This is a genomic window from Rufibacter glacialis, assembly GCF_008271745.1.
In the GTDB taxonomy this organism is placed as follows: Bacteria; Bacteroidota; Bacteroidia; order Cytophagales; family Hymenobacteraceae; genus Nibribacter; species Nibribacter glacialis.
Genome location: NZ_VKKZ01000010.1, coordinates 805,376 through 863,046, shown reverse-complemented (window position 1 = coordinate 863,046; position 57,671 = coordinate 805,376). Strand labels below are relative to the sequence as shown.

The following is a 57,671-nucleotide window of genomic DNA, read 5'->3' as shown; positions in this document are numbered from 1 at the left end:
ACAGACAAAGAGGTTGATCACCTGAAGCCTCACCCCCAGGGGTTGGTGTTTATCACCCAAAAACTGGGGGTTCTTCCAGAGGAGTGCCTATTTATAGGTGATCGGCAGGAATTAGATGGTGAATGCGCTCTTAACGCTCATATGCCTTTTGTTCTTGTAGAGAAAAATCCATTTAAACAGTTTGATTTCTACTACAAGCTACAGCAGGAATTAGCTCACCATTAATTAGTTACCATTAGATAAGAGTAAATAAAAGCTTTTCTAAAGCTCTCATTTTACTGCTTAATAAAGTATTGACTTGTCTAATTCTATCAAAAGATATAATGACAGGGATATCTTTCTTTTTACTTTACATAATATCATCTTAAGAGTTTAATTCACGTTGTAGTGCCTGCTTTTATAAACTATTTAACCCAGCAGTTACTATAAGGTTTGGCAGAAAATTTATTTCCAAAAAGGATTGAAAGACCAGCGCTTTTACCTCCTAAATATGTACCAAGATCAGTTCAAACTGGGATAAATAGTTTCATTCTGGGAAAACCTATTGATTGAAAACAATTTCACGCCATTTCCTTCCTGGGCAAATAGTAAGAAATCAGATAAAAGGAGAAGCTCAGAGTCAGTTTTAAAATAAACTAATATTTTTTATAACGTTGGCACGATTTTGACCTATTTACTACATTATATTAATACGAATCAAAGCTTTAATATAACACCAATAAGGTAAAGCCAAACTTGGTTCTTTGCTTCATAAAAGCATGGATATGCCTCTCAGTCTTTTATAATAAACCATATACAATAGTTTAACTCGCCAATGAATTCAGCATTTACTTTTCCAGAGGCCCCCAAACAGGAGATTGTACTCAAACCGGCTGGTTTTAAGGAATATGTCGCTATTGCCAGGCCAGATCATTGGTTTAAAAACATCTTTATGTTACCGGGTATGCTTTTTGCATTTTTGGTATACGACACCCCCTTAGACTTTGAGCTTCTTTTCCGGATTCTGGTGGGCATTGCCAGCACCTGTCTTATCGCCTCTGCCAATTACACCATCAATGAATACTTAGATGCCGAATTTGACCGGTATCACCCAGAGAAAAAGAAACGATCTGCGGTAGTGACCATTCTAAGCCCTGCCATAGTGTATTCAGAATATGTTGCCCTTGCCGCTCTTGGATTAGGCCTTTCCTACTTTATCTCCCTTCAGTTTCTAGCCTTGGAAGCCTTTCTGCTTTTTATGGGCATCATGTACAACGTAAGGCCTATCCGCACCAAAGAACGGGTGTACTTGGATGTACTTTCTGAGTCGGTGAATAACCCTATCCGGTTAGCGCTGGGTTGGTTCATTTTCGTGCCCGCGGCCTTGCTTCCCGCCAGTTTGCTTGATCCGGCCTGGGCCTTTATTCCACCTAGCAGTATCATTCTCGCCTATTGGATGGGAGGCGCCTTTCTAATGGCCACCAAAAGGTTTGCTGAGTACCGCTACATCAACAATCCGGCACTAGCGGGCTTGTACCGCAAATCTTTCAAGCGCTACACAGAGAACAGCCTCTTGATCTCCATGTTCTTCTACGCCCTTACGTCGGCCTTTTTCCTGGGTATTTTCCTGATCAAGAACAAGGTGGAACTCCTTATCAGCTTCCCCTTCTTTGCCTTATTATTTGCCTGGTATCTGAAGATTGGCCTTCAAAAAGACTCTGTGGTACAAGGGCCGGAAAAGCTGCACAAAGAGACCTCTTTCATGCTCTACGTGGTGTTTTTCACGCTGCTGCTGATGGCATTGGTGTACATAGAAATCCCGTCGTTGAACTGGTTCCTGAAACACTCCTTCTAAGCTAAAATTTCGCAGCATGCTACCCGCCGTGAGCAGACTTACACTATTCTTCTGGTTATGAAACAAGCGTCTTATGATCTGGTGGTGGTAGGCACAGGTTTCGCATCCACGTTTTTCCTGCATCAATACTTAAAGAAAGCCTCACCCAAGGCCAAGGTTCTGGTATTGGAAAAGGGCCATTTGTTCCCTCACGCAGAACGGGTAAAAGAGAAAAGAGGGGAAGCCACCCCATATGCTTCATTTAACCCAGACTCTGACAGCACTTTTGACAACCATAATAAAAAGAAAGGTTGGGTTTTCACCCAAGGTTTTGGCGGAAGTTCCAATTGCTGGTACGGGTGTACGCCCCGCTTTATGCCCTCTGACTTCAAGATGAATACCTTGTACGGCATTGGAAAGGACTGGCCCATAGCCTATGATGACCTGGATCCTTACTACACCCAGGTGGAGGAGCTCATGTCTATCTCGGGGCCAGCCCAAACCCCTTTCCCTAAGAAGTCGCCGTACCCCTTGCCCCCCCATTCCTTCAGTACCGTTGACAGGATCCTGCATCAAGAATACGGGAACTTATACGTGCCTCAGCCTACTGCCCGGGCCAGTGTAGCCACAAAAGGCAGAGGCGCCTGCTGTGCCAGCACGGTGTGTCACGTATGCCCGGTGAATGCCAAATTCACCATTGAGAATTCAGCCATGGGCGTGTATGAAGACCCACGGGTTGAGCTATTATATGGGGCCCAGGTTTATAGCCTGGACCTGGAGCAAAACGTTGCCAGAAGAGTAAACTATCTTAAGGATGAAAGAGAATTCCATGTAGCAGCAGAAGTGATAGCACTTGGCACCAATGCCCTGTTCAACGCCAACCTTCTGTTGAACTCTGGTGACACCAATCCTTTCACGGGCCAAGGCATAGGGGAGCAGATCGGGTTATTGGCCACCGTGTACTTAGAGAACTTAGAGAACACAGGAGGCAGCACTTGGGTTAACGCCAATGGGTATATGCTATATGATGGGCAGCACAGAAGAGATGTGGCCGCTTGCCTCATGGAATCCAATAATGCACCCTACTTTAGGTTAGAGCAGGGAAAATGGCGGCACATTGCTCAATTCAGAATGGTGTTTGAGGATTTGCCAGAAGCGCATAACTACGTTTCTACTACCCAGGATCCCCTTAGACCTGCCATCCATTTTAAAGGTCCTTCCGCGTATGCCTGGCGGGGAATTGAGCATATGAAAGCCAAGGTGCCAGGCATTTTGTCTTGCCTTCCTGTGGAACGGATAGAATATGCTGCCCCTTTTGAATCTGAGGCCCACATTCTAGGCTCTACCAGAATGAGCAGGAGCCCTGCTGAAGGTGTGGTAGACCAACACCTGCGGCACCACCAATACCGGAACCTGTTTGTACTGGGCAGCGGAAGCTTTACAACGTACACACCCGCCAACCCTACCCTCACTTTATCTGCCTTGTCCCTCTATGCTGCAGATAAAACCTTTTGAGAGAAAAGATGACGAGAGGCCAACAAAGGAACCAAGGCAGCATTCCAAAATCTGCTGGTACCTGAAAACCTATAAAACAAGAAGAATAGCATATGAACAGACGATCATTTCTTAAGGTAACAGGCTTTGCTGGGGCAGTGATGGTAACAGTTCCTAGTTTAGGGTATGTCTATACTTCCAACCAGGAAGCCGCAGTTGGGGTCATCATGAAGGAGCTCCACTACCTTAAGCTAGATAAAAATGGGGTAGAGCAGTTTGTAAAAGATTATTTCAAGTCGCATTACATCAAGGATAACCTAAGGGCTCAGATCAACCTCAAGTCTATCTACTATCTACGCCTCAACATCAAAAATTCTCAGATGGTCACAGACTTGGTTCAGCATTACCTTTTATCCACTGATTTCTTCTTGAACAAGATGGATGAAACAAGGCTTGTCAAATACCTGGGGGTCTATACCCCCTATGCACGGCCCTGTGGTAATCCTTTTTCCGCTTCTTATTACCCCCAGCCGCCTATGTAAAATAATAGGCTATCCCCATGTTCTTTTAATCCTTGAAAAAGCACCGGTAAATCAATACTCGCCACATCCGCTCTGTACAGACTTCTTCTTACCCAGGCAATTGCCCTTGCGGCATTAATTATCGCTTGGAAAAGAGGCTACTTTTTGAACAGGGCTTAAAAACAGAAACTAGATGAGCAGCCCACCTTTAACCTTGAAGAAAGCCTTAACCGGCAAAGAGATCAATTACTACAACTACTTAAGTGAGGTCAACTCGCCCGGGAAATACTTTGCCTCGCACCTTAAGTATAAGATCTTCTGTTGCCTTTGGGCCATTGCCTCTATCTTTCACATGGCCAACTTTAATGGGTTCTCCATTAACCTTACCTTCTTTCTGCTGACGGCCTCAGCTATTACCCTCATAGCAAAACCTTCTTCCACGGTAAGGCTGTTGATCTTTATTTCTTTACAGATCTACCAGGCAGCCACAGACATGCCCAGGACTTCAAACCACTGGGTAATAGCGGCTTTCGTCAACCTCACCATAATCCAATCCTATATTTACCTCATTATAAAGCGCAGAAGCTTCTTTATTGACAAGGTGGAGTTGATGAATATTTTCGCCCCCTTGGTGAAAATGGAGGTTATAGTCCTCTATTTTTTTGCCATCTTCCATAAATTAAACTCCGGGTTCTTAGACACTGAGGCCAGTTGCGCCGTCAGGTTTCTGTTGCTCCAGAACAGCTATTATGACATTCTGCCCACCAGCAAGACCTTGTTGGCGCTTAACATATACCTGACCCTAACCATTGAAGCCTTGATCCCGCTGCTCCTTTGCCTCCGGAGAACTCGGTATTGGGGCATTTTGCTGGGCTTGGTGTTCCATTGGGTTTTAGCCTACAACCCCTTGAATGGATTCTATGACTTCTCGGCGACTATCTTGGCCCTTTACTTTTTGTTCACCAGCACCAATTTCAGCAACAAAATCTATTCTTTTTACAGCCAGACCATTAAACGAAAATCAGTCCTTAAGAACAGGCTGCTTCAATTCAACTTGGTGAACTTTGCCCTCTTCACCTTCTCCATCCTGTTCGCGTTGGCCTTGATCAACATTTACACTAGGGCCTTCCAAGATTATTTCCGCCACGTCATCTGGACCGCCTACAGTGTTTCCTTTATGATCATCTTTATCCTGTCTATGAGAACGAAAGATGACACGGAAGAAAAAGGCGCCTTTTCCTTCGCCCATTACACGCTCTTGTTACTCCCTTTGATCACCTTTCTCAATGGCCTCAGCCCATATTTAGGTTTGAAAACAGAATCATCTTACGCCATGTTCTCCAATTTACGCACCGAAGGAGGCGTCACCAACCACCTCCTTGCCCCCATCAGCACACAGATATTTGACTACCAAAAAGATGTAGTAGAAATTGTCTCCTCCTCAGACCCGTACCTGCAGAGAATGGCTGACGAAGGAAAATTGCTGGTTTTCTTCCAGTTCAGGAAACACGTGAAGAAGCATTTACCCGCCCAGGTCACCTACCTCCGGAATGGAGAAAAAAGCACCTTTGAACTAAGCAAAGCAAGCGCTACCCACGAATTGCTCTCGGGGTCTTACGCACTGGACAAGGTCATGGACTTCCGGCATTTCATGAAAAACGGTGAACAAGAGTGCACCCATTGATCCTCTTCATAATTGAAACGTCTGCCTTGCCAGGTTGGCAAGGCAGACGTGTTTTCATTTCCTTTTCAGCCTTACCTAACCAGTTCTAGCAGTCCTTCCAATGGGAATAGGGGAAGGAAAAAGATCGACTTCACACACCTTACTTGCTGGATAAAACCTTTCTACCACCATGCCTTACAAAGAGGCAATTGCCTTGGGCCAAAGGAAGCACCTTTAGCCAGCATTGGCCCTAAGTGCTTTCGTTTGTCTGAGGCAGTTACCTTGCTTAAGGTGGTGCAGACAGCTCAGTTCACAGGGTGACTTAAAAATAAATTGAGGCCTCGACCTTTTTTGCATAGTTTCCAAAAACGAGGCCCAGATCTCTTGCTTTCTTGCTCTTTGCCAGATGCACACCAATGGCAAACTATAATGGTTGAAAACGAGAAAGGTGCCTGGCAGCACCTAAAAAACACAAGGTAAAGGATTCTGCTCTCAAGCTGTTGCTGTAGTAGCAACTTGAAGCCTTAGTTTCTAGGGAGCGTAAATAATCCAGAAAGCTGACGGAAGGAAAAGTGCTGGTTTGGCCTGGGTCCAGATGACAGAATGGTAGCGAAGCAGGCAGGCATTAGGATCTGAGAGAAATTCTTTCGGAGATCATCTTGATGATCAGGAACTTTCACCCCAGCTTGACGGATAGCCTGACCTGGATAACGCTCTATTCTATTCTCCAAAAACAAGCTTCTTTTTGGAAAAGTAGTTAAAAACAGAAACCAACCCAATGGCCAGTAATTTCCCTAATAAAGGATTCATCTGGATCTTCTCCACAAAAAGCAAAATCAGCCCGAGGTTAAGGAGCAAACCTACCAGGGAAAACAAAACGAAGGAGGAGAACTCATACTTAAACGAATATTTGCTACTGCTAAAAACCCATTTTCTAGTCAGAAAATAATTTAGGACAATGGCTATTACCGTAGAAAAGACCGTAGCAAAGACATAGTAAACCCCTAGGAATTCTACCATCAACGCATAGAGCAAAAAGTCAAATGCTGCACAGAAGGCACCCACTAGTACAAACCGGACTGCTTGTAGAGCGGCTTTGGAGAAAACAACCCTCGAGTTCAAAGAATTAAATTTATGATACTAATTATCTTGAATTTATAGATATTTTTCACTCTGTCAACCATGATCTTATATCTATTACTAGAGCTAACATTGGTTATAATTGGATTACTTTTGAACTTACCCAACTTATTGATAAAGTTACTTAGTTTTTTAAGGTACCTCTTTGTTTCCCCAATAGGCCTGAACTCTGACCACCTGGTCATTTTCAGGTATTCAAAAAAGATAGCCCTATATTCTTCTTTGAAATTATAAGACCTGTAGATAGGCTTCCTTCCGGAGAAGTGGATCAGATAAGGATGATGACCTTCATGGTAGGCGAAACAGTTCCATAGAGGATCAAGCTCCATCCAGTCATTGGCGAGTACCACATTCAATCCATATTGGTCTGGGAAATGGGCATGCTCTTTATTCTCATTCACACAACGTATCACTTTGGTGGTAACATCGTTATCGCGCCATTTTTTCAGATCCATGATCAAAAGGCCGGTATTAAAATACTTGGCCTGTTCCTGCAGGTTGAACTCCTGGTAATTCTCTACCCCACCCCACCTACTCACTATCTTCACCCAGGGGTCCTGCACGGCCGCTATGATGTTCTTCCCCATCTCTTGGTGCCACAGAATACTAATGTCTTTCAATACAATCATATCTACATCTAAATAAATCACCTTCTCCATTTCCTTAGGTAAGAAATAAGGAATAAAGAGGCGCATGTAGATATTGGAAGGGTAAGAGCTGGTGTCTACCGGCAGTTTTACATTCTTGGGGGCAAACTCCTCCATTTTGACAAAGCGCAAGGAGGTTTTTGTTTCATCAATGGAAGCCAGCAGCTTGTTTCTGTTCTGCTCTGAGACAGAGTCTTCCACAATGTAAAACAGCAGGTGTTCACTTGTAATATGATTGACCTCAATTGATTTTACTAAAGCAGCTAACAGCACGAAATAGTGATCATCACACACACACATCATCGTTATGGTATCTGCTTCTCTCATATCTTTTTAGGCTTGCGCTTACTTAACATCTAGTCAGAAATCTCATACCACTTCAAGAGACGCAGCCTCCTCCAAAGGGAAAAGGATTCCACCAAATAGCTTAAGTATCAGACAGTTTAGTAGGTATATTTATGAAATATAATGATAAATAAATATTAGTACAAGGCACCGGTTTTCTCTTGTGCCATTTCTACCTCCTCAATAATGTTCCAGAACTGGTGTACCCGTGCCTCCCAGGTATTGGTCATCGCTTTTTTGATGCGTTTCTCCACTAATTCGTCAGAATCTTCCTGAAGGGCTAGGTCAACCATGGAGACAAACTGGTCTTCGTTCTCTGCGATGTAGGCTACGTCTTGAAAATCTTTTATATCATCTGAAAAAGCGGTAGAGATAACCGGTTTACCTGCTGTCAGGTATTCATTTACCTTGAGTGGATAAATACTTTTGGTCAGCAAACTGTATTCAAAAGGAATAAGCAGACAATCGCTGTGTTGCAGGTAGGCTGGCAACTCATTTATATCTTTAGCCCCAGTGAAAATAACGTTGGGGAACTTCTCTAGCCCTACCTTCTTGTAGTCATCGGTGCTGGTAGGCCCCACCATCATCAGGATCTTATCAGGATGGGCCTTCACCACCTTCATCAGAATAGAATAATTAATACGGGTTCCTATATTACCGGTATAGGTAATGACCTTTTTGTCTATTCCTATTAACTCTGTTGGCTTTGGCAGCTCCTCATTTACCGCGCGCTGAAAAAGACTGAAGTCAGCAGCGTTAGGAACACAGAATACCTTCTTTGAATACTTAGACATGATCCGGCTCAATTCCCTGGAAGTGGCCAGCGTGACATCTGCGCCAGAGGCCTGCTCCTTCTCTAACCGGATGCCATGTCTCGCTATGTATGCTTCCTGGCTGATGTCATCAATGGTCTGATAGACCTTTATGGTGGGTTTTATGTCTTGAGGGAAGTTGACAAAGAAAAACGGATCATAGGAATTAAAGAATACATACTCTTTGATATTATAGTCCTTGATCAATTCCCTAATGGTGGAATAGACAATTCTGTCATTCAGTTTTGACAGATAATTATACACTACCCCTTCCCCCAACCAATTGATGGGTAAAGTAAGCTTGGGAGTCACAATGGTTAGGTTATCAGAAGCCCCGTCAATCTTGCGGTATTTGTTTTTGCCATAGAGAAGGGCCGGCTTCCGGGATTTGATCATTTCCCCTTTGGAGTACTCAGACAAGAACTCTTTGACAGAAATAGGGTGATCTATGTAGAACACACGGTTGTTTTTTGAGAACTCTTTGGCAAAGCTGAAGCCTACCGAAGAATAGGGATTATCCCACCGCGACGTACTAACCAACACAATATCATACTTTCTGTTCATCTGGTTCTACTCTATAAAAGGGTCAAAACTTCAATCATGGGCCGGAGCCTTGTGTACTAGCGTTTTATTCAAGGAGGCAGAATCAATAATTTTCATAGACATACTGAAGGACTTCCTGCCTGTTTCGGGCATGGATTACTTTCGCCCCGGAAAGCTTAGGCATGATGGTAGCGTACTCATTGAATATGGCCTCCATGCCCCATTTAGGGTTAGATAGAATAATATTGGTTCCCCCAAAGCAGCACGCTAAAATGGCGGTCCCCCCATGTATGGAAAGGAATCTGTCTGCATTGGCATAAACCATGAGTTGCAAGTGGTTATAATTATTGACCGTAGTTCCCAAATGTTGGTCGTACAGATCATTCATCAGAATCACCTCGGGGTGCTTTTCCTTAATCCAGGCATGTTCCTTTAGATCCAACACCTCACTGTTATCTAAAACTATCTGCGAGGACAGTGGTCTGTTGTAGATGATCTGGTACTTGTTCTTGTATCTGGTGAGTATTTTATCTAGGGTAGGGATGTCAAAAAAATTAATTGGGGGCTGATCCCACTCTATGTTATACTTATTGGCAATGACCAATACTGGCTTGTCATACTTAAAAACTGAATTGGCATAGTGTGCTTTATACGGAACCGGTGCCCATTTCTTAAAATTGAAAGAAGCGCTGTGGGTCATATTGGGCACATCATAATAGTTATAAGTTTCCGTCCAGATGCGCTTTTCATACCGCTCCTCGTGGTTCTCACTAAAGAAGTACAGCTCTTTGGTATCTTTGGAAGAGATCGTTTTTGCTAACGTTCCATTTAAGAAATGCCAGTAGGCAAAAGGCAAGACATAGCGCAACTCCTGATCAAACTCACCCTGGTAATTAGTGACTTTATACTTCTTTTTCTGAAGGTAGTCTTTAAATAAAAACTTAAACTGGTTTATCCTACAGAAGTAATTATCCCTTACAAAATACCGAAGATCATCGCGCATACTAGGGTATTTAAGCAAGGCCACCACATACAAAGATTTAAGCATCAACCTTCTCATCATACTTATAAATAATTATTTCCTATATGCTATCTATTTCTTTATTAATGGGTTAGTCACTCTGCACTTTAAAAAGCCTAAACCATCTTCTTAAGCGCTTTTAATTCTTGCAGTGACATCTTAAAAGACAGTGTAAGCCCTATATACACCAAACCTCCTATGGTGATCTCTGCAATGGTATTCACCAATCCCTGGTACCCAATCAAGGACTTATATAGAAACACCATCATAATAAGTAAAAAGCAGTAAGTGATTGGCTTGATGATGATCTTGAAGAACTCCTTCAAAAAGCTCCCTATCAGGTGATGAACAATAGCGAAATTCAACACGAAATTCAGGAAAGTAGCAAGCAGGAAAGCGACCGCCACGCCCGTAACCCCATAATAGACTCCCAGGAAATACACTAAGGGCATTTTTACAAGAAGGGTGGCCAGGTTCAAAAAGAAAAGAAGGTTTGGCTTTCCTTTGGTATAGGCTAGAGTGAAGAGCGGATGGCTCAAACAGGAGAAAGCACTTACAAAAACAAAGATTTTAATGAGGTGAATGGTGGGCTCCCATCCGGGGCCATAGACCAGGGGCACAATGCTTTCCGCTGTGATGTACAATCCCGCCAGCAAAGGAAAGTTGACATAACTCACTAAATCCAATATCTTAAGGTAAGAACGTTTTAACTCCTGGGTATTGGTTTTCATTTTTGCAATGACAGGATACGCCACCTGCAGCACAATGGGATTCAACCTGGTGATTGGGAAAATAGCCAACTGGTAGGCAATGGTGTAATATCCCAGCATTTTAACCCCAAGCACCCCCCCGATAGCAATGGTATCCAGATTACTTTGGAAGAAGTTGAAGAGGCCATCTCCCACGTTGTATATGCCAAACATTAAGTGATCCTTTACCTTCTTGAGGTCAAAATGCAGAGTTGGCAAAAAGAACTTCTTCCCATACATGATCTGCAAAACCGATTTCACCGCTTGCATGGTTAATTGCCCATAGATCAAGGATAGTTCTTCAAACCCCAGATACGCCAGGGTAATGGTCACCGACGTACCGGCTAAAACCGCCAAAATCTCTATAATGGCGACTGGTTTAAACAACAGTTCCTTCTGCAGGAGAATAGAATATATCTGACCAACGTAGACAATAAGAAAATAAAAGGAAGAAACCCTTAATACCCGGTATAGCCTTGGCTCGTCATAGAAATCAACAATCAGGAAGGAACAAGCATTGATCAGCAGAAAGATTATGATCCCTAACCCAATATTCAACCCATACAACGTTGACAGAATATTTCTATCACTTTCCTGCTTATGGATAATGGAATTGGAGAAACCCAGGTTAGCGAAAATATTGAAAAAATTAATGATCAATGTACTGATACTGACCACTCCAAAAGCCAAAGGGTCTAAAAGGCGGGCTAAGATGGCAATCTGCAAAAACTGCAACAAAGTATTTGTCACGGTGGAGATTGTCACCCATTTCCCTCCATTTATGGCTTTCTGTTTATTATCCATTTTTAATAATTAAGGCAAAAACACCTTGGTTTTTATAGCGATTTAATTTTCTTTCAATTTTGCCACATGCAAGTCATAATTATACTTCACCTGGCGGTAGACATCTCTGATAATGGAGATAAAAACATTATTGCTTTGGCTCAGTTTGCTCCTCTCCACGGTGCTTGGTTCATCAGCTGGATTGACTTGCAAAAACAAACTTTTATAGTCATTATAGAACAAGCATTTCCCGTGCTTTTTCAGAAAAGCCACGCACATCAGGTATTCTGACTTATCTGGTTTTGTTCCCTCAGAATACCGGCCGAACTTCTGGAGGAAGTCGCTGCGCCGCAGGTGCGGGTGGTCTGTATAAGCGTAGATCTTCTTATAATTCGTGTACCAGGGCTTGTAGAGTTTCTCGGAGAAGCCCTGGCGGTAGGGCCGCAGGTAAGGGTAAGGGAAGTAGGCGTAGAAGGTGATCAGGTCCCACTGCCCCTCCTGGCGCATGATCTCCAGCGCGTCCATGAAATGGGGGGCGAAGGCGGCCGTGGGCACGAAGTCCTCCTGCACGTAGAGCGTCAGGGGCGTGCGCACCGCCTCCTGCCCCTTGTTGATGTTGTGGCCCAGCCCCCGGTTCTGCGGCGTGGTCACCAGCCGGAACGGGTAGCGTTCCTGCAGCGCCCGCACCGCCGACAGGTGCTCGGGCCGGCTCCCGTCGTCGGACACCACCACCTCCCCGAAGGAGCAGCCCCGCTCCCGGAAACCCGCCAGCAGCCGCTCCAGCGAGCCGCTCCGGTTGTAGTGGGTCACCAGCAACGTCACGTCGGGGAAATTCATTGAGGCTTCTGCCATAGTCTTGGGTAGGTCAAAAGCAGAAGATTATACCTCTACCTGCTTTCTTTCCCTTTAATATTTTGATTTGGATATTCTCCTTTGCAACTCCGTCAACCTGAAAATTCAGCCGGCCTCCCCTTTCGGACTTCTTACCAAGCTTTGTTTTTTATACAAAACCCAAAAAACACCCCCTAAACAACCTGGCATGATGAAGATGGGCTACGCTTGTTTCTACCTCATCTCACCTTCCATTCACCTAAGGGTTATCTTGGGAGCAGCCTACACCTTATAATCTATCTTATCTGTAAACAGCAGCTTATAATTAAGCCGCAAGAATTTATACTTCAAGTATCCCCAGCGCAGGAAAAGAATGAAAGCATTTTGCTGCTCCCTCCAATTTTTGCGGTAGGTGGCGGTACTCGGTTCGGTATTCGTATTTATTTGGTCAAACAGGGCAAAGCAGTCATTGAAGATCAAGCCTTTGCCCTGGTTTTTGATAAATGACAGGCTCATGGTCAGTTCTGTCTCATCCACGTTCTTTCCCTCCACATACCGGCCGAACTTCTGGAGGAAGTCGCTGCGCCGCAGGTGCGGGTGGTCCCCATAGTAGTAGAACTTTAAAGGATTCGTGTACCAGGGCTTGTAGAGTTTCTCCGAGAAGCCCTGGCGGTAGGGCCGCAGGTAAGGGTAGGGTGAGTAGGCGTAGAAGGTGATCAGGTCCCACTGCCCCTCCTGGCGCATGATCTCCAGCGCGTCCAGGAAATGGGGCGCGAAGGCGGCCGTGGGCACGAAGTCCTCCTGCACGTAGAGCGTCAGGGGCGTGCGCACCGCCTCCTGCCCCTTGTTGATGTTGTGCCCCAGCCCCCGGTTCTGCGGCGTGGTCACCAGCCGGAACGGGTAGCGCCCCTGCAGCGCCCGCACCGCCGACAGGTGCTCGGGTCGGCTCCCGTCGTCGGACACCACCACCTCCCCGAAGGAGCAGCCCCGCTCCCGGAAACCCGCCAGCAGCCGCTCCAGCGAGCCGCTCCGGTTGTAGTGGGTCACCAGCAACGTCACGTCGGGGAAATTCATTGGGGCTTCTGCCATAGTCTTGGGTAGGTCAAAAAATTGCCTGGGTAACATTAGGGTTCAAAACCCTATTCGTCTAACATGCTTATGTTTTCTGGCATGCGGGAGTTGAAGTTCCCGGTGAACCGCTTCGCCTCTATCAGGATTCTCTCTTTTACTACTTGAGAAAAGGTGCCGGTTCTTTTCAGGGTTCTGGGGGCCGTCCAGGCTCTGGCTTTGTTAGACCTTACCTGTTTTATCTTGCCATATTCCATCAGGCCCAGGCAAAGCTGCCCATCATCTCCCCGCCACCTGGAAGGAACAAAACCAACCTTTAACCCATACTCCCTGATAAAGCCCATGCTTAGGCCAAAGGAATTGTAGTACGGCCGTTTGATATGCCGTATCTCAGCAAACGCATCTTTCATCATTTCCAGAAGGAAAAGCTTCCACCTTGGAAATCCTTCTTCACTGATGAACGAGTACCTTCCATAGACGCAAACCACACCAGGCTCCTGCAGCACCTTCACCATTTCATCAACCCAGCAAGAGGGATAATAACAATCTGCATCAGCCAGCAGGATATATTTACCGGCGGCTTGTTCCTGGCCCATTTGGCGGGCGAAGCCACAGCCTTGTTTTTCCTGGAAAAGGCCTTTGACATGCAATCTGTCAATGGTGTCCTGGGTTCTGTCCTGTGAATTATTGTTGATGACGATAATCTCAAATGGGATTTGCGTTTTCATTCTGGACAGGCTCGCCACCGTTCTAAGAATATTCACCTCCTCGTTCCAGGCAGAAATCACAATGCTTGCCAAAGGCTCTTTGCTCTGCACCCTGTCCAAGTCCTGGTTGATGCTGTCAAACACATGAGAAGGAATCTGCTCAAAGCTTTCATACTCGAACTTTATATCAGCTATCCAGTCTGGGTTCTTAAACTGTCTCATAAACCAAATTATATTAGAGGTATTGGCAATCAAACTTCGTTCTTGCACTTTAAAACCTAAGAAACTACCGGCTCAGGCTTCCTAATTTAATCCTACTATTTAAAACAAAACTAATATTTATTTAATTTAATAGGAAACTTTCTATAAAAATTTGTTTATTTTCTACAGGTCACATTCGCTGAATTGGCCCTTTGATGTCCTAAAGAGCAATCCGGTCTCTGTGCTCTGATCTAGCTTTCGGAAAATCTGGAGGGCTGGTATAGCTTGACAAGCTTGATTCCATATCCTTTCGGAACCAAGATCCTGCTTGTCTCAAGACCCTCCTGTCTCCCTTCCTGGCAGATTCAATATATTCCTTGAGCTGTCAGCACAGGCTGAGGTTTCTCCCATTTTTCACTTTCAGGGTTATATTTTTTCAAAACACGCGCTGGGTTGCCTCCCACTATGGAATATGGAGGCACATCTTTGGTGACCACACTGCCAGCAGCCACCACCGCGTGTTTCCCAATCCTGACCCCTGCAGTGACCACGGCGTTTGCCCCAATCCAGCATTCATCTTCAATCACAATCTCCGCGGTGGAGCAGGGCTGGGCTTTAATAGGCAACCGTACATCTTCATACCCATGGTTCAAGCCAGAAATGACCACATGCTGCGCAATGATGACGTGGTTCCCTATGGTTACCGGACCAATGACTACATCAAATAGGCCCACAAAAGAGCCTTCGCCAATATGCACGTGGCCCATTCCATTGTTCACCACCGCATAATCCTCTATAACAGAGTCATTCCCTACGGTGAAGGAATTGAAGGGCAATACATCTAGCCTTGATTTACCTTGGAACACGGCATTTACTCCTTTTTTATGATAAAAAGGGTTCATGAACTGCCTCACCCACCATCTGGGCTTCGCCTGGTTTTTAGGCATCAGCAGGTAAAGCGCGAAGGCTTTTAGCCGAGGATCCTTTTTTACTTTCTGGATGAAACTCAAGTTCTTTTCGGTTTGGTTTTAGAAAAACCTTTACAAACCAGATGAGCCTTTTTATCGGCTGATACTGGTGGAAGGAATGATGGCTCTGTCAGCTTTCTCCCAGGCTGCGGGCTGGGCTTTGCGGAGGTACCTGAAAAATCCGGCGAAAACCGCCAGATTCATCATACTGAAATAAAGAGGGATCAATAAACCTTTTACCCGTTTGCCCCTCAGCTCTGCCTGCCACCCAAGCCAGGAGGCGCCATAAAAAAGGACTTGTGCTGCCAATATGATGGAATAGATGCCCCCAACCTGCCAGGCAAGCAGCAGATTCAAGGGTAGCAAAAGGGCCAGCAGCAGCGGCGTCAGACTCCACCGGAGCACGCGGTGCGACACGTAAAGAAACGTTACCAACGGCTGATGGAAAGGATTCAACAAAGAACCCAACCTCACCATAGACTGCCAGCCGCCGGCACAAATCCTCACTTTACGCTTCATTTCTTCCGCAATGGAGGTGGATGGGGTTTCAGAAGCGTAGGCCTTTGGCTCGTACACCACTTTGTAGCCTTGCTCCACAATCCTCAAGGACTGAACGAAGTCATCCAGGATCGTGTCCTTTTCCAGGGGCTGGTAGAGAGCTGATCTAAAAGAAACCAATTCCCCCGCGGCTCCCATCAGGCTGTAGATGTCCGAATCGCAGCGTTTCAGGAACGACTCATACTTCCAGTACAGCCCCTCGCCGGCCCCCGGAGAAGAATCCAGAGACATGACCTTCTTCTCCCCAGACACGGCTCCTACCGCGGGGTCCTGGTAATGTTTCACCAGTTCCCTCACCGCCTCCTGGTTCAGAAAGGAGTTGCAATCGGTAAAAATCACATAGGGGGTCTTCACGTACTGCATGGCTCTGTTCTCTGCCATGGCCTTTCCTCCCCTTAAAGGGGAATGCAGGTGGAGCACCTGGGGGTACTTTTGGAGTACTTCGGCCGCATTATCAGTGGACCCATCTGTGATGAACATGATTTGGAGCTTCTGGGCGGGATAATCCATAGCCAGGCAATTGGCTACCTTCTCATCCAGAATGGGAGCTTCGTTGTAGGCGGGCACCACCAGGGTGACCTCTGGTTCATAAACGTCCAACACAGGGCTGCCACGACGGGACAAACGAACTTTAGCCATCGCCCAAGCCACCAAACCATATCCCACATACGTGTAGAAGATGATGGCTACAGCAACCCAAAAGGTTATTTCCACAATATCCATAAGGTGTAGTTTAGGCGACAGGTTATTGGTTCTTTTTGCTCGTATTCAGGCCCCTAATGAAACCGACAATGAGGAATACGATGGCTGGGAAAGCGAAAATCTCGAAAGGCATAATGGTAGTCTTTACAGGGTCAAAGGTTGGCGTCAGCTGATACCGCTGTTACCTTGTGGGGAGTGGACAGGAAAGACGTTTTCGTCTTCTTTATTTGGAATACGGCCTTCACCATGCAGAACAAGGCATAAGGAAGCTGGAAGAGGGCTTTCCCTAATTGTCTGCTTTTATAAAAGCGCGCAGGCAAGGCGATCAATAATGCGGCACTTAGCATTAGCAACAAGACAGCCCAGAAGACAGGGGGCGGTCCGAACGGCAGCATCAGGGAAGATAGGAAAAAGAGGACCAAAACACCAATGAGCAAAACCCTTGGCACCAGAAAAGCCTGCACCACCTTGTTGAAGAACTCCACATTCCCGTGCCGCACCAGTTGGGTGATTCCCTCGCCGGCATACTTTTTAAGAAACTCTACCTGAGCCGCAATCCATCTGGTTCTCTGTTGGGTGAAAACCTTGGCATTTTCTATTTTCTCGTCAAAAACGTAGACCTGGTCCAGGTAACAAATCTTTTCCTGGTCGCGCACGATTCTAAAGTCAAGCTCTTTGTCTTCGCCCACCGTTTCTCCAATCCCTTTCAACAGTTCTTTGAGGTAAGTGAACCCGAAGGCCATGCCAGAACCAATCAACGCCGAGGACATGCCTATGGCAAAATGGCCCTTCCGGTAGATATGGTTGTTGATTTCTTCGTTACAGGCATCTAGAAAGGCAAAAGAGGAATCCATGTTCTTAGCGGTCCTGTGCGCCTGCACCACCCGGTACCCGGCGCCAAACGCTTTGTTGACTTCCTGCAGAAAGCCAGGCCCCATGATGTTGTCAACATCCAGGATGGCGGCAATGTCAAACCTGTTAGCTGGGATTTGCGCAAGCGCCGCCGCAAGGGCTTTTCCTTTGGTGCTTCTTTCAAAGGCTACCTCAATGACCTGCACGTCAGAACCTCTTAGGGTTGCCACTGTCTCCGGCAGCAAGCCATCTGCAATCACATACACTTCAAAGTTGCCGTTGTATTGGTGCTTCAATGCGGCTTTGCTCGTTTCCAGCACCACTTCATTCTCCCGGTAGGCCGGAATCAAGACACAGAAGCGGCGGTTCTTTTTCACCGTTACCTGCAATGGCCTGATGCTTTTATGCCCCGCCAGGGAAAAGAACAACAAATAGCAACAATTCAGCAGGAGATAAAGGCCAATGGTATACAGAACAATATCACCCAATAACGCTAACAGATACATACTTTCAACTTCTTGCATTCATGAATACTGGCACCTTGTCAGATGCTTCTGCACTACAAGGGAGATGGTTTACCTCCCTTTCTCTATTTTAAGGCCGGAAACCCAATGCTCTCCACGCTCTTCTGCGATAGGGCCCGTGCCCCACCCCCTGCGTCAGTAGCCTTATGGGTCAGATTCCACCACAGACCGCGGCCCAAGGCCTTCAGGTGTTTCCACTCTGCCCTCAGGCTAAATTCCAAGGCTTTTTTAGGTAGGGCCGCCAGCAGAAAAATGAGGATGCTGGTCCATAAAGGCCAGCCACTGATGTTTCTCCTGAGGAAGAGCAGCCTGTTTCTGTTCATATAATAGGTCTTCAACAAAGAGGCCTTTCCCACTGACACCGACTCCTTGTGGTAGACCGTGGATTGCCCCACGTATTGGCAGGTATAACCCGCTCTTTTGATCATCTCGCACCAATCCAGCTCTTCATAATACAGGAAGAACAACTCGGGCATAAGACCTACTTCTTTGATGACCCGCATGGGCACCATCATGGCGGCGCCATCTGCAAGGATACTATTCGTAGTGGCATCGTATTGGCCTTGATCGGTCTCCAACTGGCCTATGGTGATGCTCCTACCGGTCCAGGGATTGATGCCCTTTGAACCGGCAAACTGGATGAGCCCCTGGGTTCCGTGGTAGATAATCTTAGGCGATACAATGCCTACTTTTTCATCCTGCTCCAATTGGTTCACCAGAGGTTCTAGAAAACCAGGGTCAACCTCTGTGTCATTGTTCAGGAAAAGAACATACTGGCCCTGCGCGTGGGCAATGCCCACATTGTTTCCGCCGGCAAAGCCTAGATTCTCCGTAGACCTGATAAGCTTTACCTCAGGATAAAGCTCCTTAATAAGGGAAGGATCATCTGTGGGGGATGCATTGTCTACTACTATGACCTCCAGGTGAGGATAAGTCACATTCCGCAACGAAGCCACCATCTCACAAGTGACCGCTGCCTGGTTGTAGTTAACCGAAATAACAGAAACAAGCGGTCTAGGCATGGGCTTCTAATGAGGTAGCTTCTTTATCTAGTTTGGGTCCCAGGAAAATGAAGGCCCAAGACACGAAGAGGATCATGGAAGAAGGCTGCATGTTCATGATCTCATTCCCGTAACTACTGATGACGATGCCCGTGAAGCCTGCCGTCAAGGCGGTGAGTTTAAACCGAAGGCCTTTGTCTTTGGTGTTCCAGACAATCCCGCAACTCTTCCCTATGATGTACATCATCATACTGATCCATATCACAAAGCCCACGATGCCGTATTCGGCCCAGACCTTCACCCAGTAACTATCAGGCGGGATAGTGGCCAGGTAAGTTCCCTTGTTATATTTCTCGCCGGTATAGCCAATAGCGCCCACCCCGCCGCCAAACGGATGTTCCGCCAGATACTCCTTAAGCTTTAGCTGATTGCTTAACCGGATGTTGAAAGAGGCATCATTGGAACTCAAGGCAGAACGCATTCTCCTGATCTCAAAATGGCTCTCTCCTATGTAGGTGAACTTTAAAAAGCAGAAGCCCACCACCGCAAAGACCAGGGCTATGCCAATCACCTTTAGGTTCTTGGTAATCAACAGAACCACACCTAACCCAATGAATAAGGTAAATAAGGCTCCCCTGGTACCTGAAATAGATTCGCCATACAGGAAGGCCAGGGCAGCCAGACCACAAAGCACCTTTTTCCACCGTTTGAAGGGTCCTAAAGCCAGGGTAAAGGCAATCACGAACATGTGGGCCTGAGAAGCTCCAAACTGACTGGCATCTGAAAAGAAGGAAAACACGCGCAGTTCACCCCAGATAAGGTGGGTCATGTACCCATAGCTATTCAACCACTCCAACTCCCCCGGAAACAAACCGATGGTCACCTGCTTCACCCCATTGATAGTGGCCAGCAAAGACATACAGATAAGAAGGATCAAGAATGCATTCAGGTCTTTGTTTCTATTGAAAACTACCAGGCAGAGAGGCACCACCAGGATCCAAAGCAAATGGTACCGCATCTCAAGCATCCAGCCCAACAGACTGGAACCGGCCGGGTTGAAGATTTCAAGGATGTTGATGATGGTCCAGATGGCTCCCAGAACGCAGATCTCGTTTCGCATCAAAGACCAATCATAGTCTTTGGTGGTATGGAAGAGAGCCGCCAGCCAGGAAAGCACCACCAGCGCATCTACTATATACAGGTACTGAAAATGACCGATTTCCCGGGCGAAGAGGTTGTAAATAAAGCAATAGCTCACCAGGGAGATAATACCTATCCTGGGTTCTTTGAAAATCAGGTACACCAGCGGTACCACCAGCAGGAGGGCAAGCACCAGCCCAGGCACCAGAAAACCTACCTGCGCGGTCATCCAACCAACCCCAATGGCGGCCAGAACCGCTAAGGGTATCAGGAAAAAAGATGATTTTTTATCAGTGGTTCTTGCAATCTGCTCCATGGAAACAACGCTTTGTGCTGGGAAAATGGAAACCTGAAGGCTTCCACCATACCCTTCTCTCCTGCCAGTGCACTAAGCATTGTTGGCAAAAGAAGAAGCGTATGGTTTAAAAGGCTTTTCTGAAATTCAGGCTTAAAACGCCTTATACTTTTTCTAAGGCAGGTAGACTTTTAGGAGATGGCAGCACCTTCTGCTCGTGCAGGAAGCTATCAGGCCGTACCACCACCATTTCTTTGGCATCATCAGGCTTGACAGAGGTAAGCACCGTTTCAATGGGCGCCTTGGTCACCTTCTGGATGTTCTCAAACATGATCTTGTCTGCCTGTTGCCAAACCCGGTTGGCTTTCACCGTCAACAGCACCAGATCCAGGTCTTTGAACAAGGAAACCGGGTAGGTGTCTTCCAGCACCGCCGGGAACTCCACCAGCACTACTGCGTTGTGCATGAAATCAAATCCGGCCAGGTCAGCGATAGAGGCGTCTGTCAATACTCCCTGAAGCGGGGCATAGAAACTACAGTGCGCTCCCGGGCTGATCTTGCCTTTATGGCTTTCTGGGAAAAGGACCTGGGTATCAATTCCCATGGAAAGAAGGTTGCTGGCTAAGGCGTTGCAAAGGTCGGTTTTACCTTCTCCTGATATACTGCTCAATACCCCTACCACAAACGGACCCATGCTATCCTTCTGCCGCATCTTGAGAATAAGCTGACGGGTAAGATGGTCTTCTGCTCTTTGGGCCAGCAATAATTGCTTTGAACTGGAGGTATTGCTTTCAGGCAAGATCCCAAATACCGGGTAATGCATTTTCCTTGCGGCCACAGAGGGTTTGCGCAGGGAGTCATCCAGCAAGGCTAACCCCAGCAAGGTGCCCAAGGTCAACAAGAACACACTCAAGGAACCGAAGACCACTAACAGAATCTTGGTCAGGAGCGCTGGGCTGGTAGGATAGTAAGGAGGATCCACCACCTTCAATTGTGAGGTAAGCTCAATATTCTGCTGGTTCAGTTTACTTTGGTTCAGTCCGTCTAACTGCGCCAGGTACTCTTTTTCAGCAAGATCCACTTCCCTGATTAACCTTTTGTTTTCTCCGCCCAAAGGCAGAAGTTTGGTGTATTCCTGGGCGTATTCCCCTTTCTGCTTGTTCACCAAACCCAGCTTGCTTCTCAACTCTTCCACCAGAAAGGTAGCCCGCACCCAATCCGTCAGCACGGTACCCATGGGCATGCCTTCTTTGGAGCGGGAATTGGCATAATGCTTATCCACTGAACTAAGCATCTTCTCAGAAAGGTCTTCCTCCTCTTTCCGCAGAGAAGCCATTCGGCTTGCCTGGGCGGGAGTGGAATTGCCCCTGTTCAACAGTTCCAATTCTGCGATCTGAGACTTCACGGTAGAAAGCCTGTTCTTCAGGCGTAACACTTCCTGGCTGTAAAGATTGGGAACCCCTCTTGATTTCATGCTTTGCTCTAAAGAGCGCAACGTAGCCAAGGCCCCGGCGTATTCTGTTTCCAGGTCATTGTATTTGCCTAGCAAGGCATTCTTCTCGGTGGCAGTGTTCTCCACCTGTGAAGAATAGTCTACGATACCATTCGCTTTCTGGAAAGAGAGCAAATTGGCTTCCGCTTGTTTCAGTCTCTGCAAGGAGCTATCAGTGGCGGCGGTGAAATAAGTCACCACCGACTCAGACTGCGCGGTATGCAGTTGTTTGTGCTTCTCTATGAAAAGCTGGGTCAGGATTTCCAGGGCATTTTTACACAAGGCCGGGTCACTGGAGGTGAAGGAGATTTGCAGAAGGTCACTATCCCCAATCCGCTCGGCCTCAATAGCTGACTTGGCATCTGAAGACGCAGAGGCTGCCCCTGAGTAGTCAAATTCATCTGAGGAGATGATATCGCGCACAATATTGCTTTTGCTGGCGCTATAAAATCTTGAGATGTTGGCCGCTGTCTCCTCTACCGTTGCCCCTACCAGCTTTTTCTTAAGTGATGCGGGCACCATTTCCTGCAACTTCTCATAAGAGCTTTCTTTAAGAAGATTAGGATCATGGGCTTTCAGCATCAGATGGGAAGCCAAAAGGCGGAAACCTAGGTTTTTCCTTATATCCCTTGAATCTATGATAGAGATCAGGTTGGCAAAGGCATTGTTGGCAGCTGTATGCTGATTATTGTTGGCTGAAACACTGTTCAGGTCATACCCAGTGGCTATACCCGTATAGATGGTGGTATAGGAGGTATATTCATCATCTTTATCCTTAACAAAGAAGTAGATAGAAGCTGCCGTTACAGAGGTGATGGCCACCAGCATGAACCAGTTCTGCCTGATGATCTTGAAGATTTCTGTTAGTTTCATTTGCTTTTAATTAAGTCTATTAGTCTTGCCCCAATTCTCTCTTCCATCATCATGAGAGTGGTTTCATAGTTTACTTTAGCTGTTTGCAAGGCCGCAGCCGTGGTGGTATGGGCCTGCTGTACCGCAGACATGGCATCAATGAGAATGTCACCGCTTTTGAACTGCTTCTCAGCGAGCTTATTGGTGACTACCGCTGACTGGTAGGCTTGCTGCTGGAGTTCTAGCTGTGATTTTGCCAATACCATGTTCTGGTACAGGGTGATCACTTGGTGCCTGATCTGTTTCTCTGCTAGTTTTCTGGTGGTCTCCACCTGGGCAATGGCTAGGTCTTGCTTCTTGATAAGGTTGTGCCGGCTTAGCAGTTGGCCTAAGGGCAAAGACATGGTGACCCCCATGGTATACCTGGCTTGTAAAGGAGAATCAAAGGCGTTGAAGGAATTGACCGGTTCGCCCGCCAATCCAAACTGCTCCCAGGTGCCGTATTGGTAGGCCGAATTCAAGGCGAAGCCGCTATAGAAATTTTTCCGGATTACCTTTCTCTCCTCCTGAGCCATTAATTTAGCCGCCTCTGAGTTTTCCAATTCTGCTGAATTCAAGAGAGCTGTCTCAATCAAAATGGGCAAGGCATATTCAGAATTAAATAGCTTTTTCTCCCATTCAGCTCCCTGCTTGGGATCTGTCTGGGCAAAGGCCACCGAATAAGCGAGGGCCAGGAAAAGTACAAGGAAGGTCTTTTTCATAAGTTGGATTGATTAAACATTTTCTTTTTGGAACATGGCGGGCACCGTTTTGAGGAGGATGTACAGGTCTTTTCTGAAGGAGAACTTCTGGGCATATTCAATATCCAGGGCCTTGCGTTCTTCTTCTGACATGTTGCCCTTTCCCCGCTTGCTCACCTGCCAAAGGCCAGTGATTCCGGCTGGTGCTATAAAGCGCGCGGCATATTCATCTGTGGTGATTTTCTCTGCCTCATAAATGGGCAGGGGCCTGTTGCCCACAATAGACATATCCCCTCTCAGCACATTGTATAACTGGGGGAGCTCATCAATGCTGGTATTGCGGAGGAACATCCCAAACCGGGTAATTCTGGGATCATTCGCTATTTTGATAAAGGCAGCATCTCCCTTGTTCTTCTTTGATTCAATGTATTGCTGCTCACAAATGATTTGGCCTTTCTCATTGATCAGCTTGTTGGAACACTCTTCCTTGCTTTTGGCACAGGAGGAACAGAGCCTGAACCCTTCTTCTACCGGTGGCTCATTCACAGTGGTCTGGTATTGGTTGAAGACCTTGATGGAATCAAGAAGTTGATCAGCATCCTGGCGCATAGACCTGAATTTCCAGAATTTGAAAATCTTGAATCCGGTCCCTACTCTGTAAGAGTAATAGAAGGCGGGGCCCTTTGATTCTAGTTTAATCAGAAGAGTAATCACCAACAGGATGGGAGAAAGGAAAAGCAAAGCCATGGAAGCCACTACCACATCAAATACCCTTTTCCCCCAGGGGTACCTATAGGCGAAGGCAGGGGCAACTTTAGATTCTGGGCTCATTTCTCCCGCTTTTGATAAATAGTTAATTCTGGTGCTCAACCGTTCCTTATCAAGCGTCCGGTAGAAAATATCAGATACCCCCGCAGCTTTCAACATATTCTGGAGAGTAGGCGGAACCAAGCTGTCAGCCAACCATATGACCGGCATGGAATTCTGAAACCTGGACTTGATGGTTCTAAGCAGGTTGATCCCTAAGGGAGAGCCGGGCATGGCAGCATCCACGAGCACATCATACCGGTCGCCTTTTTCCAGGGACTGAAGGAAGAGTTTAGGGTTGTTGAAATGCACGACCTCCACATGCTGCCCCAATTCAGAACCAAACTGAAGAGCCTCCTGCAGGTCTGGCGAAAGAAAAACAACCTTCATCTTGGAAGCACTATGAGATTTTCACTCTTTTCAGGACATTCTTTATCCTAATCTCCAACTCTTCTGGGTTGAAGGGCTTGATCATGTAATCATCAGCGCCGCTTTTCAGGCAAAGAATCTTGTTCCGTGACTCTTCCTTGCCAGACAACATGATCAGAGGAATATCTTTGAATAAGGTACTGGCCCTTAACTGCCTGATAAAGTCCAGACCATTCATAAAAGGCATCTCAAAATCGGCTACAATGGCATCTATGGGATGACCTTCCTCTAACCAATTCATTGCCTCTTTGCCATTAGACTTTACTACCACATGGTAAGAGCTAGAGAAGTAATGCTCTAATATCAATCCTATAGTAGGTTCATCATCGACGATTAATATACACTGCTTCATTTTGTTATTTTTATATTTACTATGAAATTACCGTGCCACTCTTACTTTTATAGAAATTAATAATAAAATAGTATAAAATGAGTCTTTGTAAACGCCTCTTCATCCCATTTTGGGAATAACTGATTCAAACTGGGACAAATAGTGGATGAAATGGTAGGTGCAGGAAAGAAAAGCAACCTGAAGGAGGTAAAACTGCAGCAGGAACCCATCAGTTAACAGACTCTCCGCCAGGAGTAACCAAGGAGAAAAACAGCCTGTTTTTAAAAAAGGCGGAAATTAAAGAAGAAGGTAATATTAGGATAGGTACTGGACCCCGTTTCCTGCTTTGGCTTCCTCGGCCTTATATGGAGGGAAATGGATTAAATTTCTTCCAACTAAAGAAGAAATTAACCTGTGATCATTGGTTTTGGGACAGTTCTTTGACAAAGATATTCACCACCTTATCTGTCGTGGATTTAACAATCTCCAGCAAAGAAGGCAAGGCGGAATAATCAGTCCCTTTGTTTACCACCGCCTCTATTTCTTTCATGGCGTTGGCAGCCCTCGTGACCTTGATATTGCCGAAGGTAGACTTCAGGCTATGGGAAAGGAGCGCCACCGTTTCCCACTCCTGCTGTTGAATGGCCTGCGAAAGCTTCAACAACTGACCAGGGACTATATCAATGAACAACTTCTGCATTTTCCTGATGAACACTTCATCCTCGGCCATGTTTCCCAGGCCGGAGAAGTCATAGAGCGGCATTTCTTGCTCAGTGCCCCTTTTCTCGGCAAGCAACCGCTCCTTCTCATAGTGGCCTGTATTCTTAGAGATGCACAGATACAGATCAAAGGCGTGGTAGGGCTTTCTTAGATAATCCGTAAATCCGGCTTCCCTGAACTTCTCCACCTCATGGCCGGCTGCGTTGGTGGTGAAAGCAATGATAGGGGTTTCCCGGTTTGGTCCGTTAGAATCCCTGATAAGCGAAGTGGCTTTGAATCCATCCAGACCAGGCATTTCCACATCCATGAGAATGAGGTCATACGCTTTTTCCGTGGCCAGCCTGATTCCTTCCTCGCCATTGCCTGCTATGTCTATTTTTGTATTCCAGTTCTGGATCTGATGTTTAACCAAGGTCTGGCTACTTTCATTATCTTCTACCAAGAGCAGCTTGAGGGCGTCTGAAAGATCCGGTTCACTGGCTTCTTCTCTGGGCGGGGCCGTTTTCCGGTCGTTTATAGAAAAAGGCAGGATAAACTCAATGCTCATACCGCGCTCACTTTCCTCTTTTAGCCACACACTGCCCCCCTGCAAATCAATCAACCTTTTGCTGGTGTAAATGCCCAGGTCTAGGCCGCCCATCTTGTACCGCTCTTCACTGTTGGGCACGAAATCAGACTCAAAGAATTTGGCTAGAAACTCAGCGCTTTGCCCTAGTTCCAGGTTGTGGATGGAGAACTGCAGATACACCAGGTTATCGCCTTTTTCTTCCTGGAAAACCGAAACCCCAATCTCTTTGCTTTTGGTGTACCGAATGGCGCACCTGATCATTTTAGACAAGATCAGGTTGAGGTAAACAGGGTTCACCTCCACATCTGGGATTCTAGTCAAAGGTTCTGAGAAGTGGATGCTCACATCATGCTCCGCCGCTTTCAGGTTCAGCACAGTGATGATCTCCCTAATGAAGTGCACAATGCTCACCACCTCGGTGGTCAACTCCAGCACGCCGGCCTCTACCCGGTCATACTCCAGAACATCTTTAGGAATATCTAAAATATGGTCAGAGATAGAAAGAACCGAGTTTAAATACCTTTTCTGGTCTTTGTTGATGAAGGTTTTCTTCAGGAGCCTTACCAAGCTTATGATAGCGTTCACAGGAGCTTCCAGTTCCCGGTTGACATCATGGATAAATTTTTCCTTGGTGGCAAAGGAGTCTTCGGCGATTTGGATAGTCTCTTTCAGGTCTGTGATCTCTGACGAGGAAGACAGAAGGAAGCGCTCTCCGTTTGGCTGCACAATCGCTTTCTTTATAGAAAGAAACCAGGTGCCGTTCCGGTCATCCAACTTGTAGAACTCCTCTATAGAGGCTACCTCATCTGACGCCAGGATCTCTAAATCCCGCTCATAGGAAAAATCGAACTCTACGGCCCCATTTTCCAGCAACTGCGGCAAACTTGACCTATGCAGCAAGGCATAGGCTGTGTTGGCCCATACAATTTTCCCTTGGCTATCCTTGATGTAGGTGGGATTGGGACTATCTTTGAATATCTGGTCAATGAAAAGCATACTTCTACCAAAAAAGCGTTGATCTCAACCCTTTGGCTTCAGACGCAGGCATCTTTGACCAAGTGTAAGGGAAGCGGTACTGATTTATTTCTTTGACAGCCGTTTCAGGCCCCATTCTTTAAAAACGCACGCAAAAGCAGGTATGCACCAGATAACTAGACAGCGGGAGATTGTTTTTCATTTGATTAATTCACAAGGAAGGTAGCCAGGGCCTTATAACAAACCCGGTGCTGCAATGCTTAATACCTCTTCTGTTCAGGAACCAGAACCGCCCCTTTTTGAATCATTCTGTAGATGGTTGATTTCCCTACCTTCAACTTGTCTGCCACATATATTACGTTGTAGTTGTATTTGTCTAAATAGTGCTGTACCGTTTCATGGATGTATTCATCCAGGGTTTTTTCTTCCAGGGTTGATGGGGTGGCAGGGGCCTGCAACTGGATGTCGCCTTCCGTGACTCCCCTGGAATCTGCCAGCACTGCGGCCAATTCCACAACCGCCTTCAGTTCTCTCACGTTGCCGGGGTAAGGGTGGCTTAAAAGCTTTTTCTGCGCCTCTGGGGTAAAAACCTTTTCCTCCATTTCATTCTGCTTGCAGAAATCCCGCAGAAACTTATTGGCGATCAGCAGGATATCATGCCCTCTTTCCCGCAAGGGCGGCAAATGCACCTGGATGCCAAGCAGCCGGTAAAACAAATCTTCCCTGAAATTCCCTTTCTTAACCTCGTCCATGAGGTTGCGGTGCGTGGCGGTCACTATGCGCACTTCCACCGGGATGCTCTTATTAGAACCTACCGGGGTCACTTCTCTTTCCTGCAAGACCCGCAACAGCTTTGCCTGAAGATTAAAGCTCATTTCGCCAATCTCATCCAGGAATAGGGTACCGCCGTTCGCTTCCTCAAACTTCCCTATCCTACGGGCTGTGGCCCCGGTGAATGCTCCTTTCTCGTGGCCGAACAGTTCGCTTTCCAGCAGTTCAGAAGGCAGGGCGGCAATGTTTACCGCCACAAAAGGCATCTTGGACCTCCGGGAGTTCTGATGGATGGCTTTTGCGATAAGTTCTTTCCCGGTACCTGTCTCACCCGTAACCGTCACGTTTATATTATTCGCCGCCGCCTTCTCTACCAACTGGAAGACTTTCTTGATTGGCTCAGAAGACCCCACCAATTCGCTCCCCAAAGAGTATTTCTGCTTTACCTCATTCCTTAGCACTTCCAGCTCTTGCTGCAGTGACTTGTTATGCTTGATCTTTTCAACTATGCTCCAGAGCCGGTCTTTGGTTTCTTCATTCTTCACGATGTAGTCATACGCCCCCATCTTCAGCAGGCTTACCGCTTTTCTTATATCTTCCTGGCCAGAGATGATGATGACATAAGATTTAGGACTTTTCTGCAAGATCTGCAGCAAGACCTCTTCACCGGTATTGGTGGGTAGATGGTAATCTAAGGTAATGATAGTGGGAGCATCCGTGAGCCTAGCTAAAAACTCCGTGACGGAATTGAACACCTCTACCTGGTGGTCAGGGTTAGAGGAAAGATGATAACTCAGGAACTGAGAGTACCAAATATCATCTTCAAGAACGAAGATTTTAGCGGAGGAATCATTTTGCGAACTAGACATGGGAGCCAAAACTGAATGTAAGAGACCAATTAACTATCACTTTCCGCCAATTTAAGAAAGTATTGTGATTTACGTTAATTGAATTGCGTCCTTCTGTCTTCCAACTTTATAAATAAAAAAGTCAAATCCCCAAACCACCGGCTCCCTATGCATATAACATTTATCAAAGAAGCTACCTACACCTTCATTAGGCCATTATCTTTGTTTCCTTGTTTTATAATTACAAGTTAAAATGCCTGCCTGACCAATAGATTGGAAGAAGGCATAGAATGCGGCAAGCATTTACTTAGCACCCATTTCTGGTTGAATCCACCTCATAGAAAGGAAAGATTAGCAGCTCTTTTTCTACAAATGCGTGGTTTTCTACTATTCCTAACCAACTGCTTGTCCCCCTCCCTCTTCGGTAAAAAAATCAAAGCTTTCTTTTTATGCCTTTTTCAAAAAGAAGGTCAAAAAGGCGTTGGGTCCCTTCCCTTTGCGGGAGCGGATCTTAAAACCTGTTTCCGTCCAGATTTTGCAATAACTTATTGAAAAGATCTTGGGGCACGAACGGTTTTGTTAAGTAATCATTCACCCCTACTTCCAAAATCCTTCTTCTCTCTTCTTCGCTCGCATTGGCTGTCAAGGCTATGACAGGGACCTTTTGACCCGCTTCGCGCATACGCGTCACTGTCTGGAATCCATCCAGAACGGGCATGTACAAATCCATCAAGACTATGTCATAGCCGGTAGTAGCCATTTTTTCTAATGCCACCAAACCGTCGTCGGCGGTCTCAACCACTGCATTCCAGTTGGAGAGGAGCTTGGTGGCTACTGTTCTGTTCATGACATTGTCATCCACTACCAAAACTCTAACTCCTTTCAGCTTGGTATGGGGAATTTTGCCGCCTTTTGTTTTAGGAAGCGTTACCAGAGAAGCCTGGGGCTTCACAAACTTGAGACGCACATTGAACACAGATCCTTTCCCGGGCTCACTCTGCACCTGGATGGTTCCTTTGTGCAGGTCCACCAGGTTCTTGGTGATAGAGAGACCAAGGCCGGTGCCGCCATATTTCCGGTGGGTAGAGGCACTTGCCTGGGAAAAACTTTCAAAAATATGGCTCTGCTTTTCCTGCGGAATGCCTATGCCCGTGTCTGACACCGTGAAGTCCAGAACCCATTCCTGGTTGGTTTGGTAAATGACCTTTACCTCCAGCCTTACCGCTCCCCGGTCAGTGAATTTGATGGCATTACTCAACAGGTTGTTCAAAATCTGCATCAGCCTTACGGGGTCACCAGCCACTTCTGCAGGGGTGCGTGGGTCTATGCAAAGCTCCAAGTCTACCATTTTCTCCATAGACCGCAGATACAACGCCTGGTGCGTGTTTTTCAACAGGTCTTTCAAAGGGAAATTCACTTTCTCAAGCTCTACTTTACCGGCTTCTATTTTTGAGTAGTCTAAGGTATTGTTAACGAGAGCCAATAGACACTGGGAGGAGAAATGGATAGAGTTGAGGTTGTCTTTATATTCTTCTTTGAGGCCTTCTTCCTGCAAAAGAAGGTAAGTAAGGCCCATGATGGCATTGAGAGGAGTTCTGATCTCATGGCTCATATAAGAAACGAACTCAGTCTTGAGTTGAGCTGCTTTTTCGGCTTTCGCTACTTCTGCGGTTAGCTGCGTCTCCGTTGCGACCCACTCAGAAACATTTTGCACCGTACCTATGAATTTCACCACTTGACCATTCTTCACCAAAGGTTTCCCCTTCATTTTAAGCCAGGTGGCTCCTCTTCCGGTGCCCTGCACTTCTACTATACAGGAAAATTGCCTATTGGTGTTGACCAAGGCTACCCAAGCATCAACCAAGACCTCTTGATGGTTTTCTTTGATAAACGGCAAGAAGGATTCAAAGCTTTCCACTGCAGCCCCTGGCTCCATGTTCAGCAGTTCCATGAGGTAGTCTGTGCAGAAGAACTCTCCCGTAAATGAAGAGAATTCCCAATACCCAGCTTCTAAGAGAGCGCCCACCTCTTCATCCAAAGCAGTAGCCTGCCGGTACCGTTGCCCCGGTGAAAGGCGGATGCTTTCTCTTTCACGGAAAGTTGCGCCCTGAAAAGACGTTAGAAAAGGGGCAGCAGGAAATCCATCATAGGCTGCGATCCCTTTATAAGAAGCTTGAAATGGTTCAAGGCCGTAGTCGGAGGCATAGGAAGTCAAAAGCGGGGCATTCCCAGCCTCTTCCCCATTCCTGAAAATGACGAAGTTTTGGTAAGGCTTGGAAATCCTCTGCAGTTTCAACCCCATCGCCAGGATACTATTCAAACCAAAAGGATCTTTTTGGGAAAGCTTTTTAGAAACATAGAGTAGAAAAGAAATCCCGCTTTCTTTCACAGTGCCTAACAGGGATTGCAGATACGGCATTATTCGGCCTGTAGAGGCAGATGAGGACGATAAAGTACCTACTCCGATTCCTTCCACAGACTTTGAATACCATGCTTTACGGCCTGTTCTTGTAGATTTCAGTGTCAGCCATTCATTCAAACTTTGAGATTCATCAACGGAGATTGGAGCAGACTTCATAAACTATCCATTTACTTATTCTTGACGCTAATATACAAGTAATTATTAGTTTTGTTAAGTTACTGGACTTTATTTTAAATTTTTCTTCTTAAATATTGACATTTAAACATATTTACTTAGAAAAAACCTTGAAATCATCCTATAAAATACCCAACCTGTTCAAATAGTTTTTTATCCATTCTTTGAAAAATAGCCCTTAAAACGTGATTTCGCTTTCCACTATCATCATTTTGCCAATATTTACAGGTGTGTAGTTGCGAGATTTAAAACAATTTGCTGAAAGTGAGAATGGCGTTAATCGTTTGGAATCCTACTTAATTACAATGAGCGCACTTATAGCCCCTCATTCAGCCATCAACAAGAAGCCTGTCAGCAAAAACCAGGTATGGGCGACTTTCGCTCAAACCTGCCTCCTACTCTCCAGCTCCAAAAAGGGTCCATTGTTTACAAAAACCCGAGAGGGTGAAAATAACTTACGCGCACTTTCTTCTACAAGTTCACCTCCTTCCCGGATTTTATTACCCGAACTGTAAATCTTTTGCCCAGCCATAACCAATGCCATTGCCTAATAGATGTCTAGATGCCTAGCTGGAATTAAACCATGGTAGCAGATCACTGAAGGCCGATTTCTGCCCCTAGCTTTGAATCAAGAGGATTTAATGCAAGTATCAGTCTTGTCTATTTTATAAACGGCCTCCACGCAGGCTAAATATTGATTGCGCCCTTTATATAAATACCCAACTTAGTAAAGCTTTTCATTTGCCAACTACTTAAGCTTAGAAAGGGGATTATAGTACAGCCGATGGGGTATTAAGCAAGGATGTGGACCACCTGCGCTTTATTGATGGCTTCACTCCTTGCCACCCTAACAAAAAAGCCTCTCTTTTAAAAGAAGAGAGGCTTTTTCAAGTGATCCCGTTTGGATTCGAACCTAGGACCTGACTCTAATAAGAAAATTGCTTTAACCTTTGCGTACAGGAGCTCTTTTGACTCTACTAATAAAGAACTGTTACACATAGCTGCAAAAGGCCAAATAAGAAAACGGCTGGAACCGCCTGAACTTAATTGAAAACTTTTTTTCCTATCACCCTTGAAAAAAAGAGGCGGTGCCCTGGACTGTTGATATGAATTCCATCTCCCGCATTATATTGCGCATGAATAGTACCATTGGGATTAGAAACACTTGACCAAAAGTCTATGACTTGGTCACCATAAACCGTATTGATTCTATTGGTAAGTTCGATCAACTTCTTCCTGCCATCTTCATTAAGGTCTTTAGGCTGAGCCGTGGTCACCCACATAACAACCTTTTGTTGCTTCGCCATCTCAGATAAGGCAGCAAAATTATTCATCTGGTCTTCCACAGACCTTCCATTCGCAATATCGTTACTCGGCATATTGATAATGATAGCATAAGGCTTATAGCTGAGGGCCTTGGTGATATTCCGGTTCTGATCGCCTGAAGGCATGATATCAAAGGAAGTGTACCCTCCACGTGCTAGATTGATGATGGTATCTCCTTTGAACTTATCCTTATTAGCACGAAGATAGGTAATGCTTCGGCCTACCCAACTGGAATCATAGGGCCCTGGACCAACTCCTTCGGCAGTGGAAGAACCAAGCACCACGTACACCCTCGGGTTTCTAACTTCGATGGGGGCTGGTTTTGGTACGGGCTCTGGTTCCACCTCATCTCCCTGGCAACCCCACTGAAAACCCAGGATGCAAAATGCAAGGATGGAATATAGTGCTCTTCTCATACAGTCTCTTGTTGTTGTTTTAGTTGATTATTAAGATATATAGATATTACCTTATACTATTTTCAACCATACGTTAGTCGACTATAATTGTTCTTAGCAATTCCTACTGCCTATTCAAACTCATCCTAAAGGTGATCCGCCATTCAATACAAACCTTACTAATTTGGTGTAAACACCTAAAGAAGAGCACCAAGGTAATTGCGTAACCAAATATCAAGTCAGAATCAGAAGAAGTTATTAAGAGAATACTTTACCAAAAGCGGGAAGGAAAATAAAAAATATCAAGACACAGCCGCGGAGCATACAACGGCCGGCATTACCCCTACACAATAACCTATCTTACAATTCCTTACAAATTATCCAAGAAAAAACGAACCCTCTCCTTAAAGTGCAGGAATAAGCATATCTTAGACTTAGAACCTAACATAGTGATACTTCCAGCCTATGCAGAAAGAGCAGGAAATTTCTTCTAAATATTTGGTAACGCAAAAAATCTCGTAATTATCATGAATAGTCAACCCAAGAGAATTAATTTTTCATTTACCAAACAAAGGGATTTAAAAACTTACCGGAAAATAATGGTAGTAAACGAGTGATCCAGGTAGTAAACGAGTGATCCAACACTTTACCTAACGGCCTTAGGCAAACTATCCCACAAGCTTATTCCATTTTGACTCTTCCTTAGCCTCCTAGCTTCAATCTTTTCCATAACCCAACTTTGGTATTTCTTTTCTAGAAGATAGGAAATACTAAAAACGGTTATAAGATACAGAACCAACCTTATGGCAGCTGTATACCAAGTGCCGGAAAATAATGTAACACTATGAAATAAATACAGAATTGGAAAATGTATTAAGTATGTACTATATGAAATACCCCCTATAAAGACTAAAGCTCTTTTAATTAATCCGAATTCAATTCGAAAAGAAAATACCAAAAATAAGATACTTATTAAGAATAAAATAGCAGGGATATACAAACCTTCATACACTTTATCAGTGTACAACAAATAAGCAAATCTACATATTATAGGTAAATATATTATCAATAGCAAAATTTTTCAAAAGGGAACTTCTTTACTATTAAAACTTTGGATAACTAAATAGCAAACAGGGATAAAAGCTAGGTGAATAAACTTTATGGGGTGATGTATAAAATCTGAAGCCATAGGAAGCATAGAATGTGGTAGCTTTTTAAGCACAAACGCACTGACTTCCAATTGCTGGTAGCAAAAGATCAACAAGGCTAAAGCAATTAAATTGGATATGGCATGATTTACGCTTTTCCACTTTATACCCCCACACAATAAACCGCAACCCCAATAAACTAAGCCAAAGCAGACAGAGATTAGCATTGGAAAATTTGAGTTTGTTAAAAGTAACCCTATACCTATAATGAGTGCTCCTAAAGGCACATAAAACTTTTTTATATTAAAAAATGAAATTAAAACAAAAACAAAATAAAACATCACTTCAAAACTCATTGTCCATAAGGCCCTATTTTCAAAAACCACGTCATTTGTAAAGCTTTGCAAGAATAACAAATTGCTTAAAATCTGGTTTATGGAAATTTTATCATAATTCAGTAAAAAGGTACATAATACAACTATAAAATATATTGGATATAGTCTATAAAGTCTTTTTTGTCCAAAGTATCTTATTTCCTCCCAGCTGGAAAGATTAGATTTATTTGTTAAGCTAACCATATATCCAGAAAGCATAAAAAATAAAAGAGGTCTTATATTACCATAAGGAACAAATCCAAGATCTAATTTATAAACCTTGTCCAAATACCCTTCACTACCTATATGATGCCATATGACAGCCAAGGAAGCAATCCCTCTTAAGGCTTGTAATTTGTATTGAATTTTTCTTTTTGGTTTGCCAATTGGCGCCTCTATTACTTTCTCCTGAACTAAAACAGCATTACTCACTACTGGTTTGGAATTTTCGATTCATACTAAATCCACTTTCATTGAACCGGCGCAAAGGAACACGCCTGCCAATTCAAAGTGTAAAATTATACAATTCAATCAATATACCCTCTTCCAAGCCTATAATATTTAATTATTCCTACATAATAGGGTTTTACTATATAGGCCTTGAAAGCTTTTACCCTGCCTCCACAAGAAGACTATAGGCTTAAATCACTTAAACAAATAATTATCAGAGCTATTTAATCTATAACCAAAGCAGGACAACATTGACTAGGTAAGATGATTATTTTCAAATTAAATCTAAGCTTAATCTTAACTCCGATTTTCTTGTAGGGCAAAATACCAGTTAAACTTTTATATATTTCTTTATATTTATTACCAACAAGATTCATCTATAATTCTTTTGCCCTAATCCTTACATTCGTAAATGTGCTCTTCTTCTTTTATAATGAAGTCATGAGCAAAGAAACCGGCAACAACACTACTAAAACCACCTATAGCGTTAAGGTATGATTCCAATAAGGATGGTGTTGGGAAAATTCGACATCAGCGACAATTGACTAGGAGATGCCTTTTATTTATTGTTACTCCCTTAAAGGATCGTAGTTGCGCATATAGCCTCCCTACAAAAATCTTTCAAGAAGAAGATTAACTAGAACACCTTGAACATTGAAAGAACCAAGTTCTTCTGAGGTAAGGATCAAAAAAAAAGCCTCTCTTCTAAAAGAAGAGAAGCTTTTCCAAGTGATCCCGCTGGGATTCGAACCCAGGACCCATACATTAAAAGTGTATTGCTCTACCAGCTGAGCTACAGAATCAGGTAATAGTTGAAGGTGGTAAAAAAAGCCTTCCCGACGAGGGGCCGGAAAGGCTTTTAAGAGAAAGTGATCCCGCTGGGATTCGAACCCAGGACCCATACATTAAAAGTGTATTGCTCTACCAGCTGAGCTACAGAATCTTTTTACTACCTTTGCTTAAGAGGGCGTTACCCTCATTTGCGATGCAAAAGTATCATCACTTTCTGTAAATGCCAAACAAATTCCGCAAATTCTGTTTGTTTTTTTGTGCGTTTTGGCTCTTTGGCCCACAACTAATTATGGCTCAATCGCCTACCAGCTTACTTAGCAAGGCAGATTCTTTGTACAACCAGCACAAGTACACCCAAGCGCTGGGAATCTATGAGCAACTTCTAGCAGAGGAACGGGTTTACTCGCCGCAGATGCTCCTCAAGATGGCCCATATCCAGGAAGGCTTGCAGCAATACACCCAGTCCATGCATTACCTGCAGCTGTATTACAGCAAGCACCCAAGCCGGTCGGTCTTACGGAAGATGGAGGAAGTGGGGCTGCAGCAACACCTTTCAGGCTACGAGTACACAGACTGGAACTTCTTTAAGACCCAGTTCTACAAATACTACTCCCAAATCCTGGAGCTTTTACTGGTGGGGGCGGTGATTACCATCACCCTATTGGTTATTAACTGGTCTAAACGGAAACCCATAGGGGCGCGGGCCAAAAGCCTTTTCCTGATGTACATGGCCTTTCTTTTCTATTTTGCCAATTTTCTGAGCTTAGACCAGCAAGGCATCATTCAAAACAGCAACGTTCCTATCATGACGGCCCCATCAGCAGGAGCTGGTTTGGTGGCCACGGTGGGCACAGGGCATAAGGTGAATATCACTGGGGAGGAAGATATATGGTACCGGATTGAATGGGAGGACCAAACGGCTTACATCAGGAAAAACAACCTGTTGCTGCTGCCCCAACCCCTCAGCAACCATAGGCTCTTCTAGGTAAAAGGCCTCCTAGGCACAACCCTTAGTTAAAACTCATTAAAAACCAAGGGAGGCTTTGGGGCTGGTTTTCACAAACCAGCCCCAAAGCCTCCCTTGGTTTACTACCTTTTCCTGGCCCTTTCTTAGCTCTACTAGCCTTGTTTTTGACCCTATCCGGTTGGAGCTGGCCAAAATACACCATGGCGTTTCAGGACGGATTTTCAGGAAACTGCCTTGAAACGCTTTACAACGTTATTTAAACGGACTATCAGCCTCTTTTTTCATGTGGTTGTAGACCAGTTTATCAGTGAGGCCGGGCAGCCATTTGCTTAGGAAAACCGTTAGTTTCCCCTGGCCCGTCATCACCAACTCCCGCTTGCGCTTGCGGGTGCCTTCCAAGATTAAGTGAGCCACTTCCTCTGAGGTCATCATCTTGGCTTCATCTCTGGGTGATTCTCCCTGTTGGCTGCCATCGGCGGCGAGCGCGGTATTACGGATGTTGGAGGTGGTGAAACCCGGACAGGCGATCATCACGTGAAGCCCTTGGTGCAAGGTCTCGGTACGTAAGGCGCCCAGAAAGCCCTGCATGGCAAATTTAGAGGCTGAATAGCCCGTGCGGCCGGGCAGCCCTTGGTACCCAGCTATAGAGGATACGCCTATCACAGAGCCCTTGCTTTTGAGCAGGTGCGGCAAGGCATATTTGGTACAGTACACCGTTCCCCAGAAATTGATATCCATGAGCTGCCGGATCACCTGTAGGTCCACGTCCTGGAACAGGGCCCGCATGCTGATGCCGGCATTGTTCAGCATCACGTCTATCCTGCCAAACCGCGATACGGTCTCCTCTATCAGCTTCACGCAGTCGGCCTCTACGCTTACATCGCCGGTCACGGCCAGGTAGGGTACGCCGGCGGCCGCCAGCTCCTCCCCCACTTCCTGCAGCTTTTGGGTATTCCTGGCCGAAATCACCACCTTGGCGCCTGCTCTTCCAAACGCCAGGGCGCAAGCCCTGCCAATCCCTGAGGACCCACCGGTGATGATGATCACTTTGTCTTTCATAGTCACATGCTTCTTTCGGCAACACCGCTGCCTTCACAAAAATACAAGAAGTTTTGGCTTGGTCTTCTCAGGTCTCATGTAGGCTCCAGCCTTTAGCCATGAGGCCAAAACTGCTTTTGCTATCAGCTGGTTTTCCTTTTGCCTCGACCTAGCTTGCATTTCTCCCTCAAGAAGTTGCCACCTACAATGGAACCTTTGGGTAATTGGGCGGCTGTGCAGAGTTTTCTTTGTATTTTTGCGGCACCGTGAAAAGATACAAGCAGAAAAAACATAAATACGAAGTCCTTACGCAGGTTCGCGTGGAGGAAATGGCCGCTGAAGGCAAATGCATCGTGCGCCATGACAACCTGGTGGTGTTCATCTCAGATGTGGCCCCCGGCGATGTGGTGGACGTACGCATCACCAAAAAGCGGAAGAATTACCTGGAAGGCGTACCTGTCCATTTCCATGCCTATTCTGAAGCCCGCACCCAGCCGTTCTGCGAGCACTTCGGCGTGTGCGGCGGCTGCAAGTGGCAACACATCCCGTATGACACCCAGCTGTTCTACAAGCAGAAGCAGGTGAACGACAACGTGGAACGCATCGGCAAGATCACCGGCCACGAAATGCTGCCCATTCTTCCCTCTGACCGGGTGAGCTTTTACCGAAACAAGCTGGAGTACACCTTCTCGGGCAACGCCTGGCTTACCAAAGAGCAGATTGACAGCGGCGAAGAATTGGAAAGACGAGCCCTGGGCTTCCATATTCCGCTTCGTTTTGACAAAATAGTGGATATCCAGCATTGCTATCTGCAACCGGCTCCGTCTAACGAGATCAGGCTGGCGGTGAAGAAATACGCTCTGGACCACAACCTGCCATTCTTTGACTTGGTAAGGCAGGAAGGATACCTGCGTAACCTGATCATCAGAACCGCCAACACCGGCGACCTGATGGTGATTGTGCAGGTGTTCCAGGACCAGATGGAGTGGCTACAGCCCCTGCTGAACCACCTCCTGCAGGAATTCCCACAGATCACCTCACTGCACTACGTGGTCAACAGCAAAGGCAACGAGACCTTCCATGACCTGGAGGTGGTGTGCTACCACGGCGAACCCTACATCCATGAGCAGATGGAAGGGCTGCGGTTCAGGGTAGGGCCCAAGTCTTTCTACCAGACCAACTCAGAGCAGGCCTACAACCTCTACAAGCTCACCCGCGACTTCGCCCTGCTGAACGGCACCGAGACCGTGTACGACCTGTATACGGGCGCGGGCACCATCGCTAACTTCGTGGCCCGAAAGGCGGCGCAGGTAGTGGGCATAGAGTACGTGGCCAGCGCCATTGAAGACGCCAAGATCAACTCGCAGATCAACGACATCACCAACACGCATTTCTACGCCGGAGACATGAAAGATGTGCTCACGCACGAGCTGTTCGCGCGCCACGGCAGGCCAGACGTGATCATCACAGATCCGCCCCGCGCCGGCATGCACCCCGACGTGGTGACCAAACTGCTGGAAGTGAAAGCCAATCGCATTGTGTACGTGAGCTGCAACCCAGCTACGCAGGCCCGTGACCTGGAGATGCTTTCTGAGCTGTACGACGTGGTCAAAATCCAGCCAGTAGACATGTTTCCGCAGACCTACCACGTAGAAAGCGTAGCGCTGCTGACGTTGAGAGGATAAACCGAAAGAGACCGAAAAACTTGTGTGCCTTTAGGGGCCGTTTTTAAGAAAACAGCTCCTAAAGGCATCTCTTTACTAAGATAAAACGTGCTACCTGATACGCACTACTTGCTACGTCTATGCAGAACGATCCAGAACTGAACGGCAAATACCTGGGCACCATCACCAAAGATTTCGTGCAGGTGTCAGACACCCTGAAAGAGGCTTCCTATGCCATCAGAAAACGCGACATCTCCAAGTACCCTATTTTCGTGTTCTCCCGCGAAATCACGCCCATTGGCGGTCTGTTGATCGCGGCTCATGAGCGGGAGTTGGAATGGCACATCAACGCCTCTTACCTGGAAGACTTCGTGAACCGCCAATTGGTGGGCGAAGACAAAATAGAGGAATTCCAGCAGGCTTACCGGGATGCGGATGAATTCTGCTGCCTTTTTGTGATTGACCGCGATTTCATGAACTTCGTGTTCGTTCCCTATCCAGAGGATTGATATTCGCCAAGCCCCTCTTAAAACCAGAAGGTCTGCCCTATGGAGCAGACCTTTTGGTTTTAAGAGGGGCACTAGATAACTCCCTGCGCCAGCATGGCATCTGCCACTTTGATAAACCCTCCTATATTAGCTCCCTTCTCATAGTTGATGTACCCGTCTTCCTCGGTACCATACTTGACACACAAGCCATGGATGTCTTTCATGATCTGCCAAAGCTTGCTGTTCACCTCCTCACGGCTCCAGGAAATGCGCAGAGAGTTCTGGGACATTTCAAGCCCAGATACTGCCACCCCGCCGGCATTGGAGGCTTTGCCCGGTGCATATAAAATTTTGGCTTCGGTAAAAACATGGATAGCCTCTGGGGTGCTAGGCATGTTGGCTCCTTCGGCCACGCAGATACAACCGTTGGCCACCAGGGCGCGGGCATCTGCTTCGTCCAGTTCATTCTGGGAAGCGCTGGGCAAGGCCACATCGCATTTTATCCGCCAGGGGCGTTCGCCCTCGTAGAACTCACAACCAAATTTTTCAGCGTATTCTTTGATGCGGCCGCGCTTTTCGTTTTTCAACTCCATTACGTAGGCTAGTCTCTCAACGCAGATCCCTTGGGGGTCATAGATAAACCCGCTGGAGTCTGAAAGGGTCACCACCTTGGCACCCGCCTGAAGGCATCTTTCTACGGTAAACTGGGCCACGTTCCCAGAGCCAGAGATAGCAACGGTCTTTCCTTCCAGCGTTTCCCCGCGGGTGGCCAGCATGTGCTCGGCAAAGTACACCACCCCATAGCCTGTGGCCTCTGGCCGAATAGCGCTGCCTCCCCAACTAAGCCCTTTGCCGGTAAGCACGCCGGTGAACTGACCTTTGATGCGCTTGTATTGGCCAAACATATACCCTACCTCGCGCGCGCCAACCCCTATATCTCCCGCGGGCACGTCAATATCAGCCCCCACGTGGCGGTACAATTCGGTCATAAAGCTTTGGCAGAACTTCATGATCTCACTGTCTGATTTCCCGGTTGGGTCAAAGTCTGAACCGCCCTTACCACCCCCCATGGGAAGCCCCGTAAGGCTATTTTTGAACACCTGCTCAAAGGCCAGGAATTTCAGGATGCTGAGGTTTACCGACGAATGGAAGCGAAGCCCCCCTTTGTAAGGCCCAATGGCGCTGTTCATCTGCACCCGGAAACCTCTGTTCACCTCCACCTCATTCTTATCATTAAGCCATGGCACCCTGAACATAAGTACCCGCTCTGGCTCTACCATGCGCTCCAGAATTCTGGCATTGTTATACTTGGGGTTTTCATCCAGAAACGGAATAATCGTTTCGGCCACCTCCTGCACCGCTTGCAGGAACTCTGGCTCGTGTGGGTTTCTGGCTTCAACTTTTTTCAGGAACTCTTGTACTTTTGGGCTCATGCACTTACTTGATGTTGAAAATATAGATTACTATTTTGATTATCTGCACCACATTCGTTGACAATAATAACGATCAAAGCTTAGAATTAATAAAAAAACCTCACCAATAAATAGATTCTATTTAAAATAAACGAAATAACTTAAAAGCCTTCAGGCAGGGTTCAACTATCATCGCAGAACCTATAGCTCCAGAATTATTCGTTGCTCTGGCAGTAATCTGTGCATGATAATAGCGAGCAATCACCCTTCTTGCCCTGCAATACTGCCTCTGGTTTTGACCTGACTGTTGTTGCTGAGACAGGAAATAGGAAATTGCCTTTCCACAAAAAAGCCCCACAGGTTCTAAAACCTGCGGGGCTAAATTCTTTTCAGTATCAGACCCGTTTTTTACAAAACAGGCCCAAAAAGCTGTAGTCTATTGCTCAAGTCTACTGAAGTGGCAGTGAGGGTGGCTTTTACCCAAAGTGGTTCCAGCCTTGCGCCTTGATAGGGAAGGCATTGCCGCTCGGGGTTACCAATCGCACTCCTTCGGTGGCATCTGTGATGTTGCCGATGATGGTGATGTCCGGGTGGTTCCGGATCTTGTCGTAGTCGCTCATTTTCACGGTGAAGAGCAGCTCATAGTCTTCGCCGCCATTTAAAATGCAGGTCACCGGATCCAGCTTGAATTCCTCGGCGGTTTCCAACGTCTGCTGGTCGGCGGGGAGTTTGTCCTGGTAAATAGCGGCCCCTACCCGGCTTTGTGAGCAGATGTGCAGCAACTCAGAGCCTAACCCGTCTGAGATGTCAATCATGGAGGTAGGGTGCACACCCATTTCCTTCAATTCATGGATCACATCCATGCGGGCTTCGGGTCTCAACTGGCGGCCCACCACATAATCTTTGCCTTCCAGCTCCGGCTGGGTTTCAGGGTCCGCTAGAAACGCCTGTTTCTCGCGCTCCAGTAATTGCAGGCCCAGGTAAGCGCCTCCTAAATCGCCGGTGACGCACACCAGGTCATTGATTTGGGCGGTGCTGCGCAAAACGGCTTTGCCTTTCTCCACCTCGCCTAAGGCGGTGATGCTGATGACCAGCCCGCCGCGCGATGCCGTGGTGTCACCGCCTACCAGGTCAATCTTGTAGTTCTCGCAGGCCAGGCGCATGCCCGCGTACAGTTCTTCAATGGCTTCTACCGTATAGCGGGCGCCAATGGCCAGACTCACCACTATCTGGGTGGGAATGGCGTTCATAGCGGCAATGTCTGACACATTCACGGCCACGGCCTTGTAGCCTAAATGTTTGAGGGGGCAGAAGGTGAGGTCAAAGTGCACGTTCTCTACCAGCATATCAGTGGTGACCACAATCTGTTTCTGGCCCGGCTCCAGAACGGCGGCATCATCCCCTATGCCCACTACCGTGGAAGACTGGTGTACTTCAATGTTCTCCTGCAACCGCCGGATCAGGCCAAACTCGCCTAAAGTATCTAAAGAGGTATATTCTGACATATTTTGCGTGGTTATCGTAGTTTTTTTCCTAAAACCATAGGAGATAAACGTTTTCGTTCTATTTTTAGAAAATCTTGCCTGAACTGCAAAGATAGCTTTTTCCCCGGCATCCTTCACGGACCCTCCTCCTCGCTGGGGAAACAAACAAAATTTGCTAACGGGCGTTCGTAAACGTAGCTTTGATTTTTTTAAATAGTACCCATATGTCTAGTGCCCCATTGACCCGGAAAGAACAGATAGACCAAGTAGCCACCTCCCTTTTCAAATCACGGGGTTTCGCTGCTACCACCATGCGCGACCTGGCGCTGGAACTGGGCATTGAAGCAGGAAGCCTCTATTCGCACATCAAATCCAAGGAAGATATTCTGCAGCGGGTGTGTTTCAAGATGGCCGATGAATTCAATGCGGCTTTCAATGAGGTAAAAGGCCAGAATGTGCCGGCCGGCGAGAAGCTTCGGCTGGCAGTGGCAGCGCACGTGCGCGTGCTCACCAAAAACCCGCCCGCCGCCGGGGTGTTCCTGAACGAATGGCGCCACCTGAGCGAGCCCTCGCTGAGCAAATTCCATGACATGCGGTACCAGTACGAAGAGAGCCTTCGGCAGATTGTGCGGGACGGTATCGCCAGCGGAGAGTTCAAGGTCACCGATGAGAAGTTCGTGGTCCTGACGCTGCTTTCCAGCTTGAACTGGCTGCATATGTGGTACAAACCCGAGGGCAAGATGAGCCCCGACGAGATTGCCGAGTTCCTTTCTAACCTCCTGCTCAACGGCCTTAAAAACTTCTAACTTCCGTTATAGGCACGTTCCTGGTATACTTTCTTCAGGGATAAGGCGTTCCTAGGGGAAGCTACGCCCTTCTGCCGGCACTTTGCTGGGTGAAACAGGTAAACCTTTGCCTCGTTTGCAACGGGAAGCATGGCTGTTACGTTTGCAGGTTGTCTGGCTTTTGTGAGCCTAAAGCCTTCTACTACGGCAGGCGTAAGCCGATTTTCAATGATTGAACAAATGAAACAGAATATATTCTTTGGGGTGGCCCTAGCGCTGGTGGTGAGTTTGGCTGGCTGTTCCAAAGATTCAGGGAGATCTGGCCGACTTGCCCGCCCTATCTCCAATGAGCAACTGAAGCAGGAACTAGCCGTCTTGTCAGACACCCTGGCTGGCAAATGGAACGTGATGATGTGGAGCGACAGCATCAAAACCCAACAGATGGAGGAGATTCTGGCGGCTATTCCGCCCGCGGCGCTGGGATCTACCCAACGGGCCCAACTGCAACATGCCCTGCGCAGGCTCCAAACCCTGCGCTATGACCGTACCAGCGTACGTGACTCTGACCGCATTGATGCCTATGACCAAGCGCAGGATTCAGTCTGGAACGCCATCAGAGCCTTTCTGCCGGAGACCGGCCCCACCGGTATTGCCCGGGTAGATTCTTTGAATGAGTCCATCACCGCGCACCACAGTGAGACGGTCTTTTACCGCGGCCGCTATGACCAAACCGCCAAGGAACTGAACACACTGCTTCGGCGCTACAAAGGCCAGATCCCTCAACTGGGCAAACCTTATGACACCTTGCAGCCTGCTCCCTTGTTTCAATGGGTAGACAAAGATGCGCCGGTCAAAGAAGAGGAAGAAGAACAATAAGTCCTGATTCCGCACCGGAATTAAGAAACGAGCCCCAAAACAGGAACGCCTCAGAAGATACTTCTGAGGCGTTCCTGTTTTGGGGCTCGTTTTACCGAAAGGCCTTGTTTTCTAACCCAACTGCTCCATCTCCTCTTTCACGAAATCCACCAGAGACTGGATATAGTCGCTGGAGAAGTCAAAGCGGATCCCGGCGGCATCATAGATTTCGCCAATGGTGGCGGTGTAGCCCAGGCTGAGGGCTTTCTTGTAGCCTTCCAGGGCCGCCTCAGGCTCAGATTTGTACCGTTTCCAGACGGCAATGGCACCAAGTTGGGCCATGGCATATTCTATATAATAGAAAGGAACCTCATACAGGTGCAACTGCTTTTGCCAGATAAACGGCTTAATATGCTCTAACCCGGTCCAATCCACTTCCTGCAGGTTGAACTCCTCAAAGACTTTCACCCAATTCTGGTGGCGCTCCTCTACGGTGTGGTTGGGGTTCTCATACACCCAGTGCTGGAACTTGTCAATGGTGGCTACCCACGGGAAGGTTTCCAGAACGCCCTCCAGGTGCTGGCGTTTCGCGCGCACCAGGTCTTCCTGGTTCGGGAAGAAGATATCCCAATGGTCCAGCGTCAACAACTCCATGGACATAGAAGCCAGTTCCGCCACCTCAGACGGTGGATGCTTAGCAGCGTTGAGCGGCAGGTCACGGGTGAGGAAGGAATGGACAGCGTGGCCGCCTTCGTGCAATAGCGTCACCACGTCGCGGAGCGAGGAAGTGGCATTCATGAAGATGAACGGCACCCCGATCTCATCCAGCGGGTAGTTGTAGCCACCAGGCGCTTTGCCTTTGCGGGATTCCAGATCCAGGTGGCCCATCTCGCGCATGGTCACCAGACAGTCACCTAGGTAGGCATCAAGGCGGTAGAAGCAGTCAATGGTTTTGGTCAACAGCTCCTCGCCGGTTTTGAAGGGCTCCAGCGGTGGCAGCCCGCTGGGATCTACGTCCATATCCCAGGGCCGGAGGCCATCCAGCTTCAGCAGTTCTTTGTGCTCTACATCAATCTGCCGGGTAATGGGCACCACTTTCTCTTTAATGGCCTGGTGGAACGAGAAGGTGTCTTGCGGACCGTAGTCAAATCTGCCCAGCGCGGCGAACATGTAATCACGGAAGTTGTCAAAGCCGGCGTTCACCGCTACCTGGTGGCGCAGTTGCACCAGTTCAGTGAACAGGTCATCCAGCTTCTCTTTGTCTTCCAGCCTACGTGCCTGCACGGCCAGGTAGGCCTCTTCGCGCACGGCTCTGTTCGTCTGCTTCAGACGGTCACCGGCTCTTTGGAGGGTCATTTCTTCCCCATCCAGCGTCACCATCATGGCGCCGGCAATGGCCCCGTACTGCTGCTGTTTGGTGCTGATCTCGGTCTGCAGCGGAATGTTCTCTTCCCGGAACAGTTCAATGGCCCGCCGCACCCCTCGCAGGTAGATGCGGTATTTCTGCCCATCCAGTCCTTCTGCAAACGGTGACTCCACCAATTTTCGGTTGAAGGCATCATCATAGGGAGAGGCTTTGGGCTCAATTTCGGTCACAAAGAACTGAAACGCTTGCGTAAGGGCCTCGTCTTGGGTATCGCAGGTCATTTTGATGTACCGCCAGGCCAGGTTCTCGGAGAGCACGCTCTCCAGTTCACTTCGGTCCGCGATCCATTTTTCCAGGTCTGCCAGTGAATGGAGCTCTCTGGTCTTCAGCTCTTCAAAGTAGGCCTCCAGCGACTCCCAATCCCGTACCTCAAAGTCGGCGGGAAGGTACTGGCGGGTTTTACGCTCTGGCAACGCAAGCGTTTTGGGGGTTTCTTCCATAAAACAAGGCAAAAATGGTTAGCCTATCTCAATCACTACATCAGCGGAAAGCGGATGGCCAACGCAATTCAATACGTATCCTTGGGCAATCTCTGCGTCTGACAAGCCTTCACGCTCGGTTAAATGCACGCGGCCGCTGAGGCATTTGCCCATACAGGCCGTACACAGGCCGGCCTGACAAGAGTAAGGTAAATCAATATCGGCTTTCAAGCCCGCTTCCAGAATGGTCTCTGTTGGTTTCACCTCTACCTGGTACTCCTGACCTTCATACCGCAGGGTCACAGTGCGGGTGATGATCTCGTCTGACTCTGGGGCAGCGGTCACATCGGCGCCGTGCTCTTCAGAGCTGGTGGGGGCGGTGAAGCTTTCTTTGTAAACCTGGCTGGCGGGAACACTCTTGAACTGAAGGGCTTCGCGCACCTCGTTCATCATGCCTTCTGGGCCACACATGTAGTAGCTTTCCTGCTGGTAACCCGGCACGGTGAGATCTTCCAGCAACCGGAGCACCATGTTCCGGTCCAGCAGCCCTATGTGGTCTTGCTTTTCAGTGGCATCTACCAGGGCTTCGTTGAACACGTGCACCACTTTCAGCTGATTGGGGTGCTGCTGCTCAAACTGCGCCAATTGGTCTTTGAAGATAACAGAGTCTACGTTGCGGTTTCCGTAGATAAGGGTGACGCGGCTCTGGGGCTCAAACTTGAGGGTGCTTTTGAGCATGGACATGAGCGGGGTGATGCCGCTGCCGCCCCCAAACAGGAAAATATGGCGTTTCTGCCCGGCCTCTGGTTTCAGGACGAAGTTGCCCAAGGGGGCCATCACTTCAATGGTCTGGCCTATCTGCGCGTTCTCGGCCAGGAAATTAGATACCAGTCCGCCTTCTACGCGCTTCACAGTCACGGAGAAGTAAGGCTCTTCTGGGGTGCTGCACAAAGAATAGGACCGGCGCACTTTCTGCCCGTTCACTGGCAAGATCAAGGTCAGGAACTGGCCTGGAATGTAAGGGATGTTTTGCTTGTCTGGATGGTCTAGATGAAGGGTGATGGCATCTGCAGTCTCTTGCGTGATGTCTACCACTTTCATGTTGTAATAAGCGTTGCTCATAGTTTTTATACGAAAAACGTAGGTGATACGGGTTTGACTAACTTTAATATGGGAGGAAAGTTACAACATTTCATATTCCCGCCCGAACTTGGGGTAAAAAAAGCGGCCTTACGTTTGTTTTTACTCTATCTTTCCCAATTAATTTTCCCAGCATCTGTTTCAGAGCCTTCCTATGGAAAACGCGTCCCAACTGACCACGCTCCTTTCTGCCCCTACCCTTTCGCCCGCTTCTATCCTGGATCATGACCTGAACGCTCCAGACGTGGCGCATCTTGATTTCACCGCCAACAACCCCCAACTGCTCCAGGCCGAACTGCGGGACACGTCCCAATTTGAGCAGTTTGTAGCCGAAATGCTCGCTCAAAAGCAGGCACGGGTAGGTATTGGAGGCTACTTTGAAAACCGGGTCATTTACCGCCGCAGCGAGCATTTTGGGGGAGCGGGAGAATCCCGGTCCATCCATTTGGGGGTAGACATCTGGGCACCGGCTGGTTTGCCTATCTATGCTCCTCTGGCCGGAACGGTGCATAGTTTTCAGGACAATGCCACCTTTGGGGATTATGGGCCTACCCTACTCTTGGCCCATGAACTGGAGGGCATTCCCTTTTACACGTTATATGGTCACTTAAGCCGCACCTCTTTGGCAGGTTTATCGGTGGGCATGCCTGTTGCTGCCGGCGCCCAGATTGCCACCATGGGTCCTTACCCTGAGAATGGAGACTGGCCGCCGCACCTGCATTTCCAGCTCATGACCGACCTTCTGGGAAAAAGCGGTGACTTCCCAGGGGTGTGCGCCCCTTCTGAGGAACGCTTCTACCGCCAGATCTGCCTAGACCCGAACGTGCTGCTGCGGTCACGGCATCTACCATAACATCAAAGGCACAGTTCGCTTCGTATCTAAATCCCAGGTAAAAAACGCAATAGACTCTATGCGAGAAAGCTCAAAGCTGCTCCTCCTCTTTTTGGCCATTTCCCTGGTTATTTTAGTACGGGTTGCCTTAGAACCTGATGGATATACCACTCCAGACTCTAACCATTATATGAAAGGGGCAGGGGGTTTGCTGACAACCGGTGATTTGACCTACACCATTGGGGGCAAAACAAGCACCTTTACCATCTGGCCCTTAGGGTATTCCTTCTCAATAGCCACTGTTGCCTATTTATCTCCCTTCTCTCTGTTATGGAACTCCAAGCTGGTTAATCTTCTTTGGATTGCCCTCACTTTTCTGCTGTTGAGAAGATTATACCCTGAAAATGCTTTCTGGATTGGATTGGTGTTTTGTATGCATTCCATTCTGGATATATTTTCCTTCACCTGGTCTGAACCCGGGTTTATGGTGATCATGCTCTGGTATAGCGTGGCCTTGCACCATTTCCTTTTCAAACCGGACCAACGGACTGAATGGGCTTTTCACTTGGTTTTTGCCATTATAGGCGCTTTTCTGTACCGGTATTTTGGGGCCTACTTATTAGGTGTGTTGTCTCTCTTCGGGGTTTATTTCCTGTGGAAGCGGAAATGGAAAGAAGTGGGCCTATTGATAGGCGTGGCAGCAGGCGTGGTGGGCTTCATTTTAAGTTACTTCTGGTTTGTGCAACAGCACACCGGGTATTACTCAGGCACCACCCGTATTCCGGCAGATGAATCCTTTTTATACCTGCTTCAAAACCTAGCTCAAACCCAACTAAATGAGTTTTTACTCATCCGCAAGCTTCCTTTTCACCAAGTAGACTACCTGGCTATCCTTTTTCTGGTGCTTCAGCTGGGGGTGCTCCTGCTGGTGGTGCAGCGCATCAGAAAAAGTACTTCCTGGAAGGAAACCTTAGCGCCCAAGGCCTTGGATTCCTTGCCTTTGACCATTGCCTTTGTGGGAGGGACATATTGGCTGACCATGGTGGTTCTCCGCTTCTTCATGAAGTTTGACATGTTTGACTTCCGGTTAATCACTCCGGCCACCTTCCTTTTTCTGGTTGCGGGGCATGCGTATCTGGCAGCCACCCACCGGCGATTGCTTTTACAAAAGATCCAGAAGCCTATTGTTTTCCTTTATTTTGTTGCCTTGGCGCATGGCCTTTACAAAAAGCAGTTGTTGTTGCTGTTCTTGAATGGATAGCCTGCCCTTATCGTTTCATCTTCCTTAGCCTTTTCTCTTATGTTTGACGCAGAACGTTTCCTCCTCAGAATCCAGGATTTCGCGGTATTGTATGGCCTGAAGATCTTGGTGGCCATCTTCCTTCTGATCATTGGGCTCTGGCTTATCCGGCGCATCACGGACTTCACCTACCGCCTCATGACCCGCAAGAACGTGGATCCGTCTTTGCGGCCGTTCCTCAAGAACATCCTGCACATTGTGTTGCTGGTCATGCTTATCATGGTGGTGATTGCCCAGGTGGGGCTGGAAATCACTTCTTTCATTGCCTTATTGGGTTCTGCCGGATTAGCGGTGGGCCTGGCGCTGCAGGGAAGCTTGTCCAACTTTGCCGGGGGCGTGCTCATACTCACGGTAAAACCTTTCAGGGTAGGTGATTTCATTGAAGCTCAGGGGCAGAAAGGCACCGTTAGCGTCATCAACATCTTTAACACAGTCATCAACACCGAAGACAACAAAACCGTGTACCTGCCCAATGGACCCTTGGCCTCTTCCGTAGTGGTGAACTATGACGTGGAGAATAACCGCCGTTTAGACGTTACTTACACAGTAGATGCGGCCGTACCCATGACGAAGATCAGGGAAGTACTAATGCGTGTGATCACTACTGACGAGCGGATTCTGACAGACCCAGAACCATCCGTTGGGGTAGAGAAACTGGCTGGCCAGACCATGACCTTATCACTGAAAGTATGGGTGCAACGGGGCAATTACCGGTACCAGCAGGTTTCTGAGTCTTTAAACGAGAAGGTAAAAGAAGCCTTTGAGCGGGAGCACATCGACTTGAAATAAGCACATGAAAAACGGCTGTTTTGGTGAAAACATCCCCAAAACAGCCGTTCCTAAATCCTTCGACAACCTTATACTGATCGTTTTGCGCCTCTTTTCAAGAAAAGAAGCCTCAAACGCAAACCACCAGTTTAATCAAACTTGATCGCCTTGACCGGATGAATGCGGGCAATGAGCAGCGTGGGAAGTAATATGGAAAGCATGGTCAGCACGAAGGTGATGGCGTTGATGCCTACCCAGATGCGCCAATCCCAATGAATGGGCACCGTGTCCATGTAGTAGTTCTCAGGGTCTAGCGGAATGAGGTGGAAATAGTCCTGCACACCGCAGAAGAGCAGCGCCAACAGGTTTCCGCCAATCAAACCGGCAATGGTGAGCCGAAGCCCCCGTTGCAGGAAGATGCCCCTGATCTGGCCGTTGGTGGCCCCCATGGCTTTGAGGGCGCCTATCATGTTGGTCCGTTCCAGGATCATGATGAACAGCGTAGACACCATGTTGAAGGTAGCCACAAACACAATCAAGACCAGAAAGATGACCACGTTGCGCTTGAGCAGTTCCAGCCAGTCAAAGAGCTGCGCGTAGGTATCAGTGATTTTCTCCAATTGCAGGTCATAGTTCATCTTGTCAAAGACCTGGCTGGTGACGGTATCAATCTGGGTGAAATCACTGAGTAAAATCTCATAACCGCCTACCAATGTGTCTGGCCATTGGTTCAGGTCCCGTATCTGCTGCAGATCTCCTAGCACGTACACGTTGTCAAACTCCTCTAGCCCGGTCTTGAAAATGCCCTTCACCTCAAAGCGGCGCATGCGGGGCGGGTTCTGGATAAAATAGAACAGCACCTTCTCCCCTACCTTCAGCCGGAGCTTGTCTGCCATGAGTTGACTCATCATGATCTGGTTGGAAGCAGCGGTGTCTGTGAACTCCATCACTGACCCTGCTACCAGGTTGGCTTGCATGCCCCTGAAATCATAGGTGGAGTCCACGCCTTTCAGCACCACCCCCAGCACCTCGTCGTCGGTTTTGATGATGGCCGTCTTGCGGGCGAAGGGCTGCAGGTGCGCCACCCCAGGAATATTCTTGTAGTCGCCCAAGCCGGTGGAGGTGCCCATGGGGTAGCCTTCAAAGGAATTGTTGGTGTCAAACTTGCTGATTTGCAGGTGTCCGCCAAAGCTGAAGATCTTGGCCTGGATCTCATACCGGAAGCCTTCCAGAATGGCAAAAGACACAATCATGATGGCAATGCCCAACCCTACGCTGAACTTTGCTATTTTTGTGACCGAGGCGGTAAAGGAGTCTGAACGGGCGCCGGTCAAGCGACTGGCAATATATCGGGAAAGATTCACTTCGTCTGTTTTGTGCTTAAAGATAGTTATCTGTTCTTAATTTAAACCTATGCTCTCCAACCTCCTCCGTACGGTGGTGCTCTGCGCCACCCTTGCCAGTTGCCAACAAACCGCCTCTGTGCCGGCTTCCAGCGCTTCGCTCCCTACTTCCAGCACCAGTACCGCCAGTACGAACAACAGTTCCGGCACCTCCTCCGCTCCGCAGGAGGCCACCCTCCTAACGGGGGCGCAGCAGACAGAGTTATACCTGCCTTACCTGCAAGGCAAGCGGGTGGGCCTGGTGGTTAACCAGACCTCTACCATTGGCAAAACGCATTTGGTAGACACTCTCTTGAGCCGCGGCGTAAAAATATCCGTGATTTTTGCCCCCGAGCACGGTTTCAGGGGTGATGCCGATGCCGGGGCACACATCAGCAATTCCAAAGACCCTAAAACCGGTCTGCCTATCCTGTCTCTGTACGGCAAGAACAAGAAGCCCTCGCCGGAGCAACTCAAAGACGTGGACGTGGTGTTATTTGACATCCAGGATGTAGGCGTTCGGTTCTATACCTACAGCAGCACCATGCATTACGTGATGGAGGCCTTAGCCGAGCAGAACAAACCCATGTTGTTGCTGGATCGCCCCAACCCCATTGGTTACCTCATTGACGGGCCGGTGCTCAAACCCGCCTTCAAATCATTTGTGGGCATGAACACCATTCCTATCTCCCATGGGTTGACGTTGGGTGAGTATGCTTTGATGATCAATGGCGAAAAATGGCTTAAAAACGGCGTGCAGGCGCAGGTGAAGACCATCCCGGTGAAGAACTACCACCACAAGATGTTCTATTCCCTGCCCATCAAACCATCACCCAACCTGCCCAACGACCAGTCCATCAAGCTATACCCGTACCTATGCCTGTTTGAGGGAACCACGGTGAGCCAAGGCCGCGGCACGCACACGCCGTTCCAGGTGATCGGGGCGCCGTACTACCCTGACAAATCCTTCTCCTTCACCCCCGTGCCCATCCCCGGCATGTCTATGGATCCGCCTTACAAAAACCAGGTGTGCTACGGAAAAGACCTCTCCAAACTGGAACTGAAAGAAGATTTCACCCTGAGCTATTTACTGGACTTTTACCACAAATCGGGGCAAAAAGAGAAGTTCTTCAACAACTTCTTCAAGAGCCTAGCCGGTACCGACGAGCTGCAGAAACAGATCATGGCGGGTATGAGCGAGAAAGAGATCAGGGATTCCTGGAAAGCAGACCTGGAAGCCTACAAGAAAATGCGCAAGCAGTACCTGCTTTACCCTGACTTTGAATAACCCCATGCGGAAAGAAGACCTCCGGATTATCTTTATGGGCACCCCAGATTTTGCGGTGCCCGCCCTCCAGGCTCTGGTGGAAAACAACTGGAACGTGGTGGCCGTGATCACCGCGCCTGACAAACCGGCGGGCCGGGGCCTCAAACTGGTCCACTCCCCGGTGAAGGAACTTGCCCTGCAACACCATCTGCCCATTCTTCAGCCTACCAACCTCAAAGACCCCTCTTTCCAAGAGGAGTTGAGGAGTTACCAGGCTAGCCTGCAGGTGATTGTAGCGTTCAGGATGCTCCCTGAAGCGGTCTGGAACATGCCTCCGCTGGGTTCCCTGAACATCCATGCCTCCCTGCTCCCCCATTACCGGGGCGCGGCACCCATCAACTGGGCGCTCATCAACGGAGACCAGGAAACCGGCGTCACGTCTTTTTTCCTGCAGCACGAGATTGACACCGGTGACATCATTCTCCAAAAACGGGTTGCCATTGCCCCGGAAGACAACTTTGGCACCCTCTATGAGAAACTGAAGCACGCCGGCGCTGAACTGCTGTTGGAAACCGTAGAAGCCGTGGTGGAGGAACGTACTCAGCCTTATCCCCAACCCCAGCCGGAAGAGCCGCTCAAGCTGGCCCCTAAGATTTTCAAGCATACGTGTCAGATCAATTGGGAGCAACCCGCCCGGCAGGTGCATGATTTCGTGCGGGGCCTGTCTCCATACCCCGCCGCCTGGACCGTGTTGGAGGAAAAGCAGTTCAAGGTGTTTTCGGGCCGAGTTCTGGAAAACGCCGCCAAAACAGCGCCTGGTACCTACACCACTGACGGCAAAACGTACTTGCACGTGCAATGCGGCCATGGCACTGCCTATGCGGTAGAAGAACTGCAGATGGAAGGCAAAAAACGAATGAAGGTGCAGGATTTCCTGCGAGGTTTCACTTTTCAGCACGCTATATGATTGCCTTAGTAGTGGCCATCGCGGAGAACCGCGTCATCGGGAAAGACAACCAGCTTATCTGGCACTTGCCCAAAGACCTGCAGCATTTCAAGAAACTCACCATGGGCCACCCCATGGTCATGGGCCGAAAGACCTTTGACGCCATTGGCAAACCCTTGCCGGGCCGAACCTCCATCATTGTGACCCGCCAGCCGGAGTACCAGGCCCCTGAAGGCTGCGTGGTTACTTCCTCGCTGGAGAAAGCCCTGGAACATGGGTTGGCCTTGGATGAACAGGTGCTGGTGGTAGGCGGCGGTGACATCTACCGGCAAGCCCTGCCCTTAGCCGAGGTAGTCTACCTCACCCTGGTGCATGAGTCTTTTGAGGGCGATGTCTTCTTCCCGGAACTAGAGGCCGACGCCTGGGAGGTAACCGAGCAGGAAGAGCATTATCCTGATGAGAAACATGCGTTTCCGTTCACTTTCTTCACTTTCAGAAGAAAAGCAGGATTCAGCCAGAACTGATCAACAAGACCCCTCGGTTGAATCAGGCACGTTTTCTTAAAAAGAAGCCTTATACACGACTAGGAGCCAATGCCTCCTGCGTTCTGGGCTTCTTTCTATGAAAACAGGCTTAATCCCGGGAACGGTTTTTTATCTTCTAGCCTAGCCCTAAAACAAAGCCGCCCCTTATCCATAAGGGGCGGCTTTGTTTTAGGGCTGTTTTCTTTAAAACGAGCGGTTATCTCAGAATGTAGATTTTTCCGTAGCCTTTCTTGAAAGCTTTGTCCCCTTCGGTGTACCGGTGCTTCATCTCCTCGGGCCCTTGGTCTATGACCACCCGGTAGAGGTACACGCCGTTGGCTAACCGGTCGCCAAACTCATCGGTGCCATCCCAGGCGAACTCAGAGATGTTGTTCCCTATCTTGATGGGGCCAAACTCTTCCTTCTGCACTTCCCTGATCACTTTACCGGTCACGGTCATGATCTGCAGCTTCATCTTCTCAGGCACCATGCTTCCGGTTAAGGTAAAGACAAACCTGGTCTTAGACGAGAACGGATTAGGGTACGGGTAGAAATTGGAGATGGTAAATTCATTGATGACCTCAAAGTTGATGCTGTACCGTTCACTGCCCGCGCGCTGACCTAAAGCATCCACCCCTTGTACTTCCAAGGTGTATTTGCCATTGGCCAATTTCTGGGGCTGGTACTCTACCCTGAAGTCATTCTTGTCATCTGCCGGATACCACTTGATATTCGGGTCTGCGGATACGTTGATCTCCTCAAACTCTGCGCCTTCTTTCTTGAGATATACTTTCATAGACGCCGGGTCGGTGATAGGGATCTTCCGGCTGTTGTCTTTCAGCACCATACTAATCAACGGGCTAGGCGACACAATGTCCCCATCCAGAATCCTTACCCCATCAAACACCACGTCCAGCACCGGCGGAATACCCGCCGAGAAATTCACGTTGAAAGGTACTTCCAGGGTGTTGTTCAGGTAGGTCTGCTCCGGCAAAATGCGCGGATTCACCGTTACCCGCAGCCTATTGGCTCCTTTCAGGTTGACGGTAGAGAATTTATGATGGAAGAAGACAGTATCTTCTTTCTGCAAAGGCTCTACTTTGAAGCGCTTTTCTGTTCTGGTGCCGTTTTCTTCAAACAAGGTGGTTTCCACGGTCAGCGAGTCTGTGAAACTCACCGAGCTTATGTTATGGAAGGCAAACCGCAGGTAGACTTCGCCGTTACTTGCCTGCTCAGACACTTTCTCATATTTGTCCAGCCCCACCAAATCAGGTCTGATCAACCCTTCCGGAACCCCTTCATACAGAACCGTCCATTGGCTAAGCTGCGGAGCTGTCCTTTGGGTTTCATCTTTCAAGGCCAGTTTCAGCCTTAGATACGGGTAAAGACTGGCATCAATGTCCGCCAGGTTATGGTTGGCGGCGGTTACATTAGCGGAGATGGTGGTCTCTTTCCCGTTTTTGTCTACCCCAATTACATCCAGGGTGTAGCTGTCAGACGATTCTAACTTCAGATGGTGATGCAATGACTTCCATTCTCTGGCAGGGCCAATGAGGGTGGAGGTTAGGCTGCCTTGTCCTTCCTGAGAGTTCACCTGTCTTTCTATCCGGACGGTCTGCTGATTCCTGGCAGTAGGATCCGCTTCAGAATAGCTCAATTCAGTCACTGTTCCTGGCGTAGCTCCTTTGCGGCCCACAATGGCAAAAGGGTCACCCGTGATCAACTTGTCTATTAATGAAGATCCAATGGAGTTGAAGGCTGCCTTCAGACTAGGGCTCATGGTAGAGTAAGGCACATTGCTCATGCCTACCATGGCCACATGATAGCCAGCAGGAATATTAGTCAGGAAGTTCTCTAACCTGGTTAGATTGGACGATTGTCGTAAATCGTTGAAATGGTAAACGAATTTGGGGTCAGTACCACAGATGGAAGCAAATTCAGTGGGTGCGTTTATTGGCTCTAGCGTTTTATCATTCAACACGATCGCCATCATGTTGGGCCGGTCAGTATTACAGTCAGCCTCAATGGTTTTAAAGTTGTCCAGGAAAATACCATAGGGAGGATACCCAAAGTGCTGCCCACCCCCTACACCTTTCACCTCAAATACCCTGAAGGTGGTGGCAAAAGAGTACGTCTTTTGCTGCGGTTGATCTACTAAATTCCGCTTATCGGCTTTTTGGACTTGGCCAAACCCTTTCTGGGACCAGCCAGATGGACTACCCGGAATGTACCTAAAGGAGCTGGTGGCCCACAAAGTGTCTTCGTTGGCAGCAATTGTTTCATACCTGACCCTCCAGAAATATACTGCGCTGTCTCTTGCTGGGGTGTTAGTCGGTAGCGTTACCTCCCAGGTTGGCATTAGGGCAGCCTGAACTACCTGTGACTTTCTCCAGGAACTGGTAAAGGTATGCACCGTGTCAATTTCAAAATAATACCCCCGGGGAGCCGTCAGTAAATCCGTTGACTGACCAATCAGTTTTACCTTCTGGTCTTTTACAATGGAGTATTCTTGAGGGCCCAGGGCCAGTACGCCACTCTTTGAAATGAAATAGTCAATGGAAATAGTGTTGTTCATCTCTTCTAATTCATCAATAGAGTCAGTATGGTCTAAGGTGATCAGGAATTTGTTCAACCCAGCCCCTTCAGTGGTTTTAGCCTCTAACTCAATGGCAATGGTATCTCTGTAGAAAATAGGTGCTACTTTGATGGAATCATAAAGGAATTCTGTCCCATTTTCTAATTTCCTGTTAACAGATACATAAAACGTATCAAGATTCACTCTACCATAATTACGGATATCTAGCTTGAGCAGGAATTTTGCAGAGCTGGCAGTGATATTTGAACCGTCACTTGAATGAAGGGTGGCACCACCCTTGGCAACGGCATAGTCTGCCTTTTCCGGACCTAACATGCGTAAAGCTGGGTCAGCATGCAATACTATCTGCATATACATGGCAGTAGCATTGTCGCCTGTTAATCTAC

Annotated in this window: 46 protein-coding genes and 2 tRNA genes (2 of these 48 running past the window's edge); 16 read left to right on the top strand and 32 right to left on the bottom strand. The window is 47.7% G+C overall.

Translation table 11 applies throughout. The features are described 5' to 3' along the window. The 5 genes from FOE74_RS04435 to FOE74_RS04415 form a co-directional block, all read left to right on the top strand. Positions 1 to 225, top strand: the end of a protein-coding gene (locus tag FOE74_RS04435; protein WP_149097374.1) for an HAD family hydrolase. The gene continues 507 nt to the left of window position 1, outside the view; only the last 225 of its 732 coding nucleotides appear in the window; its start codon lies off the left edge, out of view; the stop codon is at positions 223 to 225. 718 nt (positions 226 to 943) lie between these two features. Next, complete coding sequence (locus tag FOE74_RS04430) at positions 944 to 1,834, top strand: UbiA family prenyltransferase (RefSeq protein WP_229726135.1); 891 nt, start codon at positions 944 to 946, stop codon at positions 1,832 to 1,834. A gap of 57 nt (positions 1,835 to 1,891) precedes the next feature. Next, positions 1,892 to 3,328, top strand: a complete 1,437-nt coding sequence (locus FOE74_RS04425) for a GMC oxidoreductase (protein WP_149097372.1) — start codon at positions 1,892 to 1,894, stop codon at positions 3,326 to 3,328. Positions 3,329 to 3,420: 92 nt separating this feature from the next. After that, complete coding sequence (locus FOE74_RS04420; protein WP_149097371.1) at positions 3,421 to 3,849, top strand: twin-arginine translocation signal domain-containing protein; 429 nt, start codon at positions 3,421 to 3,423, stop codon at positions 3,847 to 3,849. Between the two features lie 193 nt (positions 3,850 to 4,042). Then, entirely contained in the window at positions 4,043 to 5,512 is a 1,470-nt protein-coding gene (locus FOE74_RS04415) for a hypothetical protein (RefSeq protein ID WP_192576589.1), read from the top strand. 699 nt (positions 5,513 to 6,211) lie between these two features. Here FOE74_RS04415 and FOE74_RS21670 read toward each other — a convergent pair. The 25 genes from FOE74_RS21670 to FOE74_RS04295 form a co-directional block, all read right to left on the bottom strand. Further along, positions 6,212 to 6,556 (bottom strand): GtrA family protein, encoded by a 345-nt coding sequence (locus FOE74_RS21670; protein ID WP_225840650.1) that lies wholly within the window; start codon positions 6,554 to 6,556, stop codon positions 6,212 to 6,214. Between the two features lie 53 nt (positions 6,557 to 6,609). Continuing rightward, positions 6,610 to 7,605 carry a glycosyltransferase family 8 protein gene (locus tag FOE74_RS04405; protein WP_225840635.1) on the bottom strand — a complete coding sequence of 332 codons (996 nt, stop codon included), beginning with the start codon at positions 7,603 to 7,605 and terminating at the stop codon, positions 6,610 to 6,612. 155 nt (positions 7,606 to 7,760) lie between these two features. After that, complete coding sequence (locus FOE74_RS04400; protein ID WP_149097368.1) at positions 7,761 to 8,999, bottom strand: glycosyltransferase; 1,239 nt, start codon at positions 8,997 to 8,999, stop codon at positions 7,761 to 7,763. A gap of 82 nt (positions 9,000 to 9,081) precedes the next feature. Beyond that, positions 9,082 to 10,041, bottom strand: coding sequence for a hypothetical protein (locus tag FOE74_RS04395; protein ID WP_225840633.1), 960 nt, complete (start codon positions 10,039 to 10,041; stop codon positions 9,082 to 9,084). Positions 10,042 to 10,115: 74 nt separating this feature from the next. After that, on the bottom strand, positions 10,116 to 11,552 hold the full coding sequence (locus FOE74_RS04390) for an MOP flippase family protein (protein WP_149097367.1): 1,437 nt from the start codon (positions 11,550 to 11,552) through the stop codon (positions 10,116 to 10,118). A gap of 42 nt (positions 11,553 to 11,594) precedes the next feature. Continuing rightward, a complete protein-coding gene (locus FOE74_RS04385; RefSeq protein WP_149097366.1) occupies positions 11,595 to 12,383 on the bottom strand; it encodes a glycosyltransferase family 2 protein in 789 nt (262 codons plus the stop codon). Positions 12,384 to 12,644: 261 nt separating this feature from the next. Then, positions 12,645 to 13,451, bottom strand: a complete 807-nt coding sequence (locus tag FOE74_RS04380; RefSeq protein WP_149097365.1) for a glycosyltransferase family 2 protein — start codon at positions 13,449 to 13,451, stop codon at positions 12,645 to 12,647. Between the two features lie 50 nt (positions 13,452 to 13,501). Then, positions 13,502 to 14,359 carry a glycosyltransferase family 2 protein gene (locus FOE74_RS04375; protein WP_149097364.1) on the bottom strand — a complete coding sequence of 286 codons (858 nt, stop codon included), beginning with the start codon at positions 14,357 to 14,359 and terminating at the stop codon, positions 13,502 to 13,504. 344 nt (positions 14,360 to 14,703) lie between these two features. After that, positions 14,704 to 15,348 (bottom strand): acyltransferase, encoded by a 645-nt coding sequence (locus FOE74_RS04370; RefSeq protein ID WP_225840631.1) that lies wholly within the window; start codon positions 15,346 to 15,348, stop codon positions 14,704 to 14,706. A 51-nt stretch (positions 15,349 to 15,399) separates the two neighbouring features. Further along, positions 15,400 to 16,587: a glycosyltransferase family 2 protein gene (locus FOE74_RS04365; protein WP_188686264.1), complete on the bottom strand. Its 1,188-nt coding sequence runs from the start codon at positions 16,585 to 16,587 to the stop codon at positions 15,400 to 15,402. A 131-nt stretch (positions 16,588 to 16,718) separates the two neighbouring features. Further along, positions 16,719 to 17,924 (bottom strand): glycosyltransferase, encoded by a 1,206-nt coding sequence (locus tag FOE74_RS04360; protein ID WP_188686266.1) that lies wholly within the window; start codon positions 17,922 to 17,924, stop codon positions 16,719 to 16,721. An 83-nt stretch (positions 17,925 to 18,007) separates the two neighbouring features. Then, complete coding sequence (locus tag FOE74_RS04355; protein ID WP_149097361.1) at positions 18,008 to 18,964, bottom strand: glycosyltransferase family 2 protein; 957 nt, start codon at positions 18,962 to 18,964, stop codon at positions 18,008 to 18,010. Further along, a complete protein-coding gene (locus tag FOE74_RS04350) occupies positions 18,957 to 20,399 on the bottom strand; it encodes an O-antigen ligase family protein (protein WP_149097360.1) in 1,443 nt (480 codons plus the stop codon). The genes FOE74_RS04355 and FOE74_RS04350 overlap by 8 nt, the downstream gene beginning before the upstream one ends. Before the next feature lie 142 nt (positions 20,400 to 20,541). Continuing rightward, on the bottom strand, positions 20,542 to 22,743 hold the full coding sequence (locus tag FOE74_RS04345; protein WP_149097359.1) for a GumC family protein: 2,202 nt from the start codon (positions 22,741 to 22,743) through the stop codon (positions 20,542 to 20,544). Then, entirely contained in the window at positions 22,740 to 23,483 is a 744-nt protein-coding gene (locus tag FOE74_RS04340; protein ID WP_149097358.1) for a TolC family protein, read from the bottom strand. The genes FOE74_RS04345 and FOE74_RS04340 overlap by 4 nt, the downstream gene beginning before the upstream one ends. 12 nt (positions 23,484 to 23,495) lie before the next feature. Then, on the bottom strand, positions 23,496 to 24,659 hold the full coding sequence (locus FOE74_RS04335; RefSeq protein ID WP_149097357.1) for a sugar transferase: 1,164 nt from the start codon (positions 24,657 to 24,659) through the stop codon (positions 23,496 to 23,498). A 10-nt stretch (positions 24,660 to 24,669) separates the two neighbouring features. Further along, positions 24,670 to 25,050 (bottom strand): response regulator transcription factor, encoded by a 381-nt coding sequence (locus FOE74_RS04330; protein ID WP_149097356.1) that lies wholly within the window; start codon positions 25,048 to 25,050, stop codon positions 24,670 to 24,672. Between the two features lie 397 nt (positions 25,051 to 25,447). Next, positions 25,448 to 27,313 (bottom strand): response regulator, encoded by a 1,866-nt coding sequence (locus FOE74_RS04325; RefSeq protein ID WP_149097355.1) that lies wholly within the window; start codon positions 27,311 to 27,313, stop codon positions 25,448 to 25,450. A gap of 239 nt (positions 27,314 to 27,552) precedes the next feature. After that, a complete protein-coding gene (locus FOE74_RS04320; protein ID WP_149097354.1) occupies positions 27,553 to 28,932 on the bottom strand; it encodes a sigma-54-dependent transcriptional regulator in 1,380 nt (459 codons plus the stop codon). Between the two features lie 490 nt (positions 28,933 to 29,422). Then, on the bottom strand, positions 29,423 to 31,231 hold the full coding sequence (locus FOE74_RS04315) for an ATP-binding protein (protein WP_188686271.1): 1,809 nt from the start codon (positions 31,229 to 31,231) through the stop codon (positions 29,423 to 29,425). Positions 31,232 to 32,550: 1,319 nt separating this feature from the next. Further along, entirely contained in the window at positions 32,551 to 33,249 is a 699-nt protein-coding gene (locus FOE74_RS04310; RefSeq protein WP_149097352.1) for an SGNH/GDSL hydrolase family protein, read from the bottom strand. A 625-nt stretch (positions 33,250 to 33,874) separates the two neighbouring features. After that, entirely contained in the window at positions 33,875 to 34,297 is a 423-nt protein-coding gene (locus FOE74_RS21665) for an acyltransferase family protein (protein ID WP_394348931.1), read from the bottom strand. A gap of 12 nt (positions 34,298 to 34,309) precedes the next feature. Then, positions 34,310 to 35,182, bottom strand: a complete 873-nt coding sequence (locus FOE74_RS04305; protein ID WP_188686273.1) for an acyltransferase family protein — start codon at positions 35,180 to 35,182, stop codon at positions 34,310 to 34,312. 748 nt (positions 35,183 to 35,930) lie between these two features. Next, positions 35,931 to 36,003, bottom strand: a tRNA-Lys gene (locus FOE74_RS04300). Positions 36,004 to 36,070: 67 nt separating this feature from the next. Further along, a tRNA-Lys gene (locus FOE74_RS04295) sits at positions 36,071 to 36,143 on the bottom strand. A gap of 138 nt (positions 36,144 to 36,281) precedes the next feature. Between FOE74_RS04295 and FOE74_RS04290 the strand changes: the two genes are divergently transcribed. Further along, positions 36,282 to 36,977 carry an SH3 domain-containing protein gene (locus FOE74_RS04290; protein ID WP_188686275.1) on the top strand — a complete coding sequence of 232 codons (696 nt, stop codon included), beginning with the start codon at positions 36,282 to 36,284 and terminating at the stop codon, positions 36,975 to 36,977. Between the two features lie 234 nt (positions 36,978 to 37,211). Here the strand turns inward: FOE74_RS04290 and FOE74_RS04285 are convergent, their stop codons facing one another. Further along, on the bottom strand, positions 37,212 to 38,018 hold the full coding sequence (locus FOE74_RS04285; RefSeq protein ID WP_188686277.1) for an SDR family oxidoreductase: 807 nt from the start codon (positions 38,016 to 38,018) through the stop codon (positions 37,212 to 37,214). 245 nt (positions 38,019 to 38,263) lie between these two features. Between FOE74_RS04285 and rlmD the strand changes: the two genes are divergently transcribed. After that, positions 38,264 to 39,682, top strand: coding sequence for a 23S rRNA (uracil(1939)-C(5))-methyltransferase RlmD (gene rlmD / locus FOE74_RS04280; protein ID WP_262713740.1), 1,419 nt, complete (start codon positions 38,264 to 38,266; stop codon positions 39,680 to 39,682). A 119-nt stretch (positions 39,683 to 39,801) separates the two neighbouring features. Next, positions 39,802 to 40,170: a hypothetical protein gene (locus FOE74_RS04275; RefSeq protein ID WP_149097348.1), complete on the top strand. Its 369-nt coding sequence runs from the start codon at positions 39,802 to 39,804 to the stop codon at positions 40,168 to 40,170. Between the two features lie 71 nt (positions 40,171 to 40,241). On the opposite strand, the gene gdhA is transcribed toward FOE74_RS04275, so the two are convergent. Next, a complete protein-coding gene (gene gdhA / locus FOE74_RS04270; RefSeq protein WP_149097347.1) occupies positions 40,242 to 41,582 on the bottom strand; it encodes an NADP-specific glutamate dehydrogenase in 1,341 nt (446 codons plus the stop codon). Between the two features lie 455 nt (positions 41,583 to 42,037). Continuing rightward, positions 42,038 to 43,066 (bottom strand): thiamine-phosphate kinase, encoded by a 1,029-nt coding sequence (thiL, locus tag FOE74_RS04265; protein ID WP_149097346.1) that lies wholly within the window; start codon positions 43,064 to 43,066, stop codon positions 42,038 to 42,040. 203 nt (positions 43,067 to 43,269) lie between these two features. Here thiL and FOE74_RS04260 point away from each other — a divergent pair, with 203 nt between their 5' ends. Both FOE74_RS04260 and FOE74_RS04255 read left to right on the top strand, forming a co-directional pair. Continuing rightward, entirely contained in the window at positions 43,270 to 43,851 is a 582-nt protein-coding gene (locus FOE74_RS04260) for a TetR/AcrR family transcriptional regulator (protein ID WP_149097345.1), read from the top strand. Between the two features lie 219 nt (positions 43,852 to 44,070). Next, complete coding sequence (locus tag FOE74_RS04255) at positions 44,071 to 44,706, top strand: hypothetical protein (RefSeq protein ID WP_149097344.1); 636 nt, start codon at positions 44,071 to 44,073, stop codon at positions 44,704 to 44,706. Positions 44,707 to 44,817: 111 nt separating this feature from the next. Here the strand turns inward: FOE74_RS04255 and FOE74_RS04250 are convergent, their stop codons facing one another. Beyond that, complete coding sequence (locus tag FOE74_RS04250; RefSeq protein WP_149097343.1) at positions 44,818 to 46,551, bottom strand: M3 family oligoendopeptidase; 1,734 nt, start codon at positions 46,549 to 46,551, stop codon at positions 44,818 to 44,820. 18 nt (positions 46,552 to 46,569) lie between these two features. Next, positions 46,570 to 47,652: a ferredoxin--NADP reductase gene (locus FOE74_RS04245; protein WP_149097342.1), complete on the bottom strand. Its 1,083-nt coding sequence runs from the start codon at positions 47,650 to 47,652 to the stop codon at positions 46,570 to 46,572. 172 nt (positions 47,653 to 47,824) lie between these two features. Here FOE74_RS04245 and FOE74_RS04240 point away from each other — a divergent pair, with 172 nt between their 5' ends. From FOE74_RS04240 to FOE74_RS04230, 3 genes are read left to right on the top strand one after another with little or no spacing between them, the layout of a single operon-like run. After that, positions 47,825 to 48,523 (top strand): peptidoglycan DD-metalloendopeptidase family protein, encoded by a 699-nt coding sequence (locus FOE74_RS04240; protein ID WP_149097341.1) that lies wholly within the window; start codon positions 47,825 to 47,827, stop codon positions 48,521 to 48,523. 58 nt (positions 48,524 to 48,581) lie between these two features. Further along, complete coding sequence (locus FOE74_RS04235; protein WP_149097340.1) at positions 48,582 to 49,763, top strand: hypothetical protein; 1,182 nt, start codon at positions 48,582 to 48,584, stop codon at positions 49,761 to 49,763. Positions 49,764 to 49,802: 39 nt separating this feature from the next. Then, positions 49,803 to 50,591, top strand: coding sequence for a mechanosensitive ion channel family protein (locus tag FOE74_RS04230; RefSeq protein WP_149097339.1), 789 nt, complete (start codon positions 49,803 to 49,805; stop codon positions 50,589 to 50,591). 128 nt (positions 50,592 to 50,719) lie between these two features. Here FOE74_RS04230 and FOE74_RS04225 read toward each other — a convergent pair whose 3' ends face one another. Continuing rightward, positions 50,720 to 51,934 carry an ABC transporter permease gene (locus FOE74_RS04225; RefSeq protein ID WP_149097338.1) on the bottom strand — a complete coding sequence of 405 codons (1,215 nt, stop codon included), beginning with the start codon at positions 51,932 to 51,934 and terminating at the stop codon, positions 50,720 to 50,722. A 49-nt stretch (positions 51,935 to 51,983) separates the two neighbouring features. On the opposite strand from FOE74_RS04225, the gene FOE74_RS04220 reads away from it, so the two are divergent. From FOE74_RS04220 to FOE74_RS04210, 3 genes are read left to right on the top strand one after another with little or no spacing between them, the layout of a single operon-like run. Then, the gene (locus FOE74_RS04220) at positions 51,984 to 53,240 is read left to right on the top strand and encodes an exo-beta-N-acetylmuramidase NamZ family protein (RefSeq protein WP_149097337.1); all 1,257 of its coding nucleotides are present in this window, start codon (positions 51,984 to 51,986) and stop codon (positions 53,238 to 53,240) included. Positions 53,241 to 53,244: 4 nt separating this feature from the next. Next, a complete protein-coding gene (gene fmt, locus FOE74_RS04215) occupies positions 53,245 to 54,186 on the top strand; it encodes a methionyl-tRNA formyltransferase (protein WP_149097336.1) in 942 nt (313 codons plus the stop codon). Then, positions 54,183 to 54,689 (top strand): dihydrofolate reductase, encoded by a 507-nt coding sequence (locus FOE74_RS04210; protein ID WP_149097335.1) that lies wholly within the window; start codon positions 54,183 to 54,185, stop codon positions 54,687 to 54,689. The genes fmt and FOE74_RS04210 overlap by 4 nt, the downstream gene beginning before the upstream one ends. Before the next feature lie 217 nt (positions 54,690 to 54,906). On the opposite strand, the gene porU2 is transcribed toward FOE74_RS04210, so the two are convergent. Next, positions 54,907 to 57,671: the 3' portion of a putative type IX secretion system sortase PorU2 gene (gene porU2, locus FOE74_RS04205; protein WP_149097334.1), read on the bottom strand. The gene runs 2,212 nt beyond the window's last position; only the last 2,765 of its 4,977 coding nucleotides appear in the window; its start codon lies beyond the right edge, outside the window; the stop codon is at positions 54,907 to 54,909.

Excerpts from the sequence above, each read along its gene's own strand:
- FOE74_RS04430 (WP_229726135.1), top strand. The coding sequence starts at position 944 with ATGCTTTTTGCATTTTTGGTATACGACACCCCCTTAGACTTTGAGCTT.
- FOE74_RS04425 (WP_149097372.1), top strand. The coding sequence starts at position 1,892 with ATGAAACAAGCGTCTTATGATCTGGTGGTGGTAGGCACAGGTTTCGCA.
- FOE74_RS04420 (WP_149097371.1), top strand. The coding sequence starts at position 3,421 with ATGAACAGACGATCATTTCTTAAGGTAACAGGCTTTGCTGGGGCAGTG.
- FOE74_RS04405 (WP_225840635.1), bottom strand. The coding sequence starts at position 7,605 with ATGAGAGAAGCAGATACCATAACGATGATGTGTGTGTGTGATGATCAC.
- FOE74_RS04400 (WP_149097368.1), bottom strand. The coding sequence starts at position 8,999 with ATGAACAGAAAGTATGATATTGTGTTGGTTAGTACGTCGCGGTGGGAT.
- FOE74_RS04395 (WP_225840633.1), bottom strand. The coding sequence starts at position 10,041 with ATGATGAGAAGGTTGATGCTTAAATCTTTGTATGTGGTGGCCTTGCTT.
- FOE74_RS04390 (WP_149097367.1), bottom strand. The coding sequence starts at position 11,552 with ATGGATAATAAACAGAAAGCCATAAATGGAGGGAAATGGGTGACAATC.
- FOE74_RS04385 (WP_149097366.1), bottom strand. The coding sequence starts at position 12,383 with ATGGCAGAAGCCTCAATGAATTTCCCCGACGTGACGTTGCTGGTGACC.
- FOE74_RS04380 (WP_149097365.1), bottom strand. The coding sequence starts at position 13,451 with ATGGCAGAAGCCCCAATGAATTTCCCCGACGTGACGTTGCTGGTGACC.
- FOE74_RS04375 (WP_149097364.1), bottom strand. The coding sequence starts at position 14,359 with ATGAGACAGTTTAAGAACCCAGACTGGATAGCTGATATAAAGTTCGAG.
- FOE74_RS04365 (WP_188686264.1), bottom strand. The coding sequence starts at position 16,587 with ATGGATATTGTGGAAATAACCTTTTGGGTTGCTGTAGCCATCATCTTC.
- FOE74_RS04360 (WP_188686266.1), bottom strand. The coding sequence starts at position 17,924 with ATGTATCTGTTAGCGTTATTGGGTGATATTGTTCTGTATACCATTGGC.
- FOE74_RS04355 (WP_149097361.1), bottom strand. The coding sequence starts at position 18,964 with ATGCCTAGACCGCTTGTTTCTGTTATTTCGGTTAACTACAACCAGGCA.
- FOE74_RS04350 (WP_149097360.1), bottom strand. The coding sequence starts at position 20,399 with ATGGAGCAGATTGCAAGAACCACTGATAAAAAATCATCTTTTTTCCTG.
- FOE74_RS04345 (WP_149097359.1), bottom strand. The coding sequence starts at position 22,743 with ATGAAACTAACAGAAATCTTCAAGATCATCAGGCAGAACTGGTTCATG.
- FOE74_RS04340 (WP_149097358.1), bottom strand. The coding sequence starts at position 23,483 with ATGAAAAAGACCTTCCTTGTACTTTTCCTGGCCCTCGCTTATTCGGTG.
- FOE74_RS04335 (WP_149097357.1), bottom strand. The coding sequence starts at position 24,659 with ATGAAGGTTGTTTTTCTTTCGCCAGACCTGCAGGAGGCTCTTCAGTTT.
- FOE74_RS04330 (WP_149097356.1), bottom strand. The coding sequence starts at position 25,050 with ATGAAGCAGTGTATATTAATCGTCGATGATGAACCTACTATAGGATTG.
- FOE74_RS04325 (WP_149097355.1), bottom strand. The coding sequence starts at position 27,313 with ATGCTTTTCATTGACCAGATATTCAAAGATAGTCCCAATCCCACCTAC.
- FOE74_RS04320 (WP_149097354.1), bottom strand. The coding sequence starts at position 28,932 with ATGTCTAGTTCGCAAAATGATTCCTCCGCTAAAATCTTCGTTCTTGAA.
- FOE74_RS04310 (WP_149097352.1), bottom strand. The coding sequence starts at position 33,249 with ATGAGAAGAGCACTATATTCCATCCTTGCATTTTGCATCCTGGGTTTT.
- FOE74_RS04290 (WP_188686275.1), top strand. The coding sequence starts at position 36,282 with ATGGCTCAATCGCCTACCAGCTTACTTAGCAAGGCAGATTCTTTGTAC.
- FOE74_RS04285 (WP_188686277.1), bottom strand. The coding sequence starts at position 38,018 with ATGAAAGACAAAGTGATCATCATCACCGGTGGGTCCTCAGGGATTGGC.
- FOE74_RS04275 (WP_149097348.1), top strand. The coding sequence starts at position 39,802 with ATGCAGAACGATCCAGAACTGAACGGCAAATACCTGGGCACCATCACC.
- gdhA (WP_149097347.1), bottom strand. The coding sequence starts at position 41,582 with ATGAGCCCAAAAGTACAAGAGTTCCTGAAAAAAGTTGAAGCCAGAAAC.
- thiL (WP_149097346.1), bottom strand. The coding sequence starts at position 43,066 with ATGTCAGAATATACCTCTTTAGATACTTTAGGCGAGTTTGGCCTGATC.
- FOE74_RS04260 (WP_149097345.1), top strand. The coding sequence starts at position 43,270 with ATGTCTAGTGCCCCATTGACCCGGAAAGAACAGATAGACCAAGTAGCC.
- FOE74_RS04255 (WP_149097344.1), top strand. The coding sequence starts at position 44,071 with ATGAAACAGAATATATTCTTTGGGGTGGCCCTAGCGCTGGTGGTGAGT.
- FOE74_RS04250 (WP_149097343.1), bottom strand. The coding sequence starts at position 46,551 with ATGGAAGAAACCCCCAAAACGCTTGCGTTGCCAGAGCGTAAAACCCGC.
- FOE74_RS04245 (WP_149097342.1), bottom strand. The coding sequence starts at position 47,652 with ATGAGCAACGCTTATTACAACATGAAAGTGGTAGACATCACGCAAGAG.
- FOE74_RS04240 (WP_149097341.1), top strand. The coding sequence starts at position 47,825 with ATGGAAAACGCGTCCCAACTGACCACGCTCCTTTCTGCCCCTACCCTT.
- FOE74_RS04235 (WP_149097340.1), top strand. The coding sequence starts at position 48,582 with ATGCGAGAAAGCTCAAAGCTGCTCCTCCTCTTTTTGGCCATTTCCCTG.
- FOE74_RS04230 (WP_149097339.1), top strand. The coding sequence starts at position 49,803 with ATGTTTGACGCAGAACGTTTCCTCCTCAGAATCCAGGATTTCGCGGTA.
- FOE74_RS04220 (WP_149097337.1), top strand. The coding sequence starts at position 51,984 with ATGCTCTCCAACCTCCTCCGTACGGTGGTGCTCTGCGCCACCCTTGCC.
- fmt (WP_149097336.1), top strand. The coding sequence starts at position 53,245 with ATGCGGAAAGAAGACCTCCGGATTATCTTTATGGGCACCCCAGATTTT.
- FOE74_RS04210 (WP_149097335.1), top strand. The coding sequence starts at position 54,183 with ATGATTGCCTTAGTAGTGGCCATCGCGGAGAACCGCGTCATCGGGAAA.